Consider the following 57,671-nt stretch of genomic DNA (forward strand, 5'->3'; position numbering starts at 1 on the left):
CCTTTCTCGGGGACAGGAATACCCTGCAAAAGAATAAACTCGTGCGGGATTTGCAGCAGGATGCCGGCACCGTCTCCGGTTTTGTTATCCGCACCTTCGGCGCCCCGGTGACGCATGTTCTCCAACACCTTCAATGCAGACTCCACCAGTTCGTGTGACTTGCCTCCGTGGATGTTCACTAACATACCGACACCACAAGCGTCATGCTCGTTTTCTGCATCATACAAGCCCAACTGCCTGGGCTGTCGTTGATAGGGTTGTACTTTTGCTTTGTTGTTAAAAAGTTCTTCTTTCTTCATTCTAAGTTTACTTTATTTTGTAATAATATCTATTTTTGCTATCAAAATGTTTGGCAAAGATATATAAATAGTTTCAAAATGATAAAATTAAATGTGCATTCGTGATTCATAAAATACTTACTTGAATGAATGTTCTTTTAATATGATATAAAAATAGGGTTGTTTCATTTTAAATTAAAAGAAATACGGCGTTTTTTATTTCGTATTGAAATTAATGAAGCTGTTGGTCATTTCATCATATTGCCAAATTGTCATATTGCCATATTGCCAATCTTGTAGGTCGTGGCAATTAATCTTTGTATTTTTATCAGTTTCGTGCTATCTCCATGCTATCTCCGTGTAATCTCCGTATGATCTCCGTGTCTGCTCCGTACCATCTCCGTACTATCTCCGTAGTAACTCTATTCCTATAGCTACGGAGTAACTACGGAGCAGGTACGGAGCAGACACGGAGCAGGTACGGAGATCATACGGTCCGGATAATATCAGGATACTTGCTGATATGAAATCTTGTTGCAACAGTTATTGCTTTGCTGAAGTTTATTGGGGATGGGTGGTAAAGTAGCAATCACCTCATTACTCCTTAATTATTTTATAGGGTAATCCATCAACAGATATTTCTTATTTATCACTTAGCTTGAAAATAAAGAAATTACTTCTTTTAACTATGAATCTGTTGCCAAGCCTTATGAATTTGGCAATGTGGCAATATGGCAATTTGGCAATATGGAGGTATTTAAAGCAGTTCCCCTTCTTGTCAGATTACAATCAAAAAAGGAGATATTCTTTCAATATAAAACTAAAATTCTACTGCTTGCTTTGATTTTGTTAATTTATACCTTTTGCTTTGATAAGTTTGATTTCTTTAACTTTTTGACGTAAAAACATCTTTTTTCTATTCTTTTGATAAATAAATAGGAGAAACATTAACTTTATGTTCCGGATATTTTGTATCTTTGCAACGTAAAAATCAAATATTAATTAGTATGTGTGGAATAGTAGGCTATATTGGTCAAAAGAAAGCCTACCCCATTCTTATCAAAGGATTGAAGCGATTAGAGTATCGCGGATATGATAGTGCAGGGGTAGCATTAATCAGTGATAACCGACAGTTGAACGTTTACAAAACGAAAGGCAAGGTTTCGGAACTGGAAACTTTCGTTACTCAAAAAGATATTTCCGGTAACATCGGAATTGCCCATACCCGTTGGGCTACGCACGGGGAACCTTGCTCCGCTAACGCCCATCCTCATTATTCCTCTTCCGAACATCTCGCTCTCATCCACAACGGCATCATCGAAAACTACGCCGTCCTTAAAGAAAAACTTCAGGCCAAAGGCTATTCATTCAAAAGCAGTACGGACACTGAAGTACTGGTGCAACTGATAGAATTCATCCAGAAATCCAAAAATACAGATTTGCTGACTGCTGTGCAATTAGCGTTGCGTGAAGTAATCGGTGCTTATGCCATTGCCGTGCTGGATAAGGACAATCCGGATGAGATTATTGCAGCCCGCAAGAGTAGTCCGTTGGTGGTAGGTATCGGTGAAGATGAGTTTTTCCTGGCTTCGGATGCTACGCCGATTGTGGAATATACAGATAAAGTCGTATATTTGGAAGATGAAGAGATCGCCGTCATCCACCGCGGAGAGAAACTGAAGGTGGTGAACCTGAAAAATGTGGAATGTCCGCACGAAGTGAAGACGGTGGCGCTGAATCTGGGGCAGTTGGAAAAGGGTGGTTATCCGCACTTCATGCTGAAAGAGATTTTTGAGCAGCCCGATTGCATTCATGACTGTATGCGTGGACGTATCAATGTAGAAAGTACAAATGTGGTGCTTTCCGCAGTGATTGATAACAAAGACCGCCTGTTGGTAGCCAAACGTTTCATCATCGTGGCGTGCGGTACTTCCTGGCATGCGGCGCTTATCGGAAAACATCTGATAGAAAGTCTTTGCCGCATTCCGGTGGAAGTGGAGTATGCTTCGGAATTCCGTTACCGTGATCCGGTGATAGACAGTAAGGATGTGGTGATTGCGATTTCGCAAAGTGGCGAGACGGCGGATACACTGGCAGCTGTGGAACTGGCGCGGAGCCGTGGGGCATTTATCTATGGCATCTGTAATGCGATTGGTTCGTCTATTCCGAGGGCTACGCATACGGGTTCTTATATCCACGTAGGCCCTGAAATCGGAGTGGCTTCCACCAAAGCGTTTACGGGGCAGGTGACAGTGCTCACCATGCTGGCGCTGACGCTTGCCAAAGAAAAGAATACGATAGATGAGGGGCAATTCCTTGCCATTGTGCAAGAGCTGAACCGCATTCCTGATAAGATGAAAGAAGTGCTGAAGCTGAACGGCAGCATTGCAGAGCTTTCCAAGATTTTCACGTATGCGCATAACTTTATCTATCTGGGACGCGGATATTCGTATCCCGTAGCCCTGGAAGGTGCGTTGAAGCTGAAAGAAATCTCTTATATCCATGCCGAGGGTTATCCGGCTGCTGAAATGAAGCACGGGCCTATCGCACTGGTAGATGCTGAAATGCCGGTGGTAGTGATTGCTACACAGAACGGGCTTTATGAGAAAGTATTGAGCAATATACAGGAAATCAAGGCGCGTAAGGGCAAAGTGATCGCCTTGGTGACAAAAGGGGATACGGTTATCAGCAAGATTGCCGATACTTGTATCGAGTTACCGGAAACAATTGAGTGCCTTGACCCGTTGATTACTACGGTACCGTTGCAGTTACTGGCGTATCATATCGCAGTATGCAAGGGGATGGATGTGGATCAGCCGAGGAATCTGGCGAAATCGGTGACGGTAGAATAGTGGACCTATAAACAATATAACAATCGGATGGAAGAACTGAAGCATGAATGTGGCGTTGCCATGATACGCCTGCTGAAACCTCTGGAATACTATGAACAGAAGTACGGCACATGGATGTACGGTTTGAACAAACTCTATCTTCTGATGGAGAAACAGCACAACCGCGGACAAGAAGGCGCCGGTTTGGCTTGCGTAAAGCTGGAAGCAAATCCCGGTGAGGAGTATATGTTCCGTGAGCGTGCACTCGGTTCGGGCGCCATTACCGAGATATTCGGTACGGTGCAGAGCAACTTTAAGGATCTGACAAAAGAACAGCTTCATGATGCGGATTACGCTAAGAAATACCTCCCTTTTGCGGGCGAGGCTTACATGGGGCACTTGCGCTATTCCACTACCGGAAAGAGCGGCATTTCCTATGTGCACCCTTTCCTGAGGCGTAACAACTGGCGGGCTAAGAACCTTGCTCTTTGCGGCAATTTCAACATGACGAACGTGGATGAGATCTTTGCACGTATCACTGCTATCGGCCAGCATCCGCGGAAGTATGCTGATACGTACATCATGCTGGAACAAGTGGGGCACCGTCTCGACCGTGAAGTGGAGCGCCTCTTCAATCTTGCCGAAGCGGAAGGATTGACAGGCATGGGCGTGACTCACTATATAGAAGATCATATGGACCTGGCAAACGTGCTGCGTACTTCGAGCAAGGAGTGGGACGGAGGCTATGTGATATGCGGACTGACGGGAAGCGGTGAATCGTTTGCCGTGCGCGACCCGTGGGGAATCCGCCCCGCATTCTGGTATCAGGATGATGAAGTGGCGGTGCTTGCCAGCGAACGCCCTGTGATACAAACCGCTTTCAATGTGCCGGCAGCCAGCATTAAGGAATTGATGCCCGGACAAGCCTTGCTGATTAACAAGACAGGCAAGCTGCGCACCACCCAAATCAATAAAGTGCGCGAGGTGAAACCCTGTTCTTTCGAACGTATTTATTTCTCACGAGGCAGTGATGTGGATATTTACAGGGAACGTAAACTATTGGGTGAGAAACTGATACCTAACATCTTGAAAGCCATCAATAAAGACCTTGACCACACCGTGTTTTCCTTCATTCCGAATACAGCGGAAGTTGCTTTCTACGGCATGTTGCAGGGACTGGATGATTATCTGAATGAAGAAAAAGTGCAACAGATCGCTTCCCTGGGACATAGCCCCAATCTGGAGGAGCTGGAACAGATACTTTCCCGCCGTATCCGTAGCGAAAAGGTAGCCATCAAGGACATCAAACTGCGCACGTTTATTGCAGAAGGAAACAGCCGCAATGACTTGGCTGCGCACGTGTATGATATCACTTATGGCAGTCTGGTGCCGGGTGTGGACAATCTTGTCATTATCGACGACTCCATTGTACGCGGAACCACTCTGAAACAGAGTATCATTGGTATTCTTGACCGCCTGGGCCCCAAGAAGATTGTGATTGTTTCTTCTTCCCCGCAGGTGCGTTATCCCGATTATTACGGCATCGACATGGCAAAGATGAGTGAATTCATTGCTTTCAAAGCGGCCATCGAGTTGCTGAAAGACCGGGATATGAAAGATGTGATAGCCGCTGCCTACCGCAAATCGAAAGACCAGGTAGGATTGCCGAAGGAGCAAATGGTGAACTATGTGAAGGATATCTATGCACCTTTCACTGACGAGGAAATCTCCGCCAAGATGGTGGAACTGCTGACACCTGCCGGAACAAAGGCGAAGGTGGAAATCGTATACCAACCGTTGGAGGGGCTGCATGAGGCTTGTCCAAATCATCGGGGAGACTGGTATTTCAGCGGTGATTATCCTACGCCGGGCGGGGTGAAGATGCTGAATAATGCCTTTATTGACTATATAGAACAAGTGTATCAATTCTGACAGCATTAGCTACAAGCTACGAGCTACAAGCTACGAGTGCCATGCGGTATGATAGTTTGCAGATAGATACAGCGCAGCCACTTGTAGCTCGTAGCTTGTAGCTCGTAACTAAGTAACTTTTATAACAAATATGAGAAATGTAACTCTTATCCTCGACGACGGGAGCCGCTTCCACGGCAAGTCGTTTGGCTACGAAAAGCCGGTAGCGGGAGAGGTGGTTTTCAACACAGCTATGACGGGATATCCCGAGAGCTTGACTGACCCCTCGTATGCCGGACAGTTGATGACGCTCACTTATCCGTTGGTGGGCAATTATGGTGTGCCGCCTTTCACTATCGAACCGAATGGGCTGGCTACCTTTATGGAAAGCGAACGTATCCATGCGGAAGCCATCATTGTAAGTGATTATAGTGAGGACTTTAGCCATTGGAACGCTGTGGAAAGCCTTGCTGATTGGCTGAAGCGCGAACAGGTGCCGGGCATCACAGGTATCGATACGCGTGAGCTGACAAAGGTGCTCCGCGAACATGGCGTGATGATGGGGCGCATCGTATTTAATGAAGAATTAAGAACTAAGAATGAAGAATTGCCTGCACTATCCGCTGTTTACGAGGGCGTAAACTATGTAGACAAAGTAAGCTGCAAAGAGATAATTCACTACTTCCCCGATGGCAACGCTACCCGCAGCGCAGCTAATTCTTCATTCTTCATTCCTCATTCTTCATTGAAAAAAGTGGTGCTTGTGGATTGTGGAGTGAAGAGCAATATTCTTCGCTGTCTGCTGAAGCGTGATGTGGAAGTCATCCGTGTGCCTTGGGATTATGATTATAATGAACTGGAGTTCGACGGACTTTTCATCAGTAATGGCCCGGGTGATCCGGATACCTGTGATGCTGCGGTGCAGAATATCCGCCGGGCAATGAAGAATGAAAAATTGCCTATCTTCGGTATCTGCATGGGAAATCAGTTGCTGGGCAAGGCAGGAGGAGCAAAGATATACAAGTTGAAATATGGTCATCGCAGCCATAACCAGCCGGTGCGTATGGTGGGCACGGAGCGTTGCTTCATTACTTCGCAGAATCATGGTTATGCAGTGGACAACAATACGTTGACGGAAGACTGGGAACCGCTGTTCATCAATATGAACGACGGGTCTAATGAGGGGATCAGACATAAACGGAATCCCTGGTTCTCTGCACAATTCCATCCGGAAGCTGCCAGCGGACCGACGGATACGGAGTTTTTGTTTGATGAGTTCGTGAAGTTAATTACAAATTACTGATTACAAATTACTTGTTTGTAATGGGTAATTAGTCATTTGTGATTTTTGAAAGTAATTTGTAATTAGTAATTAATAATTATTGACGTGAAAGAAAACAATATAAAGAAAGTCCTGCTACTCGGTTCCGGTGCATTGAAAATCGGTGAGGCAGGTGAGTTCGACTACTCCGGCAGCCAGGCACTCAAAGCTTTGAAAGAAGAAGGTATCTACACCGTTCTTATCAACCCGAACATCGCTACCGTGCAGACTTCGGAAGGCGTTGCCGATCAGATTTACTTCCTGCCTGTCACTCCTTATTTTGTAGAGAAAGTCATCGAAAAAGAACGTCCGGATGGTGTTATGCTTGCCTTTGGTGGACAAACGGCACTGAACTGCGGTGTTGCCCTCTACAAAGACGGAGTTTTTGAGAAATATGGTGTAAAAGTTCTCGGTACCCCCGTACAAGCTATTATAGATACGGAAGACCGTGAGATTTTCGTGCATAAGCTGAATGAAATCAATGTAAAGACTATTAAGAGCGAAGCCGTAGAAAATGCTATTGATGCCCGTCGTGCTGCTGCCGAATTGGGTTATCCGGTGATTGTCCGCGCTGCATACGCGCTTGGTGGACTGGGTTCCGGCTTCTGTGACAATGAAGAAGAACTGGATGTGTTGGTTGAGAAAGCTTTCTCCTTCTCCCCGCAGGTGCTTGTGGAAAAATCCTTGCGTGGATGGAAAGAAGTGGAGTATGAGGTGGTGCGCGACCGTTTTGACAACTGTATCACCGTCTGCAACATGGAGAATTTTGACCCGCTGGGCATCCATACGGGAGAGTCCATCGTTATCGCTCCGTCTCAGACGCTCAGTAACTCCGATTATCATAAGCTGCGCGAACTTGCTATCCGTATCATTCGCCACATCGGTATTGTAGGAGAATGTAATGTACAGTATGCATACGATCCTGAAAGTGAAGATTATAGAGTGATTGAGGTAAATGCCCGGTTGAGCCGTTCTTCCGCTCTGGCTTCCAAAGCTACGGGTTATCCGCTTGCTTTCGTTGCTGCAAAACTCGGTCTTGGATACGGATTATTCGACCTGAAGAATTCTGTGACAAAAACCACAAGTGCTTTCTTTGAACCTGCATTGGATTATGTGGTCTGCAAAATACCCCGTTGGGACTTGGGTAAGTTCCATGGTGTAGACAAGGAACTGGGTTCCAGCATGAAGTCAGTAGGCGAAGTGATGGCTATCGGCCGTACTTTTGAAGAAGCCATTCAGAAAGGTCTGCGTATGATAGGACAGGGGATGCATGGTTTCGTGGAAAATAAGGAACTTGTTATCTCTGATATAGACAAGGCGCTCCGTGAACCGACGGACAAGCGTATTTTTGTCATATCCAAAGCTTTCCGTGCCGGATATACCGTTGATCAGGTGCACGAACTGACGAAGATCGATAAGTGGTTCCTGGAGAAGCTGATGAACATCATGAACACCAGCAAAGAGTTGAAGCAGTGGAGCAAGAACCACAAACAGATAGCCGATCTGCCTTTGGAATTGCTGAAAAAAGCCAAGGTACAAGGTTTCTCCGATTTTCAGATAGCCCGTGCCATCGGTTATGAAGGAGACATGGAAGACGGTATCCTCTATGTGCGCAATCATCGTAAGAGTGTCGGCATTGTCCCTGTGGTGAAGCAAATAGACACTCTTGCTGCCGAATATCCTGCACAGACTAATTACCTGTATCTGACGTATAGTGGCATCTCTAATGATGTTCATTACCTCGGTGACCGTAAATCCATCGTTGTACTTGGTTCCGGTGCGTACCGTATCGGTTCTTCTGTAGAATTTGACTGGTGTGGTGTGCAGGCACTGAATACCATCCGTAAAGAGGGGTATCGCAGCGTTATGATCAACTATAATCCCGAAACCGTATCTACGGACTATGACATGTGCGACCGCCTCTACTTCGACGAACTTACCTTCGAACGGGTAATGGATATCCTTGAACTGGAAAATCCGCACGGGGTGATTGTTTCTACCGGTGGTCAGATACCGAATAACCTTGCCCTGCGTCTGGATGCGCAGAAGGTGCCTATACTCGGTACTTCCGCCAAAAGCATTGACAACGCCGAAGACCGTGAGAAGTTCTCTGCCATGCTGGACCGTATCGGCGTAGACCAGCCTCGCTGGCGCGAGCTTACGAGCATGGACGACATCAACGAGTTTGTGGAAGAAGTGGGTTTCCCGGTACTTGTGCGTCCGTCATACGTGCTTTCAGGTGCTGCAATGAACGTTTGTTCCAATCAGGAAGAATTGGAACGCTTCTTGCAACTTGCGGCCAATGTATCGAAGAAGCATCCGGTGGTTGTCAGCCAGTTCATCGAACATGCCAAGGAGGTGGAGATGGATGCGGTGGCACAGAATGGAGAAATTGTGGCATACGCTATCTCTGAACATATTGAGTTTGCCGGGGTGCATTCGGGGGATGCTACGATTCAATTTCCGCCGCAGAAGCTTTATGTGGAGACGGTACGCCGCATTAAGCGTATCAGTCGTGAGATTGCACGCGAACTGAATATCTCCGGTCCGTTCAATATCCAGTATCTGGCCCGTGAGAATGACATCAAGGTGATTGAGTGTAACCTGCGTGCATCCCGTAGTTTCCCGTTCGTCAGCAAGGTGCTGAAGATTAATCTTATCGAACTGGCTACGAAGGTGATGTTAGGGCTTCCGGTAGAAAAGCCGAATAAGAATCTCTTTGAACTGGATTATGTAGGCATCAAGGCCAGCCAGTTCTCTTTCAATCGCTTGCAAAAGGCCGACCCGGTGTTGGGTGTGGATATGGCATCTACAGGTGAGGTCGGTTGTATCGGAAGTGATACGTCCTGTGCCGTGCTGAAGGCTATGCTTTCTGTAGGTTACCGCATACCGAAGAAGAATATCCTGCTTTCTACCGGTACACCGAAACAGAAAGTGGAAATGCTTTCCGCTGCCCGTCTGCTTCAGCAAAAAGGGTATAAGCTCTTTGCAACGGGAGGTACCAGTAAGTTCCTTACGGAGAATGGGGTGGAGAATACGCAGGTGTATTGGCCCAGTGAGACTAACCAACAGCCGCAAGCGTTGGATATGCTGCACAAAAAGGAGATCGACATGGTGGTGAATATTCCGAAGAACCTCACTGCGGGTGAGTTGAGTAACGGATATAAGATTCGTCGTGCCGCTATCGACCTGAATGTTCCGCTGATTACGAATGCCCGCCTGGCAAGTGCTTTCATCAATGCTTTCTGTACGATGACGCTGGATGATCTGGCAATTAAATCGTGGGCGGAGTATAAATAATCTCTGTATAACAAAGTGATAGCGCCCCGTTGCATTGCAAAAATGTAACGGGGCTTTTGCTTTTTATATGCTGCAAAACATATCTCTATTTCTTGCTGATTCAGAATAAATAATCTTTCTTTGCACCAGCACAGTTCAGCACAGTGGGCTGCGTCATCCTTACTTTGATTAAACCTGTATGCGCAATATGAAAACAATTTTCGGGCAACAAACGACGAAGGTAAAACAACTGGCCGATTTGATCAGCCAGGACATTTCCATGGGACGTTACAAGACGGATACCGCCCTGCCTTCCATCAATCAGTTGAGCCACGATTATAAAGTTTCCCGCGACACGGTTTTTAAAGCTTTTATTGATCTGAAGGAGCGGGGGATTATCGACTCTACTCCTGGTAAAGGTTACTATGTGGTGAACCGCCAGAAAAATATCCTGCTGCTGCTCGATGAATATTCACCTTTTAAAGATACGCTATATAACAGCATCATCCGTCGCCTTTCCACGCGCTACAAGGTGGACCTGTGGTTTCATCAGTATAACGAAGCATTGTTCAATGCTATTCTTCGCGATTCCATTGGCCGTTATAATAAGTACGTGGTAATGAACTTCGATAATGAAAAGATTTCTCCTTATCTCTATAAGATAGACTCTTCCCGCCTGTTGCTTCTTGATTTCGGGCAGTTTGATAAGCGGGAATATTCATACATCTGTCAGGACTTCGGTGAAGCCTTTTACGCGGCTATGGCTCAATTGTCAGATAGGTTGCAGAACTATCGCAAGCTTATCCTGTTTCTGGCACGGGAAAGTAAGCATCCCAAGGAGACGTGCGATTATTTCAGGAAGTATTGTGTAGATCATCAATTGGAATGTGAGATAATAGAGACTTTGGATGACAGGGAAGTGCATTCCGGTGAAGCCTATATTGCCATCCGTCAGGTGGATGTGGTGGAGATTGTGAAGAAGAGCCGTGCGGCAGGTTTGACGTGTGGCGTTGATTTCGGCTTGATAGCCTATAATGATACGCCGGCTTATGAAGTGATTGATAAGGGAATAACAGTGATGAGTGTTGATTGGCAAAAGATGGGAATCCTGACGGCAGATTTCATCTTGAGTGGCAAACCCATACAGGTTTGTCTGCCGACTGAAGTAAATTTAAGAGGCTCTTTATAGCCTTTTTTTACAAACTGATTTCAGCACAGTTCAGCATAGATGATATTTTATTAACCAAATATAATGATAGCATGAAAAAGTATCCGAAAATCGGGATTCGTCCCACTATCGACGGCCGCCAGGGTGGCGTACGTGAAAGCCTTGAAGAAAAGACAATGAATCTGGCTAAAGCAGTAGCCGAGTTGATCACCAGTAACTTGAAGAATGGTGACGGAAGTCCGGTGGAGTGTGTGATTTCAGACAGTACCATCGGTCGCGTAGCCGAAAGCGCGGCTTGTGCCGAGAAGTTTGAACGCGAAGGCGTGGGTTCTACTATCACAGTGACCTCTTGCTGGTGCTACGGTGCCGAGACTATGGACATGAATCCGTATTATCCGAAAGCTGTTTGGGGATTTAACGGTACGGAACGTCCAGGAGCTGTATATCTGGCAGCTGTATTGGCAGGACATGCACAAAAAGGATTACCTGCTTTTGGCATTTACGGACGTGATGTGCAGGATCTGGATGACAATTCCATTCCTGCCGACGTTGCAGAAAAACTGCTTCGTTTTGCACGTGCCGCACAGGCAGTAGCAACCATGCGCGGAAAATCTTATTTGTCGATGGGTAGCGTATCCATGGGTATTGCCGGTTCTATTGTAAACCCGGATTTCTTCCAGGAATATCTGGGTATCCGTTGCGAATCTGTAGACCTGACTGAAATTATCCGTCGCATGACTGAAGGTATCTATGATAAAGAAGAGTTTGCTAAAGCGATGGCATGGACAGAAAAGTATTGCAAGAAAAATGAGGGCAAGGATTTCAATATCCCCGCAAAGACCAAGACCCGTGAGCAAAAAGACGAAGATTGGGAGTTTATTGTGAAGATGACTCTTATCATGCGCGACCTGATACAAGGTAATCCGAAACTTCGCGAAATGGGATTCAAGGAAGAGGCACTTGGACACAATGCCATTGCCGCCGGTTTCCAGGGACAACGCCAGTGGACGGATTTTTATCCGAATGGTGACTACTCCGAAGCTCTGCTGAATACTTCTTTTGACTGGAACGGTATCCGTGAAGCATACGTAGTAGCTACTGAAAATGATGCCTGCAACGGCGTAGCCATGCTCTTCGGCCATTTGCTGACAAACCGTGCACAGATATTCTCTGACGTGCGTACATATTGGAGTCCTGAAGCAGTGAAACGTGTTACGGGTAAAGAATTGACCGGTTTGGCAGCTAATGGCATTATCCATCTGATTAACTCCGGTGCTACCACTCTGGACGGTACAGGCCAGCAAACAAATGCACAGGGTGAACCTGTCATGAAACCTCATTGGGAAATTTCCGAGGCTGAAATGGAGAAATGTCTTGAAGCTACCACCTGGTATCCCGCTAACCGTGATTATTTCCGTGGAGGTGGTTTCTCTTCCAACTTCCTGTCAAAGGGTGGAATGCCTGTAACTATGACCCGTCTGAATCTGGTAAAAGGCCTTGGCCCTGTGCTTCAGATTGCTGAGGGATGGACGGTAGAGATTGATCCGGAAGTTCACAAACTGCTGGATGAACGTACAGACCGTACCTGGCCTACTACTTGGTTTGTGCCCCGTCTTTGCGATAAACCGGCATTTGAAGATGTGTACTCGGTAATGAATAACTGGGGAGCCAACCACGGTGCTATCAGTTACGGACACATCGGTCAGGATTTGATTACGCTGGCTTCCATGCTCCGCATCCCGGTTTGCATGCACAATGTGGATGAGAAGAAGATATTCCGTCCTGCTGCCTGGAATGCATTCGGTATGGATAAGGAAGGAGCTGATTACAGAGCTTGCACAACGTACGGACCTATCTATAAATAATGGGAATCAGGAGTTAAAATTCATTCATATCCCTATAATAATGAACCGAACTCAACTCCTGATTCACATAAATAACAAAAATATATGATAACAAACGAACACATAGAACAATTCATTGCCCAGGCGCATCGGGTAGGAGATGCCGGATTGACAATATGCAGTAGCGGCAATATCTCCTGGCGCATTGGTGACGAAGTCCTGCTTTCCGGAACAGGCTCATGGGTACCTTCTCTGCCTAAAGAAAAAGTAGCTGTCTGCCGCCTTTCTACAGGAGAAGTACTGAATGGAGTGAAACCCTCTATGGAAAGCGGTTTCCATCTGGGAGTGCTTCGTGAGCGTCCTGATGTGAATGTAGTTCTGCATTTCCAGTCACACTATGCCACGGCTGTGGCGTGTATGAAGAATCGTCCTACGAACTTCAACGTAACAGCGGAGATTCCCTGCCATGTGGGAAGTGAGATTCCGGTAGTTCCTTATTATCGTCCGGGATCGAAAGAATTGGCCCAGGGAGTGATTGATGCTCTGAAAGATCATAATTCCGTCCTCTTGCTGAAACATGGGCAGGTGGTGTGTGGTAAGGACTTCGACCAGGCTTTTGAACGCGCTATGTTCTTTGAAATGGCATGCCGCATCATGATCCAGTCCGGAGGAGACTACACAGTACTTACTCCTGAAGAAATCGATGATCTTGAAACATACATTTTAGGAAAGAAGACTAAATGATGAATACCTATCTGGCAGTCGATTTTGGAGGTGGAAGCGGTCGTGTTATGGCCGGTTCCATCTGCCAGGGTACGCTGAAACTGGAAGAGGTGTACCGCTTTCCAAACCGCCAGGTGCGGATGGGAAATCATGTGTACTGGGATTTTCTGGCTCTGTTTGATGAGATGAAGAACGGACTCCGGCAAGCGGTGCGCAAGGGATATCCTGTCAGGAGCATTGGCATTGATACCTGGGGCGTGGACTTTGGATTGATAGACCGTAACGGTAATTTGCTGGGAAATCCTGTGTGTTATCGTGATCCCCGAACGGATGGTTTGCCGGAAGAGTTTTTCGGTGACAACCTTGTTCGGCATTATTCCGAAGCCGGCATACAAGTGATGTCCATCAATACACTTTTCCAGCTTTACAGCATGAAGAAAAGCGGTGATACGCAATTGGAAGTTGCAGACCGTCTTCTGTTTATGCCCGATCTTTTCAGTTACTTCCTCACAGGGGTGGCAAATAATGAATACTGCATTGCATCCACCTCCGAACTGCTTGATGCACGTAGCCGGACTTGGAATCAGCCACTCATCCATCGCTTGGGAGTACCTGCACATCTCTTCGGAGACATTGTGATGCCCGGTACGGTACGTGGCAAACTGAAACGGGAGATTGCAGAAGAAATTGGTCTGACGGATGAAGTGGATGTCATAGCTGTCGGTTCGCACGATACGGCAAGCGCTGTTTATGCGATTCCTTCGACACAGGTGGATAAATCCCGTTGTGCTTTCCTCAGTTCCGGTACGTGGTCTCTGCTGGGTGTTGAAGTGGATGAGCCTATTCTCACGGAAGAAGCTTGCCGCGCCGGTTTTACCAATGAGGGCGGGGTAGGCGGTAAGATTCGTTTTCTTCAGAATATCACCGGGCTTTGGATCTTGCAACGTCTTATAGCACAATGGAAAGAAAGAGGAGAGCGATGTGGGTACGATTTCTTACTTTCTGCCGCCGAATCTGCGGATATTCCATCCGTCATTGACGTAGATGATAAGATATTCCAGAACCCTGTGGATATGGAAGATGCCATTGCGGAGTATTGTGAAGCGCACGGGCATCCTATACCGGAAACTTACGGTGAGGTAGTGCGTTGTGTGCTCCAATCACTCGCCCTGCGCTATAAGCAAGGAATAGACCAACTGAACCGCTTGCTTCCCGCTCCGGTAGAACAGCTCAATATCATCGGTGGCGGATGCCGTAATTCACTGCTGAACCGCCTGACAGCCGAGGCTTTGGGTATTCCCGTCTATGCCGGACCTGTAGAGGCAACCGCTATCGGTAATATCCTGGTGCAAGCCATTGCCAAAGGAGAGATCGGCAGCCGTGAAGAAATCAAAGAATTTATTTAATAACTTAGCCGGAACGCAGATAAACACTGCTTTGCGTAGATAATTATCGTATCACTTTTTAATCTGCTAAAATCTGTGTTTATTTGCGTTTCAATATTGATTTACTATGGACACATCAATCAAACGTTATCCTGCCAAAGAGCATCACCAGCCAGTGGAGCGTATCTGCCGGACACTGGAACTCCGTGACGATCCGCAGTTGATAGCCGAATACCGCCGCCGGCATAGCCAAGGGGATATCTGGCCCGAAATACCTGCCGGTATCCGTGAAGCCGGTATTCTGGAAATGGAAATATATCTTTTGGACACCCGCCTGTTTATGATAGTCGAAGTGCCTGTAGGGTTTGACTGGGATGCAGCTATGGAGCGCCTCGCTTCCTTGCCCCGACAACAGGAATGGGAAGACTATATGGCCATCTTCCAGCTTGTGAAACCCGGTTCTACCGCTGCCGAGAAATGGCAGCCGATGGAGCGTATTTTCCACCTTTATGACTAATCCCAGCCAAAGAAATAACTACCATGAAGAACAACACTAAGAAAAACAGCATTATCAGTAAAGACGGAGTAAGCTACCTCATTCCGTTCATTCTTATCACCAGTTGCTTTGCCTTGTGGGGCTTTGCCAACGATATCACGAATCCGATGGTGAAAGCCTTTTCCAAGATTTTCCGTATGAGTGTTACCGACGGGGCACTGGTGCAGGTGGCTTTCTATGGCGGATATTTTGCCATGGCATTCCCCGCAGCTATTTTTATCCGTCGCTTTTCATATAAAGCAGGGGTACTGCTGGGACTGGGATTGTATGCTATCGGTGCATTCCTGTTCTATCCCGCCATGCTGACGGGCAATTACTATCCCTTCCTTATAGCCTACTTTATACTGACATGCGGACTCTCGTTTCTGGAGACCAGTTGTAATCCCTATATCCTTTCTATGGGCGATGAAGCTACATCCACCCGCCGCCTGAACCTTGCACAGTCTTTCAATCCGATGGGCTCGTTATTAGGTATGTACGTGGCGATGAACTTTATCCAGAATCGCTTGAACCCGATGGATACGATGGAGCGTAGCCAGCTTTCGGATACAGAATTTGCTGCGGTACGTGATTCGGACCTGATGGTACTGATTGCGCCTTATCTGATTATCGGGCTTGTCATTTTGGCTATGCTGATTGTGATCCGTATGGTGAAGATGCCGAAGAATGGCGACCAGTCTCATAACATCAACTTCCTGCCTACATTGAAACGTATATTCGGTATACACCATTACCGCGAAGGAGTGATCGCACAGTTCTTCTATGTAGGTGCGCAGATTATGTGCTGGACATTTATCATTCAATATGGTACGCGCTATTTCATGTCGGAAGGGATGGAAGAGAAAGCCGCGGAAGTGCTTTCACAGCAATATAACATTGTGGCTATGATTATTTTCTGTGCCAGCCGTTTCATCTGTACGTTTATCCTGAGATATCTCAGTCCGGGACTGTTGCTGAAAGTACTGGCTATTGTGGCTTGTGTGTTTACGGCCGGGGTGATTGGTTTCCAGAATATCTGGGGAATGTATTGTCTCGTAGGGGTATCAGCCTGTATGTCTCTGATGTTCCCCACGATTTACGGTATAGCTTTACAGGGATTGGGCGATGATGCCAAGTTCGGTGCCGCAGGATTGATTATGGCGATTCTGGGAGGTTCGGTATTGCCGCCGCTTCAGGCAAGCATCATAGACTGTGGTACATTGCTGGGCATGCCTGCCGTGAACCTGTCGTTCATCCTTCCGTTCATCTGCTTCGTGGTAATTGTGATTTACGGGCACCGGTCGTATGGCAGGGAGAAAAGAAATGCCTCCATCCCGGAATAAAGACGATTTCCGCTTTGCCGCTCTGAAAATTTATTTACCTTTGCAGGGTAAAGATTAATAGCCCTGCTCTCCCAATCCGTCAGCATAGCCTGATGGAAACGGAGAGCGGGGCTTTTTTTATTCACCTATTAATTCTTAAATGTTATGGCAGAAGAAATTAAGTATCAAATCAACGGCCAGCTGGCGGAGAACACCGTGACGGTTGACAACAAGGAGGACATGATTCTCGTTCCCGTCAGTATCGGTACTGCCGACGAGGCGCGCATCATTGCCGAAATGAAAGCTGAGGACTCAGGGCTTCGCGAAGAGACCATCCAGCATGTGCACGACCTGGAGAAACGCATCGTGAAGCGCATGCTGATGAGCGGAATGAATGTAAACAACGGGCTGTACTATGCCTCGGCCAGTTTCCGTGGCGTCATCGAAGGTTCGCAGTGGAATCCGGACAAGAATTCTATCGTGGTGAACTTCAACGTAGGAGCCGACCTGCGCGAGGCCATCAAGAAGACTACGGTTAACATCATCGGCGGGAAGAGCAGCGCCATGTACATCGGTGGTGTGGCGGACACTTCCACCCGCGCGCAGGATGCTTCGGCCACTGCCGGGCGTGCCTTCAGCCTTACGGGCAGCAAGATCAAGGTAGCGGGCCCGGACGAGGCGGTGGGCATTACGCTGACCGATTCCAAAAACGTGGTCACCAAGATCACGGAGGATTTATTTGTGGTGAACAATCCATCAAAGGTGACTTTCATCATTCCCGCCGACCTGGCGAATGGAACGTATGTGCTGAAACTGACCACGCAGTTCTCCGGTTCGGGGGCTCTACTGAAAACACCGCGCAGCGTGGAGAAGACGATTTACATCGGCACAGCTCCTTCGGGCGGAGGTAGCCAAGGTGGTGGCGGTGGCCTGGACGAAAATCCTTTGGGATAAGAACACTGTATCAATAATGTAGCATGTAGCCTTCCCGCATCGTAGTGTGCAGGAAGGCTATTCTATGCAGGGTGTCCGCATAAGCCTATGCAGAGTGTCCGCATAAGTCTATGCAGGGTGTCCGCATAAGCCTATGCAGAGTGTCCGCATAAGTCTATGCAGGGTGTCTGCATAAGTCTATGCAGGGTGTCTGCATAGTGGCGCGGATAAATCGGCTTCCCATCATCCGTTATTTTCAGTTATTCTTTTGATATTCCGCCGGCGTCATCCCCGTCATCCTTTTAAAGAACTTCGAGAAGAATGACGGATTGGGGAATCCCAATTCATCCGAGATTTGGAATACCAACAAATCACTGTGTTTCAGCAGCACTTTGGCTTCAAGAATAATTGCTTGGTTAATCCACTGCATTACCGTCTGCCCGCTTACTTCACGAATAACCGTACTCAGATAATGAGGAGTCAGGCACAGTTTGTCTGCATAGAAACCGATGGTACGTTCACGTTTACTGTGTTCATTAACTAACCCGATGAAGCGGCGGAATACTTCTTCCTGACGTGAGAGCTGCAATGGGGCGGACTCTTCGTTCTTTGCATGTATATACCTTATATTATAGAGTAATGCTATAATCAAGTGTTGTACCACTTCCCGGCGGAATGGCACTTTGTGCACGGTATCCCATAACATTGAAAAGAAAGCGTCGATTTGCTTTAATTCTTCCTCTGTGGGCGAAATGAAAATGCCATGCTTTGTGTACGAATCCGTCAGAGCGCCTCCTTGTACGATGGGCAGAAAGTTATTATCGGGAACAATGACCTGAAAGTCATAATCCTTACTGATTTCCACAATTTCTATCAGTGAATTGCATGGGCTGATAATAATCATTGGGTCCTTTACCTTATATTCTATCAGATTGATGGAGATCCGTGCTTCGCCTTTCAGTATCCGGATGATTCGGCTTTCTCTGGTGCGGTATGGCCTCCCTGTACTAAAGAGGATGCTATCCATTTGGGCAAAGCTGATGACAATGCCGAGATCACGGTTGATAAAACGGAAACTGTTATTGTTTACAATGTTTTGATTACTCAGCAGCTCGCCAAGTCCAAGCTCCATGGGCTTACTTTTTTCCATATCCTTTTCCTCCTTTAACTTATCTATATCTGTGGCAAAGATAAGAAAACACAGGGATTTCTTATCTTTTTATACTGATGATCGGATAAATAGAACATCATTGCACACAAATAGAATGTATCCATATACTTTTAAGCTCTATCTTTGCGTCCTATAAAGAAATAAACAAGAAATGTATATGGAAATGAAACGAACTATTCTCTCTTTTTCTTTTGTTCTTGCGGCAATGCTGGCACATGCGCAGCTCACGCTGGAGGGATGCCAACACTCGGCACAGACCAATTATCCGCTGGTACGGCAATACGGTCTGATAGAGAAAGCCCGGGAGTATAACCTGGAGAATGCCGGAAAAGGTTATCTGCCACAATTCACCCTTTCGGGAAAAGCAACCTATCAGAGTGATGTCACAAAGCTGCCGGTGGACGTTCCGGGAATCGATATAAAAAGTATGCCCAAAGATCAGTATCAGGTGATGCTTGAAGTGTCGCAGAACATCTGGGACGGTGGAGATATCCGTTCCAAAAAGCAACTGACCCGGGCTACTTCGGAGATAGACCGCGGGAAGCAGGAAGTGGATATGTATGCGCTGAATGATCGTGTGAATCAGCTATACTTCGGTATCCTGTTGCTGGACGAACAGTTAAGGCAGAATCAGCTTTTGCAGGAAGACTTGGGACGCACTCATCAGCAAGTATCCAACTATATGGCAAATGGCATTGCCAATCAGAGTGATCTGGATGCCGTAAGCGTGGAGATATTGAACACGAAGCAGAAACGCATTGAACTGGAATCTTCGCGACAGGCCTATCTGACTATGCTCTCTATCTTTATAGGAAAAGAAATTGCTTCCGGAACCACATTGGAGAAGCCTGCCGATGCTTTTGAATCCACTTCATTGGTGAACAACCGTCCGGAACTTCGCTGGTTCGATGCCCAAGGCGGGCAATTGAACGTACAGGAATCTTCATTAAAGACGCGCTTCCGTCCCCGCTTCGGGCTGTTCGTGCAGGGAGCTTACGGAAATCCGGGATTGAATATGTTGAAAGATGATTTCTCCGCATACTATGTAGCGGGCGTCCGTATGTCGTGGAACTTCGGTAGCCTGTACACGTTGCGCAATGATCGCAGGCTGATAGATAACAACCGCCGTAAGCTGGAGACCAGCCGCGATGTGTTCCTGTTCAATACCAACTTGCAATCTACCGGGCAGAGCTCGGCCATTCAGTCCATGCGCCGGCAGATGGTGGATGATGATGAGATTATCCGTTTGCGTGTCAACATTCGCAAGGCCGCCGAGGCTAAAGTGGAGAACGGTACGCTGACCGTAACTGATATGCTTCGTGAAATTACAGCCGAGAATCTGGCGCGCCAAACCAAGGCTTTGCATGAGGTGCAGTTACTGATGAACATCTGGAACCTGAAATATACATTGAATAATTAAAGGCATAAAAATATAGATCATTATGAAATCAAGGAATTTACTGGGACTTTGTTCCCTATTGGCCCTCTTTTCCGCTTGTGGAAACGGTGCCCCGAAATATGATGCAACAGGAACGTTTGAGACTACGGAAGTGCTTGTATCTGCCGAAGCGTCGGGCCGCCTGCTTTATTTCGATATCGAAGAAGGAATGTTGCTGAAGGCCGGTGAAGAAATCGGCGTAGTGGATACCGTACAGCTCTACCTGAAGAAGCTGCAACTGGAGGCAAGCATTAAATCCGTCGAAGAACAGCGTCCTGATATCCTGAAACAGGTAGCAGCCACCAAAGAACAAATATCTGCCGCCGGGCGCGAACGGAACCGTGTAGCGAACTTACTAAAAGTAGGTGCGGCAAACCAGAAACAACTGGATGATGCGGAAGATCAGCTTGAAGTGCTCCGCAAGCAACTTGTTGCGCAAAACTCTACCTTGTCCAACAGTCACCAAAGCCTGACGTGGCAAAGTTCATCTGTCGGTATTCAAGTGGCACAGGTGGAAGACCAGTTGAAGAAGTGCCACATCACCTCTCCGATAACCGGCACTGTACTGGCAAAGTACGCCGAAGCGGGAGAACTGACAGCTATGGGCACTCCGCTTTTCAAAGTGGCCGATACGGAACAGATGTACCTTCGTGCTTACATCACCTCCGAACAACTGTCGCAGGTAAAGCTGGGACAGAAAGTAACCGTCTTCTCCGATTACGGCACCGATGAGCACAAGCAGTATCCGGGCGTAGTAACCTGGATTTCGGATACCTCGGAATTTACCCCGAAGACTATCCTGACTAAGAATGAACGTGCCAACCTGGTGTATGCCGTGAAGATTGCCGTGCACAATGACGGACTGTTGAAGATAGGCATGTACGGGGGAGTGGAGTTTAATAAGTGATAAAGTGACAGGTGATAAAGTGATGAGTTTATGGAACATGCGGTTGTTATAGATAACGTTACCAAGAAATATGGGGCGGTGGAGGCGTTGAAGGGTGTTTCCTTGACGGTTCCTTCCGGAGAGTTGTTCGGCATTATCGGGCCTGACGGGGCGGGGAAGACTTCTCTTTTCCGTATCCTCACCACCTTGCTGCTTCCCGATAGTGGAAATGCTTCGGTGTGCGGTCTGGATATAGCGAAGGATTATAAAGAAATCCGTCGTCGCGTAGGCTATATGCCGGGACGCTTCTCCCTCTATCAGGACTTGACGGTAGAAGAAAACTTGAACTTCTTTGCTACTGTTTTCCATACTACCATTGAGGAGAATTATGAATTGGTGAAAGATATCTACCAGCAGATAGAGCCTTTCCGAAAACGCCGTGCCGGAGCTTTGTCCGGAGGTATGAAGCAGAAACTGGCGTTGAGTTGTGCGCTTATCCATAAACCGGATGTGCTTTTCCTCGACGAGCCGACAACAGGGGTAGATCCTGTTTCCCGCAAGGAGTTTTGGGGAATGCTTCGTCGGTTGAAGGAACAGGGCATCACCATCATAGCCTCTACGCCTATTATTGATGAGGCACGCCAATGTGACCGCATTGCTTTTATCAATGAGGGTCAGATATATGGAATAGATACTCCGGAACGTATTCTGAATCAGTTCGCAAGCATTCTCTGTCCGCCAGGGCTGGAACACGGCAAGGTGGAACAGAAAGATGAGTATGTCATCGAAGTGGATAAGCTCACCAAACGTTTCGGCTATTTCACGGCAGTGGATCATATCTCTTTCAAAGTCCATCGTGGCGAGATATTCGGCTTCCTGGGCGCCAACGGTGCCGGAAAGACTACTGCCATGCGCATGCTTACCGGATTGAGCCATCCCACAGGAGGCACGGCCCGCGTAGCCGGTTTTGATGTTGCCACCCGGACGGAGGATGTGAAAAAGAATATCGGCTATATGAGCCAGAAGTTTTCTCTTTACGAAGACCTGAAAGTGTGGGAGAATATCCGGCTGTTTGCTGGGATTTACGGCATGGCAGAAGATGAAATAGCCCGCAAGACCGATGAACTTCTGGAACGCATCGGGCTGAGTGCCGAACGTGATACGCTGGTAAAAAGTCTGCCGCTGGGCTGGAAACAGAAACTTGCTTTCTCCGTTTCCATCTTTCACGAGCCGAAGATCGTCTTTCTGGATGAGCCGACGGGTGGGGTAGATCCTGCCACCCGTCGCCAGTTCTGGGAGCTTATTTATCAGGCTGCCGACCGGGGGATCACTGTCTTTGTCACCACTCACTTTATGGATGAGGCCGAGTATTGCGACCGTATCTCTATCATGGTGGATGGCGTGATCCGTGCCCTCGATACGCCCGATGAATTGAAACGGCAATTTAAGGTTGCTACAATGGATGATGTTTTCCAGCAATTGGCACGGGAGGCGGTGCGTACTTAGCTACAAGTTACGAGCTACAAGCTACAAGTACCTTTCGGAATATAGCGTAGCCACTTGTAGCTCGTAACTTGTAGCTTATAACTTGTAACTTTCAAAACATAGCGCAGCTACTTGTAGCTCGTAGCTTGTAACTCGTAACTTAATTAACAATGAAACAATTTATAGCTTTTGTCCGAAAGGAATTCTTCCATATCTTCCGCGACAGGCGAACCATGCTGATATTGCTGGGTATGCCTGTGGTGCAGATTATCCTTTTCGGCTTTGCCATAACCACGGAAGTGAAGAACATCCGTGTCGCCATTCTCGACCCGTCGAACGATGTTGTCACCCGGCGCATTATCGACCGTCTGGATGCGAGTGAATATTTCTCCGTCACCACGAATCTGAATACTCCGGACGAGGTTGAGAAGTCTTTCAGACGGGGCGACATTGACCTGGCAGTCATCTTCAGCGAGCAATTTGCGAATCACGTTTATACCGGAGATGCTTGTGTACAATTGGTGGCCGATGCTACCGACCCCAATACGGCAACCACACAGACCGGTTATGCCGCCAACATCATATCCTCTGCCGGACGCGAAATGCTTCCGGCGGGAATGCAGGTTTCCACTATTGTTCCCGAAGTGAAGCTGCTTTATAATCCGCAGATGAAGAGCGCCTACAACTTTGTGCCGGGTGTGATGGGACTGATCCTGATGTTGATTTGTGCCATGATGACTTCCATATCCATTGTTCGGGAGAAGGAGACGGGAACGATGGAGATACTGTTGGTTTCTCCGGTGAAGCCGCTATTCATTATTCTTGCCAAGGCAGTTCCTTACTTTGTGCTTTCGTTTGTCAACCTGACAACGATTTTGCTGCTCTCGGTCTATGTGCTCGATGTTCCCGTGGCGGGTAGCTTGTTCTGGCTGATTGTGGTATCACTGCTCTTTATCTTCGTTTCCTTAGCTCTGGGCTTGCTGATATCCTCGGTGACGCGGACGCAGGTTGCTGCCATGCTTGCATCGGGATTGATACTGATGATGCCTACCATGTTGCTCTCCGGTATGATATTCCCCATAGAGAGCATGCCCTTGCTGCTTCAAGGCATTTCGGCCGTACTTCCTGCCCGCTGGTATATTCAGGCTGTGCGGAAGCTGATGATCGAAGGAGTGGACATCTCACTGGTATTGACGGAAGTCAGTATTCTTGCTGTAATGGCGGTTACGCTGATTACGATTAGTTTCAAGAAGTTTAAGAACCGATTAGAATAGGAGAGTGGTGGTATGATAAAGTTTCTGATAGAAAAAGAATTCAAGCAGTTGCTCCGTAACTCATTCCTGCCGAAGATGATTCTTATCTTTCCCTGCATGATTATGATACTGATGCCCTGGGCGGCAAATCTGGAGATAAAGAACATTAACCTGAACATTGTGGATAATGACCACAGCGTCCTTTCGCGCCGCCTTGTGGATAAGATCGGCGCATCCACCTATTTCCGTACAACGGCCCTTCCTGATACTTACAATGAAGGGTTGCGCTCCATCGAAATCGGTTCGGCGGATATTATCCTGGAGATTCCCCGCGATTTTGAAAAGAACTGGGTGACGGGCAAAAGCCCCCGCCTGCTGGTTGCCGTCAATGCGGTGAACGGTACAAAGGGAGGATTGGGCGGCTCGTACCTGTCTTCCATCATTAATGACTATATCCGTGAGTTGCAATCGGAATCACCGGCAAGGGCAATGTCTGCCGGGATGGGATTGCCCCGGATCGGTATTTCAACGCAGAATCTGTATAACCCGAACCTGAATTACAAGCTCTTTATGGTTCCGGCATTGATGGTGATGTTGCTGACAATGATTTGCGGTTTTCTTCCGGCACTCAATGTGGTAGGCGAGAAAGAGGTGGGCACTATCGAGCAGATTAATGTAACGCCTGTCTCCAAACTGACGTTTATTCTTGCCAAGCTGATACCTTATTGGCTGATAGGTTTCATTGTGCTTACGATATGTTTCTTTCTGGCATGGTTGCTCTATGGTATTCTGCCTGTGGGGCATTTCGTGACGATATACCTTTTTGCAGTGGTCTTCCTGTTTGTAGTCTCCGGATTCGGTCTGGTGATTTCCAATCATTCCGCTACGTTGCAGCAGGCCATGTTCGTCATGTGGTTCTTTATGCTGATACTGATGCTGATGAGCGGCTTGTTCACTCCCGTACACAGTATGCCGGAGTGGGCACAACTAATTGCCGCACTCAATCCGCTGAAATACTTTGTAGAGGTGATGCGTACCATTTACCTGCGGGGTGGTGGCATTGTGGAGTTACTTCCACAGTTGGGAGCATTGACGGCCTTTGCGGTGTTCTTTAATCTGTGGGCGGTGAGGAGTTATAGAAAGAATAATTGATGTACCTTTCAGTAATTCCACATTTTATCCTACTTTTGCATCCAAATTAATTATATCTGATATCCTAATGAACACGCAGACAACTTATCTCGCCTCTAAGCCGCATTATGAAATCCTGGATGGATTGCGTGGAGTGGCAGCTGTTATGGTTGTAGCCTTCCATCTTTTCGAAGCACATGCAGGTGGCAACCATCTCACGCAAATCATTAACCATGGCTATCTTGCCGTCGACTTTTTCTTTATGCTTTCGGGCTTTGTAATCGGTTATGCCTATGATGACCGCTGGAACCGGATGAGTATCGGCACTTTCTTCAAACGCCGTGTCATCCGCCTGCATCCTATGGTAATTATAGGTAGCATTATTGGTGCGCTTTTCTTTTTCTTCCAGAAATCCCCCTGTTTTCCGAATATGGATAATGTATCGGTTGGAACTGTTCTGATAATCATGCTCTATGGTTGTACGCTGCTTCCCCTTCCTTTGAAGTGGGACATTCGCGGGTGGACGGAAATGCACCCGTTGAACGGGCCGGCATGGTCGCTCTATTATGAATATATCGGCAATATCCTGTACGCACTGTTTGTTCGTAAGTTCAACAAGGTTGCTTTGTCCATCCTTGTTTTTCTGGCAGCCTGTGCCACTTTGCATCTCTGTCTTACGGCGCCCAATGGTGATATCGTGGGCGGATGGGCATTGAATTGGGAACAGCAGTATGTGGGCTTTGTCCGTTTGCTCTATCCGTTCTTTGCAGGTTTGCTGCTTTCACGTCTGGGCTGGCTCATACGGGTAAAGAAACGCGCATTCTGGTGGTGTAGCTTGCTGATTGTGATAATTCTTTCCGTTCCCCGTATTGGCGGTGAAGATGGTTTCTGGATGAACGGACTCTACGAGGCATTTTGCATTATCTTTATCTTCCCGGTCATTGTTTCGATGGGAGCCGGTGGCAAAGTAACGGGAAAACGCTCTGTAGGTATCTGTAAGTTCCTGGGTGATATCTCATATCCCGTTTATATCACTCATTATCCGTTGATATACACATATACAGCCTGGGCATGCAACAATAATGCGACCATCACCGAAGGTCTTCCTTATATGATACTGACCTTTGTCGGAGCTTTCGTCCTTGCTTATGCCTGCCTGAAACTCTATGACGAACCGGTACGCAAATGGCTGACCAATCGTTTTCTGAAAGGAGCGCGTAAGGCGAAATAAATACATCCGGAGATATAAAAAGAAACGGGCAACCTCTCTTGCGAGAAGCTGCCCGTTCTGGTTAATACATCTGTTGGGTTCACCGGAAACCTTATTTCACTTCAATAGATTTCTTATTCTTCTGTTTTTCTTCGGCTGAGAACTTCGGTAGATTAATGTTCAGCACGCCATTTTCTACTTGTGCTGCAATCTTTTCCTTGTCCACATTGTCCGGCAATATCATGGTCTGTTGGAACTTAGAGTATGAGAATTCGCGACGCAGATAGCGACCGTCTTTCTTTTCCTCCTTGTTTTCAGTCTTCTTTTCCATGCTGATAACCAGATTGTTGTCTTCGTCGATATGAACATTGAAGTCATCTTTGGTCATTCCCGGAGCAGCCAATTCTACTTTGTACTCCTTTTCCGTTTCCAGCACGTTGATAGCCGGAGCGGTTGCATTGGCTTTTTCCATCCATTCGTTATCAAAGAAATCATTGAAGATACTTGGTAACCAATTTTGAGTTCTTCTAACAGGCATCATAATTTTAGTCTCCTATCCTTTAAGTTAAACATTCGGTTAGTTCTGAACTTCCGGTCTTGAACTGCTTTCGGGAGCCGTTTCTTAATCACTCCCATGCGGTTCTTGAACCGTCGTTCACAAACATAATCGCAAAACGTATGCCAATTGATTTTAGTTTCGCTGATTAACAAAATGTCACTAAAGTTCTGACAAAATTACTTGTTTTATGCCGTTTTGTATATTTGTTATATAAAATTGCTTTCGAATACTATGAATGTGAAATGTTTCGCCTCCGGCTTATTCGTTTCCCTGATAGTCGAAATAATCAAAGTCAGCCTGTGCCTTTGAGGAGGCGGATACGGCATACAAGCCCAATATGATACCGGTAAATCCGCCGGCAGTTTCGGTACTGAGGTAGCGCGTGTTCATTTTTGCTATTTCCTGGAATTTATTTCCGGCGGTGGAATAGCCGAATGAGTAGAACTCATTATTCCCCTTGACCTGCAGCTGCACTTTTCCTTGAGGGATATTGATTTCCTTTTCTATATGTTTCAGCTCTCCCAACTGATATCTCAGGATGATAGACTGCTGTTCCTTAGCATCCTGCCTTACAAAAAGGTCATAGTGCGAATGATTTTCCATGAATACCGTTATTCCGGCTTCGTCCTGCGGTTGTCCTTTCTGTAGTTCAACGGATGTTCCGGCTGTGAAACTGATATGTTGCTGTCTGCGGCCGATGAAAGTGGGAGAGTCCATACTGTTCAGATTGACGGAAGTTGCTTTCAATCGGAGTGTCTTACCGTTCAGGATGTAGTTCTCTTGTTTGGGATTGCGCAGATAGATCCATTCCGGTCCCAGTTTCTCGGTATTGAAGGTGGTGCGGGGAGCTTTCGATACAAAAGGTTGCTGTGGAAGAGTGGGGGCATCCATCTGTAAGGCTATGGTTCCATCTCCGTTTACCACAGGCCAGGCATTCTTATCCCATCGTACAGGTGCAATAAACGTTTCGCGCCCCAACAGATGATGCGAGCCGGTTTGCGGACGGAATGCGAGACATACCATCCACCACGAACCATCGTGAGCTTCTATCAGATCGGCATGACCGGTTCCCTGTATCGGACTGTTCTGTGCGTTTTTGTTTATATGCGTCAGGATGGGGTTGGCGGGATTACCCTCATACGGACCGTCGATATCCCGGCTACGGGCAATGGTTACCTTGTGCCCATATTCAGTACCTCCTTCGGAAATCAGCAGATAGTACCAATCATCTTTCTTATAAATATGTGGTCCTTCCGGATGGCGTCCGCCCGTACCGTTCCAGATACGTTTGGATTCACTTAACTGCTCTCCGGTCATCGGATTTATTTCGCACAGATAGATGCCTACATCCGGATTGCTGACCAAATAGCACTTCCCATTTTCAAAATAAAGGGATGGATCGATGCCTCCTTGCCTTATCCAAACAGGTTCTGACCATTCACCACGTGGATCAGTGGTGTGAACCAGGAAATTCCCCTTGTCCGAAACATTGGTAGTAATCATGTAAAACACTCCCTCATTGTAGCGGATGGTAGGGGCGTAGATTCCGCCCCATGTGCCGGCATTGGTTAACTTTACCTGTGATTCCCGCGTCAGGCAATTTCCAATCTGTTCCCAGTTGACCAGATCCTTACTATGAAACAGGGGTACTCCGGGGAAATAACAGAAACTGCTGTTGACCAGGTAATAGTCTTCGCCAACACGGCAAACACTCGGGTCAGGATGGAAGCCCGGAATGATTGGATTTTGATATCCTTGTTGAGCATATGAGAGAGTTGCCAGTCCCATCATAATAAAGATGGATAAGATGATTTTCTTCATATATGTGCCTTTTAAAATGATATTATTGCAGTTTGAAACGCATTCTCCATCGTTTGGCTTCTTCATTCCAGTCGTGGCTGATGACTTTGAAGGTTCCTACTTCAGAGGTGTTTTTTACGTGCGTTCCCAAACAAAGACATTCGTCATAATCGCCTACTTTCACTATGCGTACGGTTTCCGAAGCATCTTCCGGCAGTCGTTTCAAGTCAAAGCGTCCTTGTGCTTCTTCCTGCGTGATGAATTCTGTGGTAACATCCAATCCTTGCGCAATCACTGCATTTACAGCTTCTTCCAGTCGTTTTACATCTTCTTCGGTAGGAGCAGTTTCCAAAGCATAGTCCAGTTTACTTTTTTTTCTCTCTATATGTGCGGATATTGACCGTCCACAACCGAAAAGATTCATCATGGTACGGTTCACTATATGCTCGCAGGTGTGCATAGGTGGGTATTCCTGTTTGTTGTGATCGTTAAGTTGAATTTGTTGTTCCATATTATTTAGTAACTTTTTATTGTATTCCTATTTCTTAGCTAATCGAAAATAAAAAACATCTTTGGCTTTTTAAGATATCTGTAAGGCATATCTGATCTTCATTATTTACGTTAATGATTAATATCATTAATCTTGCCATAATAATATTTTTGCGTAAAGGTAGGGCTATATTCTGATATTGAAAAGATTTATATTGTAATTTGTGCAGACTGTATTTAATTAAGTTGTATGTATGGACGTGCTACATACGGTCGCCCGATTGTGATTGAAGACAAGGTTTGGATAGGGTATAAATTCCACGATACTACCGGGCGTTAAGATTGGTTACGGAGCCATTGTGGGAGCTGGTAGTGTGGTAACAAAGGATGTTCCTGCTATGACAATTGTGGCCGGCAATCCTGCACGGATCATCAAAAGGATATTTCCTAATTCCGTACCAACTAACAATCATTTAAAGAAGCACTTTTTAAAAGAACTTTCGGAAGTATGAAAATATTACATGACAATGTCGGGACGGAATGTAGTAAAATCGGTCTGTACCCGCTCAGGAGATAGCTGTGACACAACTTTTGTAGGGCTACACCCTTTTTTGTGGATGGTGTAGCCATCACCTTCAAAGGGTGTAGCCATCCGGGGGAAAGGGTGTAGCCCTGCTAGGAGGATGGTTTACTAATAACGGGGAGTGATGAATGTTTTTTGACAAGTAATTCCACATGCTGTCTACAGATTAGACTACGCCTGTTTTCTGGAAGGCTTGTGTACGGTCAGAAGTTCATTCAGGAAACCACTTTTTGGTATTATTTGCCATCCGTACCAGCATAAGCATTACCGGAACCTCCACAAGTACACCCACAACAGTGGCCAATGCAGCACCGGATTGTAAGCCAAAAAGAGATATGGCCACAGCCACAGCCAGTTCAAAGAAATTACTTGCACCGATCATTCCGGCCGGAGCAGCCACATTGTGGGGTAATTTCCACCATTTCGCCCATCCATAAGCGACAAAGAAAATCAGGATTGTTTGCAGGACAAGCGGGATGGCTATCAAGAGAATATGTAAGGGGTTATTCAATATTGTTTCCCCTTGAAAAGAAAACAGGATAATAAGCGTCAAAAGTAATCCTCCAACCGTATAGTTATCAAATTTACGGATAAATACATGGTTGAAGTATTCTATTCCTTTTCGTCTGATAACCCATGTCCGGGTTATCACTCCTGCTGAAAGCGGAATGACAACGAACAACAATACGGATAGAAACAGTGTATCCCACGGAATTATGACACCGCCGACACCCAATAATAAGGCAACAATAGGAGCAAAAGCAACTAATATTATCAAGTCGTTTACAGCTACCTGCACCAGCGTGTAGGCGGCGTCACCTTTTGTTAAATGACTCCATACAAAGACCATCGCCGTACAAGGAGCTGCCCCAAGCAAGACCGCACCTGCCAGATATTCTTTGGCTAAATCTTCGGGTATAAAAACCTTGAAGATGGCATAAAAGAATAAATAGGCTATTCCAAACATTGTAAAAGGCTTTATAAGCCAGTTCGTAACGCAAGTAACGATTATCCCTTTAGGGCGTTTACCCACATTCTTAACGCTCTGAAAATCTACTTTCAGCATCATGGGATAGATCATCAACCATATTAGAATTGCCACAGGTATAGAAACATTGGCGTATTCAAATTTGCTCAAGGTTTGCGGTATCACCGGAAGCCATTGGCCCACGGCAATTCCGGCAATAATACACAAGGTAACCCATAGGGTAAGATATCGTTCAAAAAATCCAATTCCTTGCTTCTTTTCCATTATACGTTTCTCCATTCTATCAGGGCTGCATTGCCCTGTGATAATTGCTCTACTTTCTTAATCCAAGCTAATTCGTTTTGCGCTTTCGCTTTCAGGAACGAATTTTTAGTCTCTGTTAATGAGAGGCAAGCATTTACCACCCACCATTTATTGTTTATCCCGGCACGTTGTAAATCCATCTGAAGGCGTTCCGCTTCGAAGACAGGGGTTGCTTCGGGTAAAGTAACAATCACTACTTCCGTCTCCTTTGAATTACGTAGGCGAGGTAACAGATTGGCTACTGCCCCCATGACTTCTCCTTGGGTACGTTCAACCTCTTTATGATAACTTTGAGTGGCGTCCAAAAGCAATAAAGTATGCCCTGTTGGTGCGGTATCAATCACAACAATCTCAGTTTCAGCCTTATCCACAATCTCGGCAAAAGCCTTGAATACTGCAATCTCTTGTGTGCAGGGAGAGCGTAAATCTTCCTCTATGTACTCCATGTCTTCAGCGGTGACTGCTTCGGCTGCTTTGCTGCGGACTTCGTTCTTGTACTTCTCTAAAACCTCAGCTTCATCAATCCGGCTTACCGTGATACCGGCTTTTATGGCAAGTTCATAATTCAGATGGTTTGCCGGATCGGTAGTTGTCAAATGCACTTTGGCACCGAGCCGGGTTAATTTTAAAGCAATTTCAGTAGCTAATGTAGTTTTGCCTACGCCACCTTTTCCCATTGTAAAAATAACCCTTTTTCCGGATGTATAAAGATCATCCACCATTTCGTCCACATCTTTGGGGGCTACCACAGGCTTATAATTTACCTCATTGGAAAGGCTGTCACTATACAGCATCCGCCGGATATTCGCTATGCTGGATAAATTGTATGATCGCAAAGGAACATGATACAACGGATAACCGGATAGTTCCGCAGGCATACTTTGCAGGGCTTTCTGTTGTCTTTCATGTAGCTGACTGGAAACGCTGTCGTTTTTATCCAACTGTTTCAAAACACCGTTTATTATTAGTATCTGATTTTTAATTCCTAATAATTGCAGTTCGTGAGAAGAACGGGCGGCTTCTTTCAATGGCGCGATTTCGGGACGACTCACCAACATTAGCCGGGTTGTGCCCGTATCGGAAAGTGTTCCAACAGCCTTTTTATAAATTTCTTTTCGTTCTTCCAATCCTGATAACTGGCCTAGACAAGATGCGCCATGAGTACTTTCACTAATGAATGTGCTCCATGCTGATGGTAGTTGCAGCATCCGTAAAGTATGCCCTGTGGGAGCAGTATCAAAGATTATATGGTCGAACTCTAATTGCTTTTGAGCATCGGTAATGAAATCCGAGAACTCATTGAAAGCAGCAATCTCAACCGTGCATGATCCTGACAGTTGTTCTTCCATGTTTTGGATAACACTTTCAGGCAATTTTCCCCTGAAAGGTGCGATCACCCTTTCCCGATATTCTGCCGCCGCCTGTTCTGGATCAAGATTGACAACTGTCAAGCCCGGTATTTCTGTAATCTCTGAACCGTGCCCGTTAAGTGATTGGTTGAAGACGTCCTGTAAGTTGGAAGCAGGGTCGGTACTGATAAGAAGTATTTTCTTACCCTTGTCTGCTAATCCCACAGCCGTAGCGCAAGCGATAGATGTTTTTCCAACCCCTCCTTTTCCTGTGAAAAAGAGATATTTTGTAAGGTCAATATCTGATAAATTAAATGCTTTCATTGTGATGTTATGTTTTTTTCTTTCAAATATTATTTTGTAGACATGAAGTCTAAATTTATGCCGGTCCATTCACTCATCTGTCGGGTGGTGGGGTAGGTTTTAGATATAGCTACTTCACCATCCACCAGGGTAATGGGCAATGCTTCTGCACCGTATTTTTGAAGATAATCATTTATGGTCTGATTGCTTACATATATCTGAGGCTCGTCCCTCAGATTATGGCGGATAACCGTTATTCCTTGTCTTTTTAATGTTTCTATAACGACAGCAATCCGCATTAATTCAGGATTGATGTTTGTTCCACACAAACCCGTAGGACAACACATCGCCGGGTCGAAAATTTCTATCTTTTTCATCTTTACTGTTGATTTGATTGTTAAAACTTACTTTATAGATAATACATGACTGCATAATAAATCCCCACCGCAATAAAGAGGATGGCGACCACTTTACGAAACCATTTCTCGAATACTTGTATTCTGTTATAGAGCTTGCCTAATCCGGCAACACTATATGCCAATACCCAGGCTACGAGGATAACAGGTAATCCGGTTGCAATCGCATAAACCACCGGTAAAAGATAGCCGCCTGTTTCTGCTGCCGACATTGGCATAAGCATGCCGAAATAGAATATTCCGCTTGTAGGGCAGAAAGCAAGGGAAAATAAGATTCCTAAGAATAGTGCACCCCAGCTTCCTTTTGTTTTTCTCTTCAGCTTATTCCCGCTAAAGTTGATTTTAGGCAAATTGAGCTTGATGATGTCGAGCATATAAACACCAATCACTATTAATAGCGGGGCAATTAGCATTTCTCCATACTTGCTTACAACCTTTTGTACGGAAAACATACTTGCACCTTCGCGGAGAATGGGAATAAGGATAAACCCAAGAACCGTATAAGTTATTATTCGGCCTAAAGTATAAAGCAAACCATTAATAAATATACAGTGGTGGTTTTCAATATCCTTGCCGATAAATCCTATCGCTGTTATATTAGTAGCTAACGGGCATGGGCTTATAGCTGTTAATATTCCAAGTATAAAAGCTGTTATGGCAGGAATGGAAGTACTGTCTAATATTGATTGAAGAAAGTCCATTGGTATCTTATTTTAGCAATTCATCAATTTTATCTTTTATACCATTCTTAAATTTGCCGGGATGACTTTTTGCATTGGCAAAACTAAACTCTGTCATATTATTGACCTTCTCCTGACCGCTCTTCCATCCATTTACAAACAAGGACGACCATGTCACTTCGTACTTATCTGCGATCGGCTCATTCTTCTTTTGAGAAATATCAATTATCCTATAGACGATTCTTCCCGATACTATTTCCTTTGAATAAAGACTGTCTAAAAGTGCTTTTGTGTTAGTTTCAATAGCCCGGCAGGTTATACATCGTTGTGCTCCATGAAAATAAAGCACTTCCACGCGGTCATTCTGCATAGTTTCGCTGTTTGCTGTTTCTGTTTTCTCTTTGGCTCCATTTCCGCAGGAAATTAAAATAATTCCTGCAATGAATACATGGAATAACTTTTTCATGGCATGTAATTATTGGGTTAGTAATTCTTTTACCTCTTTCAATGACAGCTGTTTACCTGCCGAAACGACTTTCCCGTCTATAACCAAGGCCGGAAGGCTTAATATATTATATTCGATGATTTTCAATAAATCTTCCTCTTTTACCAAAGTGGCATCACTTCCTAATTCTGCAATAGCCTGTTGGGTGGTTTCGTACAAAGTTTTGCAACTGGGGCAACCTGTACCTAATACTTTAATTTCCATTATCAGATAGCTTTAAAATGAATAATATACATAATCGTAGTTCGTAGAATAACGAACATTGTTTATAAAAAAAGGTGCTGTTTATTCACAGCACGAAGTACATTTACACTCATTGAAGAATCCGGTAAACAACTTGCGGGCAAGTTCCCAGTTTTCACGGTTAATGCAATACTTGACTTTCGGTGTTTCTATTTCACCTTGAATCAGTCCGGCATCTTTCAGCTCTTTCAGGTGTTGGGAAACTGTCGCTTTGGCTATTGGCAGTTCTTCGTGAATGTCTCCGAAGTAGCAACTTTCCTGCCTGGTTAAAAAATTAAGGATAGCCATTCTTGCAGGGTGTCCCAGTGCTTTTGCAAAGCGAGCTATCTGTTCCTGCTCTGTTGTGTACTGTTTGGTTTTCACTTTATATCTCTTTTATTTGTTGTTCGCAAAACAACGAACAATATTTGAAATAGCAAAATAAATACGGTTATTTTTTAGATTAATTAAATGAATATTTGTCTTGCGGGGATTTTAATCTCTCTGTTTTTAAAGAATCCCCTTACTAATACCCGCATGTCGGTGCTATTTACATATACATGTTGGCTATACTTACATGTACATGTAAGTATCTTCATCTTTTAAAAAAGTATCGTTTTTGGTTTAAAGATATTGTGATTTAAGTGCTATCCGCATGGGATTCTATCAAATTTTACTTATTTTTGCATAGAACTTCTTGCAGAAGTAACCTTTAACCAATCGAAACTCAGATGAAGAAAATATTCACATCCTTATATCTATTATGTTGTGTATGTATGTGTCAGCTCCATGCCGCCAACAATGTTGTAGACTCCCTCTTATCCCAACTGGATCATGTAATTCAAAACCGCCATGTATACATTGAGCAAAAAGAAAAGAAACTGAACGACCTGAGACAAGCCTTGAGACAACGCATTTCTGATGAAAATCGCTTTACCCTGTTGGGGGAATATTTGGATGAATATCGTTCCTACAACACTGACTCTTCGCTTTACATCTCACGCGAGAGATACCAGGTAGCCCTGCGACTGAAAAACAAGGAACATCAGGACAACGCCCTCATGAACACTGCCGAGATTATGGGCACGGCAGGCATGTATAAAGAAGCAGTTGACCTGATGCACAACGTACAAATCAATTATCTATCGGATGACCTGCACCCGTATTATTACCATATTTACCGTACAGTCTATGGGCTCATGGCCGATTACGCCGTTACGGAACAGGAGAAGAAACTCTATGCCGAGATCACGGATAGATACCGTGACTCCCTGTTACTGGTCAACAAAGACAATCTTTTGGTGTACACGCTGATTCAGTCCGACCAGCACAATGTGCGGGGCGAGTTCGATAAAGCTATCCAGTTATTGACCGACTATCTGGCGGGACAGATAGACAATGTGCACGATGTGGCAATCTGTGCCTACACTTTATCAGAGTCATATCGCCTGAAAGAAGACACTGAAAAAGAGAAGGAGTATTTGATTCTTTCCTCCATTGCAGACATGAAGTCCGCAGTGCGCGAATATATTTCTTTGAGGAAACTGGCTGTGTTGCTCTATCAGGAAGGAGACATAGACCGTGCCTATTCGTATCTGAAACTGTGTATGGACGATGCCGTGTTCTGCAACGCCCGGTTACGTATTCTGGAAATCCTGCAAATCTTCCCCCTCATCAACGACACTTACCAGCAAAAGGCTGAAAAACAACAGGAACAAATGAAATGGGCGTTAATCTCTATCAGCCTGCTGTCCATTTTCCTACTGATCGCAATCTTCTATGTGTATAAGCAGATGAAACGCGTAGCAGCTGCACGCCATGAAGTGATAAATGCCAACAAGCGTCTGAAAGAATTGAATGAAGAACTCCACCGCTACAATCTGCAACTGAAAGAAGCCAACCACATCATTGCCGAAAACTCCTACCTGAAAGAGGAATACATCGGCCGCTATATGGACCAGTGTTCCGTATATTTGGAAAAGATGGACAACTATCGCCGTTCGCTGGGCAAGATAGCCGCTACGGGCAAGGTAGATGAGCTATACAAAAACATCAAATCTTCTAAGTTCATAGAAGAGGAGCTGAAAGAGTTTTATGCCAATTTTGATAATACCTTCTTGCAACTGTTTCCCACTTTTGTAGAAGACTTCAACACCCTGCTTGCTGAAGGGGAGCAGATTTACCCCAAGGCCAACGAACGAATGAGTACCGAACTGCGTATCTTCGCCCTTATCCGTTTGGGAATTACCGACAGTGTGAAGATTGCCCAATTCCTGCGCTATTCTGTGACTACCATTTATAATTACCGTACCAAAGTTCGTAATAAAGCTGCGGGCGACCGTGACCAACTGGAACAGGAAGTAATGAAAATAGGTAAGTCGAGAGACTAAAACCACACTTTTAAGGCATATAAGTGTCTTTTTTACGCTTATATTTTTACTACTTTTTTGGTACAATGCATCTTTTTGATAGTGTTGATTATTAGTGTTTTATACCTTGTAAAACGTCTTAAGCTACTACTTTTTCACTCTTTTCCCCCTTATTGCTTCCTCTTATCCGATACATTTGCATTGTTCCTTCCACGGAGGGGACAAATGCATGTGAATCTATATTTTTATTACTAACTTTAAACTCTTATATTATGCAAAAGTACAAAATGCCGATCAGGCTTCGAATCATGGTTTGTCTGATAGGAATGTTACTTCCGATGTGCATGTTCGCACAGCAAATCGCAGTACAAGGTGTAGTGAAAGACCAGACCGGAGAAACCGTTATCGGGGCCAGTGTGGTGCAGAAGAACACAACGAACGGTACGATAACGGGTATTGATGGCGACTTCTCGCTGAATGTGCCTTCGGATGCCGTTATAGTAGTTTCATTCGTGGGCTATAAGTCTTTGGAAGTTCCCGTAAAAGGACAGAAACAGATTATGGTAACACTCTCGGAAGACAGTGAGATGCTGGACGAAGTGGTGGTTATCGGTTATGGAACCATGAAGAAAAGTGACCTCACCGGTGCTGTTTCCTCCTTGGGAAGCAAAGACATCAAAGATGCTCCCGTTTCTAATCTGGGACAAGCCATTCAGGGCCGCATCTCCGGTGTGCAGGTAGTGGATGCCGGAAAGCCCGGCGATAATGTATCTATCAAGATTCGTGGTCTGGGTTCCATTAACAACTGCGATCCGCTGGTGGTGATTGACGGTGTGCCTACCGACCTGGGTCTGTCTTCACTGAACATGGCGGATGTGGAACGCCTGGACGTATTGAAAGACGCATCAGCTACAGCCATTTACGGTTCGCGTGGAGCCAATGGGGTAGTGATGATCACCACCAAGCGTGGAACGGAAGGGAAAGGCAAATTGTCGGTATCGGCTAATTGTGCTTTCCAGAATGCCACGAACGTTCCTTCTTTGCTGAACGCAAGCCAGTATGCCGATTTGAGTAATGATATGATGGTGAACAGCGGTCGCAACCCGAACCCGAATTGGGCAAATCCTTCGGAACTGGGTGCAGGTACCGACTGGATGGACGAATTGCTGCGCACGGGTGTGATGCAGAACTATACGGTAAGTTATTCCGGAGGAAATGAGAAGTCTCATTATTATGTGTCCGGTGGTTTTCTCGATCAGTCGGGTACAGTGCGCAGTGTAAACTATCGCCGTTTTACGTTTCAGTCCAACAGCGACGCGCAGGTGCTGAAGTGGTTGAAGTTCTCCAATAATATCACTTTCAGTACTGATACGAAGGATTCGGGCAGCTACAATATCGGTGATGCATTGAAGGCTCTTCCCGTTCTTCCGGTGAAGAATGAAGACGGTTCATGGAGTGGTCCGGAAGGTAATTCGGAATGGTACGGTAGCATCCGCAATCCGATAGGGCCTACGCAACTGAACAAGAGTCAGACGAAAGGTTATAACTTCCTTGCCAACCTGACGGCGGAACTGACTTTTACCAAATGGTTGAAATTCAAGAGTACTTTCGGTTACGATGCCAAATTCTGGTTCATCGATAACTTCACGCCGAAATATAACTGGAAACCTATTCCGACGGAAGAAACTTCACGCTACAAGAGCGATAATAAATCATTCACTTATCTGTGGGATAACTATTTCCTGTTCGACCATACCTTTGCAGAAAAGCATCGTGTGGGAGTAATGGCGGGTTCGTCTGCACAGTGGAATGAGAATGATTACCTGAATGCGCAGAAGAACGTCTTCATGTTCGACAATGTGCATGAAATGGATAACGGTCAGGAGATGTACGCCATTGGTGGCAGTTCCAATGAATGGGCGTTGCTCTCTTACATGGCACGTATCAACTACTCTTACGAAGACCGCTATATGCTGACGGCAACTGTCCGTCGTGATGGTTCCAGTCGTTTCGGTAAAAAGAACCGCTGGGGTACTTTCCCTTCTGTATCTGCCGCATGGCGCATTTCGCAGGAAAGCTGGTTCCCGAAGAACGACGTTGTGAACGACCTGAAAATACGTGCAGGATATGGAGTGACGGGTAGCCAGGCAAGTGTCGGTAATTATAGTTACCTGGCATCTTACAATACCAGTGTATATCCATTCGGAACAACGAGCGGCAATCAGACCGCATTAGTTTCCTCTACGCTTGCCAATCCTTACATTCATTGGGAAGAGGTGGCACAGACGAATATCGGTTTTGATGCTTCCCTGTTCAATTCACGGATCGTATTCTCACTGGATGCTTATCTGAAAGAGACAAGGGATATGCTGGTAAAGGCATCCATCCCCATCACATCGGGATTTGAAGATACCACCACCACTTATACGAATGCCGGTAAAGTGCGCAATCAAGGCTTGGAAATGAGTCTGCACACTATCAACCTGACCGGAGAACTGGGTTGGGAAACGAACGTGACCGCCACGTACAATAAGAATAAGATTAAGGACTTGAACAGCGCGGTTCCTTACTATATCAACCAGATCAATAACTCGTATGTGACGATGCTGGCAAAAGACTATCCGATTAATGCCTTCTACGGCTACGTGACGGACGGCTTGTTCCAAAATCAGGCGGAAGTGGATGCGCATGCCGTGCAGCCGGGAGCTGAACCGGGCGATATCCGTTTCAGGGATTTGAACAACGACGGTGTCATCAACGACAGTGACCGCACGGTGATTGGCAATCCCAATCCCAGTTGGTTCTTCTCAATGAACAATAACTTGTCTTATAAAGGATTTGAGCTTTCCGTATTCCTTCAGGGAGTGGCCGGCAATAAGATTTATAACGCCAACAATATTGACAACGTCGGTATGGCTGCCGCATACAACCAGACGACTGACGTGCTGAACCGTTGGCGCGGGGAGGGGACAAGCTACTCCATGCCGCGTGCCGTGTTCGGTGATCCTAATCAGAACTGCCGTGTATCCGACCGCTTTGTAGAAGACGGATCTTACTTGCGTGTGAAGAACATCACACTCTCTTATACTTTCCCGAAACAATGGTTGCAGAAGTTACAGATAGAGAATGCACGCCTTTCCCTTTCCTGTGAGAATGTGGCTACCATTACCGGATATTCCGGCTTCGATCCGGAGGTGGATATCAACGGTATTGATTTATCCCGCTATCCCATTTCCCGTACATTCAGTGTAGGATTAAACTTTAACTTTTAAATAGATTCGGATATGAAAAAGATAACAAACTTACTATACGTGCTGGCTGTATTGATGCTGGTATCATGTAACGACTTCCTGGATAAGTCGCCCAAATATGCCGTTGATCCTGAAACAACCGTGACCGATGATGTGGCCGTGGCACTGACAAACGCTTGCTACAAGGCGCTTCAGTCTTCCAATCTCTACAATCAGCGTATGTGGTCGCTGGATATCGTTGCGGGCAACAGTCTGGTAGGTGCAGGCGGTGGTACGGACGGTCTGGAAACCATACAGGCATCCAACTTTATCACGCAGAGTGATAATGGGATGGCTCTGTATATGTGGCGTTCTCCGTGGGTAGGCATCGGGCAGTGCAACATTGTGCTGACCAGTCTTCCGCAGGCCGAAGCCGTATCGGAAAGCATAAAGAACCGTTGTATGGGTGAGGCATATTTCCTTCGTGCCCATTACTATTATATTTTAGCCCGTTTGTATGGCGGCGTTCCTTTGCGTCTGGAACCTTATACTCCGGGTGGATCTACTGCAATAGCACGCACTACGTTGGATCAGACTTATGAGCAGATCATTTCGGACTGTAAGAATGCAGTCGATTTGCTTCCGGCGAAAGCGGAATATAATGAAGAAGAAAAAGGACGTGCCTGTAAGGATGCCGCCCTTGCCATGCTGGCGGATATCTACCTGACACTGGCTCCCAACCATACGAGCTATTATGAAGATGTGGTGGAACTGTGCAATGAGATTACGAACCTGGGTTACGACCTTTCCACCTGCAAGTATGAAAACAACTTCGATGCTACCATCAATAACGGTCCTGAATCTTTGTTTGAGGTGCAGTATTCCGGAAGTACGGAATATGATTTCTGGGGAACGGACGGGCAGTCTTCCTGGCTTTCCACTTTCATGGGCCCCCGTAACTCGGACTTTGTTGCAGGCAGCTACGGCTGGAACCAGCCTACGGAGGAATTTGTGAGCCAGTATGAAGAAGGTGACAAACGGAAGGAGCTGACGGTTCTTTATGCAGGTTGTCCGGACTTCGACGGGAAGACTTACAAGAGTTCTTATTCCAATACCGGATATAACGTGCGCAAATTTCTGGTGTCCAAGACTATTTCGCCGGAATACAATACGAACCCCAATAACTTTGTTGTGTACCGCTATGCGGATGTCTTGCTGAAGAAGGCGGAAGCGCTGAATGAAATGGGACAACCGGGGCAGGCTGCCACCCCCCTGAATATAGTTCGCAAACGTGCCGGATTGCCTGAAGTTTCGGGCCTGTCGCAGGAGGCGATGCGTGAGAAGATTATTCACGAGCGGCGCATGGAACTGGCTTTCGAAGGACATCGCTGGTTCGATATGATCCGCGTCAATAATGGAGAGTATGCCATCCGCTTCCTGCAATCCATCGGGAAGAACAGTGTGAACAAGAATCGCCTGTTGTTCCCCATTCCGCAGACGGAAATGGATGCGAATATACTGATGACACAGAATCCGGGTTATTAATCACTTAAATCAGAAGAAGAATATGAAAAGATATATCTCACATCTAGTATTTGCATTGCTGGGTTGCATGGCATTGTCTGCATGCGTGGACAATGACTATATGGAACTGGACAAGGGGCACAATGAACTGGCGCTTTCCACCAGCAACACGGAAGTCGTTTTGGACGAACAGGCGCATGGCGATGATGCCCTGGAACTTTCCTGGACAACGGGCACGAATTATGGTACGGGAAATAAGATTTCCTATACACTGGAACTAGCCAAGGCGGGCAGTAATTTTACCGCTCCTTATGTGGCTTTGGAAAATGGCGTGCAGGAATATACCTGGAAGAAGAGCGTGGAGGAATTGAATAACATCCTTCGTGAGCATTTCGGTGCGGAAGCTACTGAAAACATCTCTCTGGAAGCACGCCTGACAGCCAAAGTAACGGATCGGGAAGAGACGCAGGTAGCCACCACCTCTTTTAGTGTCACTGCCTACAAACCGTTGACTTCCACTCTTTACCTGATAGGTGATGCCACTCCCGGCGGTTGGAGTGCGGACGATGCAACGGAAATGACCCGGAAAGACAATGGTATCTTTACATGGACGGGAAAAATGACTGCGGGTTCCTTCAAGTTTATCACTACGCCGGGGTCTTTCTTGCCGTCGTACAACAAAGGAACTGACGGAAAGCTGGTGCTTCGTACCAGTGCCGATCAGCCGGACGAACCGTTTACGATTGAAGAAGAGTTCAACTATGTTGTTGAAGCGAATCTGTTTACCGGTGTTGTCACTCTGACTCAGACCGAGAACCTCAGACCGGCTTACGATCAGCTTTATTTCGTTGGAGGTATGAACGACTGGGGATTTGTGCCGATGAAAAAGGATGTGCTCGATCCGTTCCTGTTCCGCTATGCCCGTTTGTTCGATGCAGGCCAGGGCGGGGAATTCAAGTTCGGAACTTCGGAAGGAAGCTGGGAGAGCATGTATAAGGCAAAGAATGCCGACGCCGCTTACACCGATACGGAAATGGTATTTGTGAAAGGGTTCGATCCTGACAATAAATGGGTGCTGAAAGATGCCGAGTGCGGTAAGGCCTATAAGATATGTGTCGATATCCGTGCAGGGAAAGAGCGTATGATGATGAGTGAATTTGTTCCTTATGAGATGATTTATATGGTAGGGGATGCTACGCCTGCGGGATGGAGCATTGGAGATGCCACGCCGATGCAGGCCACGGATAATCCGTATGTATTTACCTGGCAAGGTGTACTGAATGTGGGTGAGTTGAAGCTGACCTGTGATAAGAAAGATGACTGGAACGGTGCCTGGTTTATGCCGACCGTAGCCGACCGGCAGCCTTCGGGCGAGACGGAACCGATGTTGTTCCTGGATAAGGCCAGCGATGCTTTCAAAGCCCAATATCCGGATGTAATGATTGGAGGCATCGACCTGAAATGGAAGATCACGACGGCAGGTTCTTATAAGATTACCCTGAATCAACTGGAAGAGACGATTTCGATTGTGAAATAGCTACAAGCTACTAGCTACGAGCTACAAGTGCCTTTCGGCATGATAGCCGGGTTATTAGCCCACGAGTACAGCGTAGTAACTTGTAGCTCGTAGCTAATTAATAATTCAATAGGATGAAATATATAGTTTATGCAATGGCTGCCACGTTCTTTTTGGCTTCATGCAGCAAAGACAATGATGAAACCGGCGGTGGTAACGGTGGTGGAGGAGAAACAGGAGGAGTGACTGATGTCACTCCCGTTACCTCCGATTTGACTGTGAACCTGACCACTGACAAGGCTTGCTACCGACCGGGTGAAACCGTTTCCTTCACAGCCGATGCCCTGCCTGCGGGAGCGAAGGTACGTTACCGCACCTTGAACCAGGTAATCTCCGAACAGGCAGCCGCAGGCAGTTCCTGGACGTGGACTGTCCCTGCAACGGATTTCACCGGATATCTGGCGGACGTTTATCGCACTAAAGAAGACGGTACGGAAATCATTCTCGGTACTATTGCCGTCGATGTATCCAGCGACTGGACCCGCTTCCCGCGTTATGGCTTTGTCGCCACCTTCGACGCTTCTAAAACGGAAAGTAAAATTCAGGAGGAAATGGCTTTTCTGAACCGTTGCCATATCAATGGTGTACAGTTTCAGGACTGGCACAACAAGCACCACTGGCCGCTGGGCGGTACGCGCGAACATCTCGATGCAGTATATAAAGATATCGCCAACCGGGATATCTATACACAGTCGGTAAAGGATTATATCCGCATCCAGCACTCGTATGGAATGAAGGCGATGTTCTATAATCTTTGTTTCGGTGCGCTCGATGATGCAGCCGGTGACGGTGTGAAAGAAGAGTGGTACATCTTTAAAGGCACAGGACATACGGATAAGGATGCCCATACGTTGCCCGACAGTTGGAAGAGCAATATCTATCTGCTCGATCCGGGTAATGCCGAATGGCAGGCATATATTGCCCAACGCAACGATGATGTCTATGCCAGTCTTGACTTTGACGGCTATCAGATAGACCAGTTGGGCAACCGTGGCGACCGCTATGATTACAGGGGGAATAAGGTGAATCTGCCTAAGACTTATGTTTCGTTTATTGAAGCTATGAAGGGGAAACATCCTGATAAACGACTGGTGATGAATGCAGTAAGTAGCTACGGGGCATCCCAGATTGCAGGTACGGGCAAAGTCGACTTCCTGTATAATGAAGTTTGGGGGGATGAAGCTGATTTCACGGACTTATATACGATCCTGAAAGCGAACCATCAGTACGGAAATCAGGCACTGAAGACGGTGTTTGCGGCTTATATGAATTATGAGAAGGGTTCCGGCGAGTTCAATATGCCGGGAATCTTGCTGACGGATGCGGTGATGTTTGCCCTTGGCGGTTCCCATCTGGAACTGGGAGGCGACCACATGCTGTGCAGCGAATATTTCCCGAATACCCGTTTGCAGATGAGTGATGCCTTGAAGACGGCCATTGTGCGCTATTATGACTTTATGACCGCTTATCAGAATCTTCTTCGCGATGGCGGGGAGGAGGAGAAGGTAACGCTGGTATGTACGGATGCAAGCAAGAATCTGAATCTGAACACTTGGCCGCCACAGAAGTCAGCCATAACTTCTTTTGCCAGAAGGGTGGGTGGTAAGCAGGTGGTTCATCTGCTGAACTTCCTGAGTGCAAACAGCCTGTGTTGGAGAGATCTGAACGGGACAATGCCCGAACCACGGTTGGTGACTAAAGTGCCCTTGAAGCTGAATGTTGCGGGGAAAGTGAGCAAAGTATGGGTGGCTACTCCCGACACCCATGCCGGAGCCTCGCAGGAACTGGCTTTCGAACAGAAAGACGGAGCGATAACCTTTACGCTTCCTTCATTGAAATACTGGACGATGATTGTGATAGAATAAAGCTGTTAATGGAGTGGATTTAAGACTGGTGTGGATAAATTTCCCTAACCCCAGAAATCCGAATTTCCACACCCCGCGAAACCAAAATTTCGCTACCCCATACACCGAGGCTTTCACCACCCCATGAAAGCATAGGGGTGCGGAAGGGCTACAAGCTACGAGCTACAAGTAGCTGCGCTATGTTCCGAAAGGTACTTGTAGCTTGTAGCCTGTAGCTCGTAACTGATTAACAATAAAGAATGTAAACCATGAAAATATACATATATCTATTAGTAGTATTGTGTTTCCTGTCTCCGTATTCATATAGCGGAAATGTAACGGGAAACTGTATTTCCTATTCCAAGGAAGGGAGAAACGTTACCTTCCACCTGAGCGATAGTTCAGCGGTGCAATTGCAACTGTGCAGCCCTTCCGTGGTGCGTGTCTGGTTTTCACCGGACGGGAAACTGCAACGGGGAACCCCTTCTTTTGCAGTCATCAATGAAGAACTGGAAGATGTGGGCACCGTTCAGGTGGACGAGCAGAATGCCTGTTATGAGATGTTCACGCCCAAACTCCGCATCCGGGTGAATAAAGCCCCGTTCAGCTTGCAGATATTCGACAAGTATCAGAAACTCCTGTTCAGCGATTATGCAGATAAAGGGCATGTCTGCGAAGGAACCCGCAAAGTGGAATACAAGACCCTCCGCCGGGACGAACACTTCTTCGGTCTGGGCGAGAAGACCGGCAAACTGGACCGCCGTGGTGAATCTTATAAGATGTGGAACAGCGATAAACCCTGTTACAGCGTTGTAGAAGATCCCCTGTACAAGAGTATCCCTTTCTTTATGAGTAGTTATCGTTATGGTATATTTCTGGATAACACCTATAAGACAGAATTCAAATTCGGTACCGAGAGCCGCGATTATTACAGCTTTGAAGCTCCCGGTGGAGAGATGATTTACTATTTTATCTTTGGTAAGGATTACAAGGAAATCATGAAGCAGTATGTCGCATTGACCGGACAACCCATCATGCCTCCGAAGTGGGCACTGGGCTTTGCACAATGCCGCGGCCTGCTGACCACCGAGAAGCTCTCTTATGAAATAGCCGAAGGATACCGCAAGCGTGGTATTCCTTGCGACATCATCTATCAGGACATCGGCTGGACACAATACCTACAGGACTTCAACTGGCGGAAAGAAAACTATCAGAACCCGAAGAAGATGCTTGCCGACTTGAAAGGGATGGGCTTCAAGGTGATTGTTTCGCAAGACCCTGTCATCTCCCAGGCCAACAGGAAGCAATGGGAAGAAGCGGATCGCCTCGGCTATCTGGTGAAAGACTCCACCACGGGCAGAAGCTATGACATGCCCTGGCCCTGGGGTGGCAACTGCGGTGTGGTGGACTTTACCATTCCCGAAGTGGCGGACTGGTGGGGAGCCTATCAGCAGAAACCGATAGATGACGGCATTGCCGGCTTCTGGACGGATATGGGCGAACCTGCCTGGAGCAATGAAGAACAAACGGAACGTCTTGTCATGAAGCACCACCTCGGTATGCACGATGAAATTCATAACGTGTATGGTCTGACTTGGGACAAGGTGGTAAAGGAACAGTTTGAGAAACGGAATCCGGATCTTCGTGTCTTCCAGATGACACGCGCCGCCTATGCAGGATTACAGCGTTACACCTTCGGCTGGACCGGAGATTGCGGCAATGGAGATGATGTGCTGCAAGGCTGGGGACAGATGGCTAATCAGATCCCGGTACTTTTATCTGCCGGACTGGGTGTGATTCCTTTCGTGGCATGTGACATTTCAGGTTATTGCGGGGATATTGAAGATTATCCCGCCATGGCGGAACTTTATACCCGTTGGGTACAGTTGGGAGCGTTCAATCCTCTGAGCCGTATTCACCATGAAGGAGATGTGGCGGTAGAACCGTGGCTCTTTGGGGAAGAAGCGGAGAAGAACGTTAAAGCTGCCATAGAAATGAAGTATCGCTTGCTGCCTTATATTTATACTTATGCCCGCGAAGCGCATGAAACGGGTTTGCCGATTATGCGCCCCATGTTTATGGAATATCCGGCAGATTTGGAAACGGTCTCTACGGATGCACAATTTATGTTTGGCAGCGAATTGCTGGTGGCTCCGGTGGTGAAGAAGGGGGCAACTAATAAGAATGTTTATCTGCCCGAAGGTATCTGGATTGATTATAATGACAAGCGCACGGAATATAGCGGCGAACAGTGGACTACGGCAAATGCTCCGCTGAATACCATTCCTATGTTTGTGCGTAAAGGAAGTATCATCCCTCAGATGCCTGTGATGAATTATACGGATGAGAAGCCCGTTTATCCGATTACATTTGAGGTATTTCCGGCTGCGGCGGGCGGTGAAACGTCTTTCTCCCTGTATGAAGATGCAGGAACTGATCTGGGATATCAGCGTGGAGAATTTATGCGTACTCCTGTATCTTGCCGGACAACGGAAAAGGGATATGTGCTCGAAGTCGGGGAAAGGGCGGGAGAGAAGTATGCCCTTCCGGGAGAACGCAACCTGATGTTTTGCATTTATACCAGTCAGATGCCGAAGGAAGCGCTTATTGACGGACAAAAAGTAAGGAAGATGAAAGCGGAAAAACTGAATGAAGGGATGGAAACGGAGTTCAAGGTTACCGCATGGTGTCCGGATAAGAAACAGAATCTTTGTATGTTGAGATTGCCGGATGACGGGGTGAAACACACGATTGAATTTATTTATTAAACCATATTCCGCATGCTGTTATACGCTGATAGTGTGTATAGGGTAGCATGCGAAACTTAAATTATAAAATAGTATAGTTATGAGAAAGTTAATGCTTAGTACAATTTGTCTTCTTTTTGCCTTAGTGGGGAAAGCCGAAGGAGTGTCGTCTCCTTCGGGCCAGGTGAAGCTGGATTTCGGATTATCAAAGAATGGCGCTCCGACCTATCAGGTGGAGTATAAAGGGAAATCCGTGATTAACCCCAGCACCTTGGGACTGGAATTGAAGAATTCCGATAATCTGCTGGACGGTTTTGAAGTCCTGAAAGCTTCTACCTCTACCTTCGACGAAACCTGGCAACCGGTGTGGGGAGAGACGAAAGATATTCGTAATCACTACAACGAATTGCTGGTTGAATTGAAACAACCCGTCACGGATCGTTATATGAACCTTCGTTTTCGTGTATATGATGATGGTGTAGGATTCCGCTATGAGTTTCCGCAACAGAAGAATCTGGTTTACTTCGTGATTAAGGACGAACATACCCAGTTCGCTATGACGGGCGATCATACCTCCTGGTGGATTCCCGGTGATTACGATACTCAGGAATATGATTATACGGAATCCAAACTTTCGGAAATTCGTGGTTTCATGCAGGGAGCCATTACTGATAATGCGTCACAAAACCAGTTTTCACCGACAGGTGTACAGACTTCCCTCCAGATGAAAACGGCTGACGGAATCTATCTCAATCTCCATGAAGCCGCTTTGGTGGATTATTCGTGTATGCACCTGAATCTGGATGATAAGAACCTTATCTTTGAATCTTGGCTGACGCCGGATGCACAGGGCGATAAAGGGTATATGCAGTCACCTTGTCACACTCCGTGGCGTACGGTGATAGTCAGTGATGATGCCCGTGAAATGCTGGCTTCCAATCTGATACTGAATCTGAATGATCCCTGCAAATATGAAGATACATCCTGGATTAAGCCTGTGAAGTATGTAGGCGTATGGTGGGAAATGATTGCGGCAGGCAAGCCGTGGGCTTATACATTTGATCTCCCTTCCGTAAAACTGGATGAAACGGATTATACGAAAGTGAAACCGAACGGCATTCACCCCGCCAATACGGAGAATGTAAAGAAGTACATTGATTTTGCTGCGGAGCATGGTTTCGACCAGGTATTGGTAGAAGGCTGGAATACCGGTTGGGAAGACTGGTTCGGCAACAGCAAGGATTATGTTTTCGACTTTCTCACTCCATACCCTGATTTTGACATCAAATACCTGAATGAGTATGCTCACTCCAAAGGTGTCAAACTGATGATGCATCATGAGACATCGGCTTCCGCACGCAACTACGAACGCCACATGGAGGCTGCCTATGACTTGATGAACCAATACGGTTACAATTCCGTGAAAAGCGGTTATGTGGGCAATATCATTCCACGCGGTGAATATCATTATGGGCAGTGGATGAACAACCATTACCTGTATGCCGTGACCGAAGCTGCCAAGCATAAAATTATGGTGAATGCCCACGAGGCTGTACGGCCTACTGGTTTGTGCCGTACGTATCCGAACCTGATAGGAAATGAATCTGCCCGTGGCACGGAATATGAAGCTTTCGGAGGCAGCAAGCCTTTCCACACGACCGTTCTTCCTTTCACCCGTCTGCAAGGCGGACCGATGGATTATACGCCGGGTGTCTTTGAAATGGATATGAATAAACTGAATCCGAATAGTCACGCTCATGTAAACTCTACATTGGCGCGTCAGTTGGCACTCTACGTCACGATGTACAGCCCCCTGCAAATGGCAGCCGATCTGCCTGAGAACTATGAACGCTTTATGGATGCTTTCCAGTTCATTAAAGATGTGGCTCTGGACTGGGATGACAGCCGATACCTGGAAGCAGAACCGGGACGCTATATCACGGCTGCCCGCAAGGCGAAAGGTACGAATGATTGGTTTATAGGTTGTACCAGCAGTGAGCAGGGGCATGCTTCTACTCTGAAACTGGATTTTCTGGATGCTGATAAACAGTATATAGCTACTGTTTATGCGGACGCAAAGGATGCTGATTATAAAACGAATCCGCAGGCTTACGTAATCCGTAAAGGGATTGTTTCTCCTAAGACCGTGCTGAAATTGAAAGCGGCTCCGGGTGGTGGTTACGCTATTAGCATTATGGAGGTGAAAGATAAATCTGCAGTAAAGGGATTGAAAACACTAAAGGTTGCTCAATAAAGTTGCTTTGCTTGTCAAGTGCATAATTACAGAACATTAACAGAATGGGAGGGCTTTAGCTTTCCCATTTTTATTGTGTGCTGCGCACACAATAAAAAAAGGAGTACCGCTGTACTCCAATCTTTGTTAACCTTAAATCTAATACTATGAAAAACACAGTGCAAAGGTACGGATATTCTGCGTATTTCCAAATGATTAGGCCAATATAAGTGTTTTTATAACACTAATTAAAAGATAGACATTATTTCTTTACTTTTTTTCAAGGTTTTATTCGTTAATACGCTCTTTTATCTTTCCCCAGGCGTGTGTATCGAACAGGCAACTTTCGCGCATGGTGTGATACATTTCTTTGAAGCGGGACATGGGAATAGTGAAGCTCAACAGATTGGCTTCAAAGTGGGGACGCACGGACGGATCGAAGAAGCCGAGGAAACAGCGCTTACCATCTTTTTGGTTTTCGAGAACAGTGAGGGTTACAACGGAACTGCAACCGGAACCGAAAGGAGTAGCTACGGTATCGAATGCATTCGTATCATAAAAAGCCCACGTGGTAAGTCCTGACAGGATATCAGGCGTAGCAAGGAACAGCAAACCCTCTACATCATCGAAAGAAGCAAGTTTATCTATCCGGGCAAAATGCAGATAGGCCTTTTCCGTACGCGGTACCTGGATTTGCTTTATGAAATCTGTTACCATTTCAGGAGTCTTTTTGTACTTCTCTTTCAAAGATACGAAGTTAGGTACGTGTATAGGCATTTCCGTGAAACCGGTGTAGAATTTTCCGCCGCCACATCCTATGACGTCGCTGTTCAGGCTGATGGTTTTACCTTCCCTTACCTGTTGCAGGCCCTTGAAGAAGCAACCGCCAATTTTTTCTGTTTCGCTTTCCTGTTTATCGGAGTACCAGAAGGCGATGGGAAGTTCGGCGCGTTCACCAAATGCTTCCCGATAATTAGTCATAAAAGTATGTATATCCATGATAACAGAGTTTTGGTTTGGAAGTAAAGATAACAATTGATTGCCGGATTATTGAGGATTTTACTTATTTTTGCATAGAAAACTATAATTCCATATTGATTATGAAAGCACGTATTTCCTGTTTCTTTCTACTTGTTTTTTTCTTTGTGCAGATGGTGAAAGGAGAAGATGACACTTTGTGGCAACTTCATGCCTCTGATATAAATGCTCCTTATGTAGGCGCCCCTATGGCGAATGGCGGAATCGGCATTCTTCCCTGGAAAGAACCTTTCTCTGTGCGGCAGGTGATACTGAATCATGTGTTCGATACGGACGGCCCTCAGGGGGTAAGCCGTGTGTTGAAAGGAATCAATCCTTTCCAGATGTCGATGGATGTCGATGGAAAAGAGGTGAATACGGAATGTATCACAAACTGGAAACAGTGTGTTGATATGAAAGAAGCAACTCATAACAGTAGTTTCCGGGCAGCCGGGAAAGTTGATGTGGATTATAGCATTTGCGCTTTAAGAAATATGCCTTATGCGGGGCTTATCCGTGTGGATGTAAAAGCTCTGTCCGATGTATCCCTGAAAGTTGCTGCCCGGATGGATATTCCCCAAGAATACAGTCAGCCGACACAGCGCTTCCGGAAAATGAGGGCGGATGATACACAAATGTATATGCTGCAATCTTATGCTGTATCTGCTCATCGGCAACAAAAAGTTTCCGCTTCTTCCGCTTTTATTTTTAATAAAGGAGAAGCGCAGGAGCCTCTTTATGATGAAGTGACTAAAGAGATGTCTTTTGTGTTGAATCTGAAGAAAGGAGAGCAGATGTCTTTTGCCTTGGTGGGTTCGGTATGCTCCGCCCGTGACTTTAGCGATCCGTATAATGAGGCTGAACGGCAGGTGATTTATGCTATTCATGAAGGTACAACTTCACTGATGACCGCACATCGTAGTCTTTGGAATGAATTGTGGGAAAGCGATATCCTGATAGAAGGGGATGACGAAGCACAACGGGCGGTTCGGTTTGCACTTTTCAACCTTTATTCTTCTTGCAGAGAAGGAAGCGGATTGAGCATCTCGCCCATGGGACTTTCTTCGCAAGGTTACAATGGACATATATTCTGGGATTCGGAACTTTGGATGTTTCCCCCGATGCTGTTGCTGAATAAGGGAATTGCCGAATCTATGATCGATTATCGTATTGACCGCTTGATGGCTGCCCGCAAGAAAGCAATGGCATACGGCTTCAAGGGAGCTATGTTTCCCTGGGAGAGTGATGATTACGGGGAAGAATCAACTCCTACTTTTGCTTTGACAGGCCCTCTGGAACATCATATCACTGCGGACATCAGTATTGCCTGCTGGAATTATTATTGCCTTACCCGTGACGGACAGTGGCTACGGGCGAAAGCATTTCCGCTGATGAAAGCGGTTGCTGACTTTTGGGTAAGCCGTGTGACGCGTAATGATGACGGTTCTTATTCCATTTGCAATGTAGTGGGAGCCGATGAATATGCAAATGGGGTGGATGATAATGCTTTCACGAACGGTGCGGCTATCCGGGCTTTGGAATATGCTTGTGAGGCGGCAAAGATATGTAATGAGCCTGTTCCGGAAATATGGGAAGAAGTGGGCAAGAACATCCGTATTCTTCGTTTTAAAGATGGAATCACTCGTGAGCATGCCACATACAACGGTGAGATGATAAAACAGGCTGATGTGAATTTATTGGGATATCCATTGTATTTTGTCGGGGATGCTGAATGGCAAAAGAAGGATATGGAATATTATGTTGATAAGATTGATCCGCAGAATGGTCCGGCCATGTCTTATTCCGTATTCTGTGTGCAGTATGCCCGGATGGGGGATGCGAAGCGTGCCTATGAGATGTTCTGTCGTTGCTATCAGCCGAACTTGCGTGCTCCTTTCGGTGTATTGGCGGAAACACCCACCAGTGATAATCCTTACTTTATGACGGGAGCAGGCGGATTACTGCAAGCTGTTATAAATGGTTTCTGTGGATTACAGATAACGGATGGCGGTGTGGAGCAATTATCTTCCGTACTTCCTGCACATTGGAAAAAGGTTACGGTGAAAGGAGTAGGACCGGAGAAAAAGATGTATGTACGTGAGAGGTAAGAAACGTACGGGCATAAAAAAAAAGGAGTACCGCTGTACTCCAACCTTTGTTAACCTTAAATCTAATACTATGAAAAACACAGTACAAAGATACGTACTTTCGGGATAACAGCAAATTATCCAAATAAAAAAGCATGTTCTATAACATTAATTAAAAACATAGACTTGATCTTATATCTTTGTTAACCTTTAGCCTCCTGATACATAAACCGTTTAATAGATTTTTTGGCTGTCTTTTCAAACTCCTCAAAATGTATCTTCACCTTTGATATCTGGCAATAAGCCGGTAATTGCTGATTGAGTTCGTTACGGTTAGCTTCCATCATACGCTCTACATCTGTTTGTTGCAGTCCATTGGCAAATGCATCGTCAAAGTCCGGATAAATCAGTGCTACCAGTTTTTCTTTTTGCAACACAATGAGTGACTCGGAAACGTAAGGCATATTATTCAGTTTGCTTTCAATCTCTTCCGGATAGATGTTTTGTCCGCTGGAAGTGAGCAACATATTCTTGCTGCGCCCGCGCACAGTTACATAACCTTCTGCATCCATTGTGCCTAAATCGCCTGTATGCAGCCAGCCATTTACGTCAATGATTTGTGACGTTGCTTCCTGGTTCTTATAATATCCCAGCATCAGGTTGGTACCTCGACAAATGATTTCTCCCGCCATCTTCTCCGGATCAGACGAATCTATCTTCACTTCCATGCGTGTGGTTGCCTTACCGCATGATGCCAGCTTCAGGGTTTCCCAGCGGCTGGAACAGATGATTGGACCACATTCTGTCATACCGTAAGCGATGGTGTAGGGGAAGCCTATCTGTTTGAGGAAGCGCTCGACTTCTGCATTGAACGGGGCTCCACCGATGATTATTTCATCGAAGTTACCGCCGAATATTTCCATTGCTTCTTTGCGGGCGAGGGCTCTGATCTTGTCATTGATGATAGGAAGACGAAGCAGCAACTTACCTATTTTATTATCTACACGGGGCAGAATATTCTTCTTGATAATCTTTTCTACAATCAGAGGCACGCATGAGATGACGCGTGGTTTGATTTCAGCGAAAGACTGTGCGATAATTTTAGGAGTCGGCATGCGAGTGAGGAAGTAGAGGTGTGCCCCGGCTGAAAAACCGTAAAGGAAATCGTAAGTCATTCCGAACACATGTCCCATAGGAAGCATGGCAACCATATTATCGCCCGATTTCACCGGAAGCATCTCATGGCAGTAATTTACGTTGGACCAAAGGCTGCGATAGGGGAGCATAACACCTTTGGAATATCCGGTAGTACCCGAAGTATAATTAATGATGGCAAGTTCTTCCGGTTCATCCTTCCGATAACAGATGTGTTCGGGACGGAAGTTTTTAGGATAGCGTTGTCCGTAGAGAGTATTGCGGTGCTCGAAAGCTTCCATCAATCGTTTGTCGCGACAGACTACAGGGGTGAATTCCGTCATCAGAATAACGCCCAGCAATTGCGGCATGGCGTCTTCATTCAGGTTTTCCCACACCTGGTCTCCCACAAAAAGCAGTCTGGCTTCTGAGTGATTGACGATATTATGTATATTATCCGCTTTAAATTCGTGAAGGATAGGCACAATAACAGCTCCATAAGTGATGGTTGCCAGGAAAGTAACTGCCCAGTGTGCGCTGTTACGACCGCAGACGGCAATTTTATCACCCGGCTGGATACCGGCACTTTCCAGTACAATATGGAATTTTGCAATCTTGCGAGCCACGTCTTTATATTGGAGAGTAGCACCTTTGTAGTCAGTCAAGGCGTTTAAGTTCCAGTTCCGAATGATGCTTTGTTCAATGTAATCAATGAAGTGTTGTTCCTGTTTCATCTGTTAAATTTGCACACTTTAGTTAAAACTGCGCAAATATAGAGCTAAATGTGATGTCGTGCAAGTTTATATATTTATTCTTTGGTGGGAGGCGAAAGAAAAAGAAAAAATAACCAATTGTACTTTCTTTTGCATCAAGGCAAAAGAAAGATACCAAAGAAAAAAACAAGGCTGCACTTCCGGGGCTACTCCGAAAGTATTTTCAGCTAAAGGGCAGGAACTCGCTTCGCTCAAACAGCCTACCCTTCTTAACGTTGAAAATACTTTCTACGCTTAACGCCCCTACAGTGAGGCCGGGAGACCATTCGGCGTGAATGGGGAAATATTACGTGATTTTGTATCACATAGGTGCTTCACAGTCTTGTGCGCACAATGCTTTATTGCGCAGCACTCTACCGCGCAGCCTTCGGGCATAGGCGTAGGTGCGTCAGGCGGAGATATTATCAGGCGCAGGTAAGGGGCGATTTGTCTGAGCGTAGCGAGTTCAAGCCCCGTCTGCGCTTAATCACTACTCTTCTTATCCGAAATCAGCAACAGCTTATCCCCCAAATGCAATTTCAGTGATCCGTTCGGTATCAGGAACTCCGTGCCTCGTTTCACAATCATTACGAGTGCCCCATTAGGCAGGGTTATATCCTTCAGGGTATCGCCTTCTTCCAGCATCTCCGTGGTAACGGTCATATCACTGAGGTCACTGTCTATTTCTTCGGGCAATTCCACACCGAATTCATTACCGGTCTTCTCCAACGGAGTAGAAAGTTTCAGCAAACGGGCGGCCAAGGAAACAGTAGTACCTTGGATAACGAGAGAAACAATCGTGATAAAGAATACGATATTGAAGATCACATCGGCACCCGGTACTTGCGCTACTACCGGATAAGTGGCGAAGATGATAGGCACTGCACCACGCAAACCTACCCAGGAAACAAAAAGTCGCGAACGGTTTGTGATCTTCTTGCCGAAAGGTAGCAAACAGAGGAAGACACTGAGCGGACGACCAATAACAATCATAAATACACCGATAAGCGTTGCTACCAAAGCAATATCGAGTAATTCGTGAGGATTTACCAACAAACCGAGGCAAAGGAACATGATGATTTGGAACAGCCAGGTTAATCCATCCATGAAAGTATAAATCTCTTTGCGATGCATTATCTTGTTGTTACCTACCATAATACCGGCAATGTAAACAGCGAGGTAACCATTTCCTTTCAGAAGATCGGTAATGGCGAAAGTGAAAAATACAAATGCAAGCAGAAGGATGGGATAAAGAGCCTGATTATCAATATTAAGCTTGTTCAGCATGAGGATGGCAAGTTTGCCGAGAAGGTATCCGGCAGCTGCACCTACTATGAATTGGATAACGAACGAACCGAAGATACCTCCAATACCCATTCCACCGGATTGTATGAACTGTATCAGCACAATGGTAAGCATGTATGCCATCGGGTCATTACTACCACTTTCAAGCTCCAGCATGGGGCGAAGATTGTGTTTCAGATTCATTTTCTGCGAACGTAAGATGGCGAATACAGAAGCGGAATCGGTAGATGACATGGTAGAGGCAAGCAGTAGGGATGTAGTGATAGGAAGATAAATATTTGACCAACTCATGCCAGCAATCCACCAGATGAAAAATCCCGTAAAGACGGCAGTAAGCAGTACGCCGAATGTGGAGAGGACAATACCCGGAACAAGAATCGGTTTAATTTCGCTGAATTTAGTATCCATACCGCCGGAAAACAAAATAACGCTAAGAGCAACCATACCAATAAATTGTGCTTCTTTAGCGTTATGAAACTGTAGTCCGAAACCATCGCTACCGAAAATCATGCCGACGACAAGGAATAGTAACAGGGCAGGGACTCCGAATCGATAGCCAGTCTTGCCGACAATAATACTAATGAAAAGTAAGATAGAACCAATTAAAAGAATGTTTTCTGCTGTAAAAATCATAAATTTAGGTATTATTTAAGTTGTTTATTCAAGGATTTAGTTATCGCAAAGCGAAGTTACACCTATTTCTAAACAATTGCAAGGTGTAAAATGTTCAGATTGGTGCGGAAAGGAATGAAGTTACGAGCTACAGGCTACAAGCTACAAGTAGCTGCGCTATGTTCCGAAAGGCACTTGTAGCTTGTAGCCTGTAGCTCGTAACTGATTCATAACCCGACAATAATGAACATAATCCAAATCTTGATTCGTATTATTAGTCTATTATTGAATTATTTTTCTCCTATTGGGAAAAAGTTTTTCTCCAGTAGGAGAAAAAATCCATTAATACCACTTTGTCTTTTAGATGTTACCTAATTGAATTTCAGTACAAACATGGTTTCCTTTCCGGGATGCAGGGAAAGACTGCCACCTGACAGCCGCATAATTTGACGGGAAATACTCAATCCGATGCCGCTGCCACCTTCTTTTGTGGTGAAGAAAGGTATGAAAATGTGTTCTGCTACTTCAGGAGGAATAGTAGGACCGTTATTGGACACTTCGATGAGTACGGCTTCATTTTCATTACAATAAGCGTGTAAGGTGATGATGCCTTCCGGAATTCCTGCCGCCTCGATGGCCTGAATGGCATTTTTCAATAAGTTGATGAATACCTGTGAGATAAGGTTTTCATCTGCATAAAGAATAAGGTCATCCGGAGTGATGTGGGAGTGGAAATTGATATGTGAATCAGGATATTGATGCCGTGCCAATTCCACCATGCGATTGATAAAACCTTTGACGTAGAACAAGGAAGGTTCCGGTTTGGGGATACGGGTGGAACGGTGGTAATTTTCTACAAAAGAGAGAAGTCCTTTGCCCGTAGTGCTGATGGTGTGCAGGCCATTGCGGATTTCGTCAGCAGTTTCTTTGTCGGAAGAGA

Annotated in this window: 42 protein-coding genes and 1 pseudogene (2 of these 43 cut by a window edge); 26 read left to right on the forward strand and 17 right to left on the reverse strand. The window is 46.0% G+C overall.

What is annotated here, in order from left to right; translation table 11 throughout:
- Window positions 1-299, reverse strand: the beginning of a protein-coding gene (gltB, locus tag K6V21_RS18515; protein WP_224319494.1) for a glutamate synthase large subunit. Its footprint begins 4,243 nt before the window's first position; 299 of the gene's 4,542 nt are visible here — the first part of the coding sequence; its start codon is at window positions 297-299; its stop codon lies beyond the left edge, outside the window.
- A gap of 986 nt (window positions 300-1,285) precedes the next feature.
- Between gltB and glmS the strand changes: the two genes are divergently transcribed.
- From glmS to K6V21_RS18570, 11 genes are all read left to right on the forward strand, one after another.
- Window positions 1,286-3,130, forward strand: coding sequence for a glutamine--fructose-6-phosphate transaminase (isomerizing) (gene glmS / locus K6V21_RS18520; protein ID WP_217713159.1), 1,845 nt, complete (start codon window positions 1,286-1,288; stop codon window positions 3,128-3,130).
- 27 nt (window positions 3,131-3,157) lie between these two features.
- The gene (locus tag K6V21_RS18525) at window positions 3,158-5,041 is read left to right on the forward strand and encodes an amidophosphoribosyltransferase (RefSeq protein ID WP_224319495.1); all 1,884 of its coding nucleotides are present in this window, start codon (window positions 3,158-3,160) and stop codon (window positions 5,039-5,041) included.
- A gap of 130 nt (window positions 5,042-5,171) precedes the next feature.
- The gene (gene carA, locus K6V21_RS18530; RefSeq protein WP_224319496.1) at window positions 5,172-6,323 is read left to right on the forward strand and encodes a glutamine-hydrolyzing carbamoyl-phosphate synthase small subunit; all 1,152 of its coding nucleotides are present in this window, start codon (window positions 5,172-5,174) and stop codon (window positions 6,321-6,323) included.
- 84 nt (window positions 6,324-6,407) lie between these two features.
- Complete coding sequence (carB, locus tag K6V21_RS18535) at window positions 6,408-9,641, forward strand: carbamoyl-phosphate synthase (glutamine-hydrolyzing) large subunit (RefSeq protein WP_217713156.1); 3,234 nt, start codon at window positions 6,408-6,410, stop codon at window positions 9,639-9,641.
- 187 nt (window positions 9,642-9,828) lie between these two features.
- Window positions 9,829-10,809 carry a winged helix-turn-helix domain-containing protein gene (locus K6V21_RS18540; RefSeq protein ID WP_224319497.1) on the forward strand — a complete coding sequence of 327 codons (981 nt, stop codon included), beginning with the start codon at window positions 9,829-9,831 and terminating at the stop codon, window positions 10,807-10,809.
- Window positions 10,810-10,880: 71 nt separating this feature from the next.
- Window positions 10,881-12,653 (forward strand): L-fucose isomerase, encoded by a 1,773-nt coding sequence (fucI, locus tag K6V21_RS18545; protein ID WP_022393551.1) that lies wholly within the window; start codon window positions 10,881-10,883, stop codon window positions 12,651-12,653.
- 84 nt (window positions 12,654-12,737) lie between these two features.
- Window positions 12,738-13,376 (forward strand): class II aldolase/adducin family protein, encoded by a 639-nt coding sequence (locus tag K6V21_RS18550; RefSeq protein WP_007214317.1) that lies wholly within the window; start codon window positions 12,738-12,740, stop codon window positions 13,374-13,376.
- A complete protein-coding gene (locus tag K6V21_RS18555) occupies window positions 13,376-14,761 on the forward strand; it encodes a rhamnulokinase (protein ID WP_217713222.1) in 1,386 nt (461 codons plus the stop codon). The genes K6V21_RS18550 and K6V21_RS18555 overlap by 1 nt, the downstream gene beginning before the upstream one ends.
- Window positions 14,762-14,867: 106 nt before the next feature.
- Window positions 14,868-15,257 carry an L-rhamnose mutarotase gene (locus tag K6V21_RS18560; protein ID WP_224319498.1) on the forward strand — a complete coding sequence of 130 codons (390 nt, stop codon included), beginning with the start codon at window positions 14,868-14,870 and terminating at the stop codon, window positions 15,255-15,257.
- Window positions 15,258-15,280: 23 nt separating this feature from the next.
- The gene (gene fucP / locus K6V21_RS18565; protein WP_224319499.1) at window positions 15,281-16,618 is read left to right on the forward strand and encodes an L-fucose:H+ symporter permease; all 1,338 of its coding nucleotides are present in this window, start codon (window positions 15,281-15,283) and stop codon (window positions 16,616-16,618) included.
- Between the two features lie 156 nt (window positions 16,619-16,774).
- Entirely contained in the window at window positions 16,775-17,551 is a 777-nt protein-coding gene (locus K6V21_RS18570; protein WP_408912898.1) for a DUF4469 domain-containing protein, read from the forward strand.
- Between the two features lie 235 nt (window positions 17,552-17,786).
- On the opposite strand, the gene K6V21_RS18575 is transcribed toward K6V21_RS18570, so the two are convergent.
- Window positions 17,787-18,680 carry a helix-turn-helix domain-containing protein gene (locus tag K6V21_RS18575; protein ID WP_224319501.1) on the reverse strand — a complete coding sequence of 298 codons (894 nt, stop codon included), beginning with the start codon at window positions 18,678-18,680 and terminating at the stop codon, window positions 17,787-17,789.
- A 178-nt stretch (window positions 18,681-18,858) separates the two neighbouring features.
- Between K6V21_RS18575 and K6V21_RS18580 the strand changes: the two genes are divergently transcribed.
- The 6 genes from K6V21_RS18580 (at window position 18,859) to K6V21_RS18605 (ending at window position 26,125) form a co-directional block, all read left to right on the forward strand.
- Window positions 18,859-20,121, forward strand: coding sequence for a TolC family protein (locus tag K6V21_RS18580; RefSeq protein WP_224319502.1), 1,263 nt, complete (start codon window positions 18,859-18,861; stop codon window positions 20,119-20,121).
- 22 nt (window positions 20,122-20,143) lie between these two features.
- Entirely contained in the window at window positions 20,144-21,046 is a 903-nt protein-coding gene (locus tag K6V21_RS18585; RefSeq protein ID WP_224319503.1) for an HlyD family secretion protein, read from the forward strand.
- A 30-nt stretch (window positions 21,047-21,076) separates the two neighbouring features.
- Complete coding sequence (locus tag K6V21_RS18590) at window positions 21,077-22,531, forward strand: ATP-binding cassette domain-containing protein (RefSeq protein WP_224319504.1); 1,455 nt, start codon at window positions 21,077-21,079, stop codon at window positions 22,529-22,531.
- Window positions 22,532-22,680: 149 nt separating this feature from the next.
- Window positions 22,681-23,784 (forward strand): ABC transporter permease, encoded by a 1,104-nt coding sequence (locus K6V21_RS18595; RefSeq protein ID WP_217713148.1) that lies wholly within the window; start codon window positions 22,681-22,683, stop codon window positions 23,782-23,784.
- 12 nt (window positions 23,785-23,796) lie between these two features.
- Window positions 23,797-24,915: an ABC transporter permease gene (locus K6V21_RS18600; RefSeq protein ID WP_224319505.1), complete on the forward strand. Its 1,119-nt coding sequence runs from the start codon at window positions 23,797-23,799 to the stop codon at window positions 24,913-24,915.
- Window positions 24,916-24,982: 67 nt separating this feature from the next.
- Window positions 24,983-26,125, forward strand: coding sequence for an acyltransferase family protein (locus K6V21_RS18605; RefSeq protein ID WP_217713146.1), 1,143 nt, complete (start codon window positions 24,983-24,985; stop codon window positions 26,123-26,125).
- Between the two features lie 91 nt (window positions 26,126-26,216).
- On the opposite strand, the gene K6V21_RS18610 is transcribed toward K6V21_RS18605, so the two are convergent.
- The 3 genes from K6V21_RS18610 to K6V21_RS18620 form a co-directional block, all read right to left on the reverse strand.
- Window positions 26,217-26,645, reverse strand: a complete 429-nt coding sequence (locus tag K6V21_RS18610) for an Hsp20/alpha crystallin family protein (protein WP_007214301.1) — start codon at window positions 26,643-26,645, stop codon at window positions 26,217-26,219.
- Between the two features lie 276 nt (window positions 26,646-26,921).
- On the reverse strand, window positions 26,922-28,484 hold the full coding sequence (locus K6V21_RS18615; RefSeq protein ID WP_224319506.1) for a glycoside hydrolase family 43 protein: 1,563 nt from the start codon (window positions 28,482-28,484) through the stop codon (window positions 26,922-26,924).
- A gap of 22 nt (window positions 28,485-28,506) precedes the next feature.
- Entirely contained in the window at window positions 28,507-28,974 is a 468-nt protein-coding gene (locus tag K6V21_RS18620; protein WP_007218603.1) for a hypothetical protein, read from the reverse strand.
- Window positions 28,975-29,260: 286 nt separating this feature from the next.
- Between K6V21_RS18620 and K6V21_RS18625 the strand changes: the two are divergent.
- Window positions 29,261-29,464: pseudogene (locus K6V21_RS18625) on the forward strand (sugar O-acetyltransferase); the annotation flags it as partial.
- 5 nt (window positions 29,465-29,469) lie between these two features.
- Here K6V21_RS18625 and K6V21_RS26695 read toward each other — a convergent pair.
- The 8 genes from K6V21_RS26695 to K6V21_RS18660 all read right to left on the reverse strand — a co-directional run bounded on the left by K6V21_RS26695 (window position 29,470) and on the right by K6V21_RS18660 (window position 34,685).
- Window positions 29,470-29,604: a hypothetical protein gene (locus tag K6V21_RS26695; protein ID WP_262903762.1), complete on the reverse strand. Its 135-nt coding sequence runs from the start codon at window positions 29,602-29,604 to the stop codon at window positions 29,470-29,472.
- A gap of 142 nt (window positions 29,605-29,746) precedes the next feature.
- A complete protein-coding gene (arsB, locus tag K6V21_RS18630; RefSeq protein WP_224322064.1) occupies window positions 29,747-30,787 on the reverse strand; it encodes an ACR3 family arsenite efflux transporter in 1,041 nt (346 codons plus the stop codon).
- Window positions 30,787-32,499: an arsenical pump-driving ATPase gene (gene arsA, locus K6V21_RS18635; protein WP_224319507.1), complete on the reverse strand. Its 1,713-nt coding sequence runs from the start codon at window positions 32,497-32,499 to the stop codon at window positions 30,787-30,789. The genes arsB and arsA overlap by 1 nt, the downstream gene beginning before the upstream one ends.
- 29 nt (window positions 32,500-32,528) lie before the next feature.
- A complete protein-coding gene (arsD, locus tag K6V21_RS18640) occupies window positions 32,529-32,855 on the reverse strand; it encodes an arsenite efflux transporter metallochaperone ArsD (RefSeq protein ID WP_217713143.1) in 327 nt (108 codons plus the stop codon).
- A gap of 32 nt (window positions 32,856-32,887) precedes the next feature.
- Window positions 32,888-33,595, reverse strand: a complete 708-nt coding sequence (locus K6V21_RS18645; RefSeq protein WP_224319508.1) for an aromatic aminobenezylarsenical efflux permease ArsG family transporter — start codon at window positions 33,593-33,595, stop codon at window positions 32,888-32,890.
- A 7-nt stretch (window positions 33,596-33,602) separates the two neighbouring features.
- Window positions 33,603-34,040 (reverse strand): nitrophenyl compound nitroreductase subunit ArsF family protein, encoded by a 438-nt coding sequence (locus K6V21_RS18650; RefSeq protein WP_224319509.1) that lies wholly within the window; start codon window positions 34,038-34,040, stop codon window positions 33,603-33,605.
- A gap of 9 nt (window positions 34,041-34,049) precedes the next feature.
- On the reverse strand, window positions 34,050-34,283 hold the full coding sequence (locus K6V21_RS18655) for a thioredoxin family protein (protein ID WP_007218596.1): 234 nt from the start codon (window positions 34,281-34,283) through the stop codon (window positions 34,050-34,052).
- Window positions 34,284-34,364: 81 nt separating this feature from the next.
- Window positions 34,365-34,685, reverse strand: a complete 321-nt coding sequence (locus K6V21_RS18660) for an ArsR/SmtB family transcription factor (RefSeq protein WP_224319510.1) — start codon at window positions 34,683-34,685, stop codon at window positions 34,365-34,367.
- Window positions 34,686-35,032: 347 nt separating this feature from the next.
- Between K6V21_RS18660 and K6V21_RS18665 the strand changes: the two genes are divergently transcribed.
- From K6V21_RS18665 to K6V21_RS18695, 7 genes are all read left to right on the forward strand, one after another.
- Window positions 35,033-36,691 carry a DUF6377 domain-containing protein gene (locus K6V21_RS18665; RefSeq protein ID WP_224319511.1) on the forward strand — a complete coding sequence of 553 codons (1,659 nt, stop codon included), beginning with the start codon at window positions 35,033-35,035 and terminating at the stop codon, window positions 36,689-36,691.
- A 251-nt stretch (window positions 36,692-36,942) separates the two neighbouring features.
- Window positions 36,943-39,942, forward strand: a complete 3,000-nt coding sequence (locus K6V21_RS18670; protein ID WP_217713140.1) for a SusC/RagA family TonB-linked outer membrane protein — start codon at window positions 36,943-36,945, stop codon at window positions 39,940-39,942.
- A gap of 12 nt (window positions 39,943-39,954) precedes the next feature.
- A complete protein-coding gene (locus K6V21_RS18675) occupies window positions 39,955-41,445 on the forward strand; it encodes a RagB/SusD family nutrient uptake outer membrane protein (RefSeq protein WP_224319512.1) in 1,491 nt (496 codons plus the stop codon).
- A 22-nt stretch (window positions 41,446-41,467) separates the two neighbouring features.
- Window positions 41,468-42,961, forward strand: a complete 1,494-nt coding sequence (locus tag K6V21_RS18680; RefSeq protein WP_224319513.1) for a SusF/SusE family outer membrane protein — start codon at window positions 41,468-41,470, stop codon at window positions 42,959-42,961.
- Window positions 42,962-43,074: 113 nt separating this feature from the next.
- Window positions 43,075-44,865 carry a glycoside hydrolase family 66 protein gene (locus K6V21_RS18685; protein WP_224319514.1) on the forward strand — a complete coding sequence of 597 codons (1,791 nt, stop codon included), beginning with the start codon at window positions 43,075-43,077 and terminating at the stop codon, window positions 44,863-44,865.
- A 248-nt stretch (window positions 44,866-45,113) separates the two neighbouring features.
- Window positions 45,114-47,612 carry a glycoside hydrolase family 31 protein gene (locus tag K6V21_RS18690; protein ID WP_224319515.1) on the forward strand — a complete coding sequence of 833 codons (2,499 nt, stop codon included), beginning with the start codon at window positions 45,114-45,116 and terminating at the stop codon, window positions 47,610-47,612.
- 79 nt (window positions 47,613-47,691) lie between these two features.
- On the forward strand, window positions 47,692-49,845 hold the full coding sequence (locus K6V21_RS18695; RefSeq protein ID WP_224319516.1) for a glycoside hydrolase family 97 protein: 2,154 nt from the start codon (window positions 47,692-47,694) through the stop codon (window positions 49,843-49,845).
- Between the two features lie 267 nt (window positions 49,846-50,112).
- Here K6V21_RS18695 and K6V21_RS18700 read toward each other — a convergent pair whose 3' ends face one another.
- Window positions 50,113-50,823, reverse strand: a complete 711-nt coding sequence (locus tag K6V21_RS18700; protein ID WP_224319517.1) for a DUF169 domain-containing protein — start codon at window positions 50,821-50,823, stop codon at window positions 50,113-50,115.
- A 101-nt stretch (window positions 50,824-50,924) separates the two neighbouring features.
- Between K6V21_RS18700 and K6V21_RS18705 the strand changes: the two genes are divergently transcribed.
- Window positions 50,925-52,949, forward strand: coding sequence for a glycosyl hydrolase family 95 catalytic domain-containing protein (locus K6V21_RS18705; RefSeq protein ID WP_224319518.1), 2,025 nt, complete (start codon window positions 50,925-50,927; stop codon window positions 52,947-52,949).
- A gap of 182 nt (window positions 52,950-53,131) precedes the next feature.
- Here K6V21_RS18705 and K6V21_RS18710 read toward each other — a convergent pair whose 3' ends face one another.
- The 3 genes from K6V21_RS18710 to K6V21_RS18720 all read right to left on the reverse strand — a co-directional run.
- Window positions 53,132-54,796 (reverse strand): long-chain fatty acid--CoA ligase, encoded by a 1,665-nt coding sequence (locus K6V21_RS18710; RefSeq protein ID WP_224319519.1) that lies wholly within the window; start codon window positions 54,794-54,796, stop codon window positions 53,132-53,134.
- Window positions 54,797-55,297: 501 nt separating this feature from the next.
- Window positions 55,298-56,752 carry a potassium/proton antiporter gene (locus tag K6V21_RS18715; RefSeq protein WP_217713130.1) on the reverse strand — a complete coding sequence of 485 codons (1,455 nt, stop codon included), beginning with the start codon at window positions 56,750-56,752 and terminating at the stop codon, window positions 55,298-55,300.
- Window positions 56,753-57,102: 350 nt separating this feature from the next.
- Window positions 57,103-57,671, reverse strand: the 3' end of a protein-coding gene (locus K6V21_RS18720) for a sensor histidine kinase (protein ID WP_224319520.1). 799 nt of this gene lie beyond the right edge of the window; 569 of the gene's 1,368 nt are visible here — the last part of the coding sequence; its start codon lies beyond the right edge, outside the window; the stop codon is at window positions 57,103-57,105.

Origin of the sequence: Bacteroides cellulosilyticus, from assembly GCF_020091405.1 — a bacterium.
GTDB lineage: Bacteria > Bacteroidota > Bacteroidia > Bacteroidales > Bacteroidaceae > Bacteroides.

What these genes read in the sequence shown, in the direction of transcription:
- glmS (WP_217713159.1), top strand. Translation starts at nt 1,286, where the DNA reads ATGTGTGGAATAGTAGGCTATATTGGTCAAAAGAAAGCCTACCCCATT.
- K6V21_RS18525 (WP_224319495.1), top strand. Translation starts at nt 3,158, where the DNA reads ATGGAAGAACTGAAGCATGAATGTGGCGTTGCCATGATACGCCTGCTG.
- carA (WP_224319496.1), top strand. Translation starts at nt 5,172, where the DNA reads ATGAGAAATGTAACTCTTATCCTCGACGACGGGAGCCGCTTCCACGGC.
- K6V21_RS18540 (WP_224319497.1), top strand. Translation starts at nt 9,829, where the DNA reads ATGAAAACAATTTTCGGGCAACAAACGACGAAGGTAAAACAACTGGCC.
- fucI (WP_022393551.1), top strand. Translation starts at nt 10,881, where the DNA reads ATGAAAAAGTATCCGAAAATCGGGATTCGTCCCACTATCGACGGCCGC.
- K6V21_RS18550 (WP_007214317.1), top strand. Translation starts at nt 12,738, where the DNA reads ATGATAACAAACGAACACATAGAACAATTCATTGCCCAGGCGCATCGG.
- K6V21_RS18555 (WP_217713222.1), top strand. Translation starts at nt 13,376, where the DNA reads ATGAATACCTATCTGGCAGTCGATTTTGGAGGTGGAAGCGGTCGTGTT.
- K6V21_RS18560 (WP_224319498.1), top strand. Translation starts at nt 14,868, where the DNA reads ATGGACACATCAATCAAACGTTATCCTGCCAAAGAGCATCACCAGCCA.
- fucP (WP_224319499.1), top strand. Translation starts at nt 15,281, where the DNA reads ATGAAGAACAACACTAAGAAAAACAGCATTATCAGTAAAGACGGAGTA.
- K6V21_RS18575 (WP_224319501.1), bottom strand. Translation starts at nt 18,680, where the DNA reads ATGGAAAAAAGTAAGCCCATGGAGCTTGGACTTGGCGAGCTGCTGAGT.
- K6V21_RS18580 (WP_224319502.1), top strand. Translation starts at nt 18,859, where the DNA reads ATGGAAATGAAACGAACTATTCTCTCTTTTTCTTTTGTTCTTGCGGCA.
- K6V21_RS18585 (WP_224319503.1), top strand. Translation starts at nt 20,144, where the DNA reads ATGAAATCAAGGAATTTACTGGGACTTTGTTCCCTATTGGCCCTCTTT.
- K6V21_RS18590 (WP_224319504.1), top strand. Translation starts at nt 21,077, where the DNA reads ATGGAACATGCGGTTGTTATAGATAACGTTACCAAGAAATATGGGGCG.
- K6V21_RS18595 (WP_217713148.1), top strand. Translation starts at nt 22,681, where the DNA reads ATGAAACAATTTATAGCTTTTGTCCGAAAGGAATTCTTCCATATCTTC.
- K6V21_RS18600 (WP_224319505.1), top strand. Translation starts at nt 23,797, where the DNA reads ATGATAAAGTTTCTGATAGAAAAAGAATTCAAGCAGTTGCTCCGTAAC.
- K6V21_RS18605 (WP_217713146.1), top strand. Translation starts at nt 24,983, where the DNA reads ATGAACACGCAGACAACTTATCTCGCCTCTAAGCCGCATTATGAAATC.
- K6V21_RS18610 (WP_007214301.1), bottom strand. Translation starts at nt 26,645, where the DNA reads ATGATGCCTGTTAGAAGAACTCAAAATTGGTTACCAAGTATCTTCAAT.
- K6V21_RS18615 (WP_224319506.1), bottom strand. Translation starts at nt 28,484, where the DNA reads ATGAAGAAAATCATCTTATCCATCTTTATTATGATGGGACTGGCAACT.
- K6V21_RS18620 (WP_007218603.1), bottom strand. Translation starts at nt 28,974, where the DNA reads ATGGAACAACAAATTCAACTTAACGATCACAACAAACAGGAATACCCA.
- K6V21_RS26695 (WP_262903762.1), bottom strand. Translation starts at nt 29,604, where the DNA reads ATGGCTACACCCTTTGAAGGTGATGGCTACACCATCCACAAAAAAGGG.
- arsB (WP_224322064.1), bottom strand. Translation starts at nt 30,787, where the DNA reads ATGGAAAAGAAGCAAGGAATTGGATTTTTTGAACGATATCTTACCCTA.
- arsA (WP_224319507.1), bottom strand. Translation starts at nt 32,499, where the DNA reads ATGAAAGCATTTAATTTATCAGATATTGACCTTACAAAATATCTCTTT.
- arsD (WP_217713143.1), bottom strand. Translation starts at nt 32,855, where the DNA reads ATGAAAAAGATAGAAATTTTCGACCCGGCGATGTGTTGTCCTACGGGT.
- K6V21_RS18645 (WP_224319508.1), bottom strand. Translation starts at nt 33,595, where the DNA reads ATGGACTTTCTTCAATCAATATTAGACAGTACTTCCATTCCTGCCATA.
- K6V21_RS18650 (WP_224319509.1), bottom strand. Translation starts at nt 34,040, where the DNA reads ATGAAAAAGTTATTCCATGTATTCATTGCAGGAATTATTTTAATTTCC.
- K6V21_RS18655 (WP_007218596.1), bottom strand. Translation starts at nt 34,283, where the DNA reads ATGGAAATTAAAGTATTAGGTACAGGTTGCCCCAGTTGCAAAACTTTG.
- K6V21_RS18665 (WP_224319511.1), top strand. Translation starts at nt 35,033, where the DNA reads ATGAAGAAAATATTCACATCCTTATATCTATTATGTTGTGTATGTATG.
- K6V21_RS18670 (WP_217713140.1), top strand. Translation starts at nt 36,943, where the DNA reads ATGCAAAAGTACAAAATGCCGATCAGGCTTCGAATCATGGTTTGTCTG.
- K6V21_RS18675 (WP_224319512.1), top strand. Translation starts at nt 39,955, where the DNA reads ATGAAAAAGATAACAAACTTACTATACGTGCTGGCTGTATTGATGCTG.
- K6V21_RS18680 (WP_224319513.1), top strand. Translation starts at nt 41,468, where the DNA reads ATGAAAAGATATATCTCACATCTAGTATTTGCATTGCTGGGTTGCATG.
- K6V21_RS18685 (WP_224319514.1), top strand. Translation starts at nt 43,075, where the DNA reads ATGAAATATATAGTTTATGCAATGGCTGCCACGTTCTTTTTGGCTTCA.
- K6V21_RS18690 (WP_224319515.1), top strand. Translation starts at nt 45,114, where the DNA reads ATGAAAATATACATATATCTATTAGTAGTATTGTGTTTCCTGTCTCCG.
- K6V21_RS18695 (WP_224319516.1), top strand. Translation starts at nt 47,692, where the DNA reads ATGAGAAAGTTAATGCTTAGTACAATTTGTCTTCTTTTTGCCTTAGTG.
- K6V21_RS18700 (WP_224319517.1), bottom strand. Translation starts at nt 50,823, where the DNA reads ATGGATATACATACTTTTATGACTAATTATCGGGAAGCATTTGGTGAA.
- K6V21_RS18705 (WP_224319518.1), top strand. Translation starts at nt 50,925, where the DNA reads ATGAAAGCACGTATTTCCTGTTTCTTTCTACTTGTTTTTTTCTTTGTG.
- K6V21_RS18710 (WP_224319519.1), bottom strand. Translation starts at nt 54,796, where the DNA reads ATGAAACAGGAACAACACTTCATTGATTACATTGAACAAAGCATCATT.
- K6V21_RS18715 (WP_217713130.1), bottom strand. Translation starts at nt 56,752, where the DNA reads ATGATTTTTACAGCAGAAAACATTCTTTTAATTGGTTCTATCTTACTT.